General features: G+C 36.4%; 35 protein-coding genes. 7 read left to right on the top strand and 28 right to left on the bottom strand.

Annotation, left to right across the window (positions count from 1 at the left end; translation table 11 throughout):
* Nucleotides 1–268: 268 nt before the first annotated feature.
* From ABYT26_RS09260 to ABYT26_RS09220, 9 genes are all read right to left on the bottom strand, one after another.
* Nucleotides 269–847: a hypothetical protein gene (locus ABYT26_RS09260; RefSeq protein ID WP_372753143.1), complete on the bottom strand. Its 579-nt coding sequence runs from the start codon at nucleotides 845–847 to the stop codon at nucleotides 269–271.
* Nucleotides 848–1,048: 201 nt separating this feature from the next.
* The gene (locus ABYT26_RS09255; protein WP_372753141.1) at nucleotides 1,049–1,789 is read right to left on the bottom strand and encodes a hypothetical protein; all 741 of its coding nucleotides are present in this window, start codon (nucleotides 1,787–1,789) and stop codon (nucleotides 1,049–1,051) included.
* A 185-nt stretch (nucleotides 1,790–1,974) separates the two neighbouring features.
* The gene (locus ABYT26_RS09250; protein WP_372753139.1) at nucleotides 1,975–2,352 is read right to left on the bottom strand and encodes a helix-turn-helix domain-containing protein; all 378 of its coding nucleotides are present in this window, start codon (nucleotides 2,350–2,352) and stop codon (nucleotides 1,975–1,977) included.
* Between the two features lie 312 nt (nucleotides 2,353–2,664).
* Entirely contained in the window at nucleotides 2,665–3,699 is a 1,035-nt protein-coding gene (locus tag ABYT26_RS09245; protein ID WP_372753137.1) for an RteC domain-containing protein, read from the bottom strand.
* Entirely contained in the window at nucleotides 3,671–3,988 is a 318-nt protein-coding gene (locus ABYT26_RS09240; protein ID WP_372753135.1) for a helix-turn-helix transcriptional regulator, read from the bottom strand. The genes ABYT26_RS09245 and ABYT26_RS09240 overlap by 29 nt, the downstream gene beginning before the upstream one ends.
* Before the next feature lie 193 nt (nucleotides 3,989–4,181).
* Nucleotides 4,182–4,718, bottom strand: a complete 537-nt coding sequence (locus ABYT26_RS09235) for an HD domain-containing protein (RefSeq protein WP_372753133.1) — start codon at nucleotides 4,716–4,718, stop codon at nucleotides 4,182–4,184.
* A gap of 584 nt (nucleotides 4,719–5,302) precedes the next feature.
* Nucleotides 5,303–7,207, bottom strand: coding sequence for a pyruvate carboxylase subunit B (locus ABYT26_RS09230; protein WP_372753131.1), 1,905 nt, complete (start codon nucleotides 7,205–7,207; stop codon nucleotides 5,303–5,305).
* Between the two features lie 59 nt (nucleotides 7,208–7,266).
* On the bottom strand, nucleotides 7,267–7,455 hold the full coding sequence (locus tag ABYT26_RS09225; RefSeq protein WP_372753129.1) for a hypothetical protein: 189 nt from the start codon (nucleotides 7,453–7,455) through the stop codon (nucleotides 7,267–7,269).
* Between the two features lie 42 nt (nucleotides 7,456–7,497).
* The gene (locus ABYT26_RS09220; protein WP_372753127.1) at nucleotides 7,498–9,054 is read right to left on the bottom strand and encodes an acyl-CoA carboxylase subunit beta; all 1,557 of its coding nucleotides are present in this window, start codon (nucleotides 9,052–9,054) and stop codon (nucleotides 7,498–7,500) included.
* Between the two features lie 1,287 nt (nucleotides 9,055–10,341).
* On the opposite strand from ABYT26_RS09220, the gene ABYT26_RS09215 reads away from it, so the two are divergent.
* Nucleotides 10,342–10,956, top strand: a complete 615-nt coding sequence (locus ABYT26_RS09215) for an ankyrin repeat domain-containing protein (protein WP_372753125.1) — start codon at nucleotides 10,342–10,344, stop codon at nucleotides 10,954–10,956.
* A gap of 118 nt (nucleotides 10,957–11,074) precedes the next feature.
* Here the strand turns inward: ABYT26_RS09215 and ABYT26_RS09210 are convergent, their stop codons facing one another.
* The 7 genes from ABYT26_RS09210 to ABYT26_RS09180 all read right to left on the bottom strand — a co-directional run bounded on the left by ABYT26_RS09210 (nucleotide 11,075) and on the right by ABYT26_RS09180 (nucleotide 21,035).
* Nucleotides 11,075–13,813: a PAS domain S-box protein gene (locus ABYT26_RS09210; protein WP_372753123.1), complete on the bottom strand. Its 2,739-nt coding sequence runs from the start codon at nucleotides 13,811–13,813 to the stop codon at nucleotides 11,075–11,077.
* 563 nt (nucleotides 13,814–14,376) lie between these two features.
* A complete protein-coding gene (locus tag ABYT26_RS09205; RefSeq protein WP_372753121.1) occupies nucleotides 14,377–15,243 on the bottom strand; it encodes a glycine betaine ABC transporter substrate-binding protein in 867 nt (288 codons plus the stop codon).
* 20 nt (nucleotides 15,244–15,263) lie between these two features.
* A complete protein-coding gene (locus ABYT26_RS09200; RefSeq protein WP_372753119.1) occupies nucleotides 15,264–16,142 on the bottom strand; it encodes an ABC transporter permease in 879 nt (292 codons plus the stop codon).
* Nucleotides 16,129–17,379, bottom strand: a complete 1,251-nt coding sequence (locus tag ABYT26_RS09195) for a glycine betaine/L-proline ABC transporter ATP-binding protein (RefSeq protein WP_372753117.1) — start codon at nucleotides 17,377–17,379, stop codon at nucleotides 16,129–16,131. The genes ABYT26_RS09200 and ABYT26_RS09195 overlap by 14 nt, the downstream gene beginning before the upstream one ends.
* An 11-nt stretch (nucleotides 17,380–17,390) precedes the next feature.
* Entirely contained in the window at nucleotides 17,391–18,536 is a 1,146-nt protein-coding gene (locus tag ABYT26_RS09190; protein WP_372753115.1) for a hypothetical protein, read from the bottom strand.
* A gap of 1,154 nt (nucleotides 18,537–19,690) precedes the next feature.
* Nucleotides 19,691–20,209, bottom strand: a complete 519-nt coding sequence (locus ABYT26_RS09185) for a MarR family winged helix-turn-helix transcriptional regulator (protein WP_372753113.1) — start codon at nucleotides 20,207–20,209, stop codon at nucleotides 19,691–19,693.
* 310 nt (nucleotides 20,210–20,519) lie between these two features.
* The gene (locus ABYT26_RS09180) at nucleotides 20,520–21,035 is read right to left on the bottom strand and encodes a hypothetical protein (protein WP_372753111.1); all 516 of its coding nucleotides are present in this window, start codon (nucleotides 21,033–21,035) and stop codon (nucleotides 20,520–20,522) included.
* Between the two features lie 310 nt (nucleotides 21,036–21,345).
* Here ABYT26_RS09180 and ABYT26_RS09175 point away from each other — a divergent pair, with 310 nt between their 5' ends.
* A complete protein-coding gene (locus ABYT26_RS09175) occupies nucleotides 21,346–21,807 on the top strand; it encodes a PaaI family thioesterase (protein WP_372753109.1) in 462 nt (153 codons plus the stop codon).
* A gap of 50 nt (nucleotides 21,808–21,857) precedes the next feature.
* Here the strand turns inward: ABYT26_RS09175 and ABYT26_RS09170 are convergent, their stop codons facing one another.
* From ABYT26_RS09170 to ABYT26_RS09160, 3 genes are read right to left on the bottom strand one after another with little or no spacing between them, the layout of a single operon-like run.
* Nucleotides 21,858–23,147, bottom strand: a complete 1,290-nt coding sequence (locus ABYT26_RS09170) for a TolC family protein (RefSeq protein WP_372753107.1) — start codon at nucleotides 23,145–23,147, stop codon at nucleotides 21,858–21,860.
* Nucleotides 23,148–23,196: 49 nt separating this feature from the next.
* The gene (locus tag ABYT26_RS09165) at nucleotides 23,197–26,361 is read right to left on the bottom strand and encodes an efflux RND transporter permease subunit (RefSeq protein WP_372753105.1); all 3,165 of its coding nucleotides are present in this window, start codon (nucleotides 26,359–26,361) and stop codon (nucleotides 23,197–23,199) included.
* A gap of 6 nt (nucleotides 26,362–26,367) precedes the next feature.
* Nucleotides 26,368–27,489: an efflux RND transporter periplasmic adaptor subunit gene (locus tag ABYT26_RS09160; RefSeq protein WP_372753103.1), complete on the bottom strand. Its 1,122-nt coding sequence runs from the start codon at nucleotides 27,487–27,489 to the stop codon at nucleotides 26,368–26,370.
* Nucleotides 27,490–27,757: 268 nt separating this feature from the next.
* Here ABYT26_RS09160 and ABYT26_RS09155 point away from each other — a divergent pair, with 268 nt between their 5' ends.
* Nucleotides 27,758–28,030: a hypothetical protein gene (locus ABYT26_RS09155; RefSeq protein WP_372753101.1), complete on the top strand. Its 273-nt coding sequence runs from the start codon at nucleotides 27,758–27,760 to the stop codon at nucleotides 28,028–28,030.
* Nucleotides 28,031–28,149: 119 nt separating this feature from the next.
* Nucleotides 28,150–29,169: an aldose epimerase family protein gene (locus ABYT26_RS09150; protein WP_372753099.1), complete on the top strand. Its 1,020-nt coding sequence runs from the start codon at nucleotides 28,150–28,152 to the stop codon at nucleotides 29,167–29,169.
* A gap of 79 nt (nucleotides 29,170–29,248) precedes the next feature.
* Here the strand turns inward: ABYT26_RS09150 and ABYT26_RS09145 are convergent, their stop codons facing one another.
* From ABYT26_RS09145 to ABYT26_RS09130, 4 genes are all read right to left on the bottom strand, one after another.
* Entirely contained in the window at nucleotides 29,249–30,754 is a 1,506-nt protein-coding gene (locus ABYT26_RS09145; RefSeq protein ID WP_372753097.1) for a RagB/SusD family nutrient uptake outer membrane protein, read from the bottom strand.
* 110 nt (nucleotides 30,755–30,864) lie between these two features.
* On the bottom strand, nucleotides 30,865–34,323 hold the full coding sequence (locus ABYT26_RS09140) for a TonB-dependent receptor (RefSeq protein WP_372753095.1): 3,459 nt from the start codon (nucleotides 34,321–34,323) through the stop codon (nucleotides 30,865–30,867).
* Nucleotides 34,324–34,405: 82 nt separating this feature from the next.
* A complete protein-coding gene (locus tag ABYT26_RS09135) occupies nucleotides 34,406–35,593 on the bottom strand; it encodes a FecR family protein (RefSeq protein WP_372753093.1) in 1,188 nt (395 codons plus the stop codon).
* 150 nt (nucleotides 35,594–35,743) lie between these two features.
* Complete coding sequence (locus ABYT26_RS09130; protein WP_372753091.1) at nucleotides 35,744–36,310, bottom strand: RNA polymerase sigma-70 factor; 567 nt, start codon at nucleotides 36,308–36,310, stop codon at nucleotides 35,744–35,746.
* Between the two features lie 242 nt (nucleotides 36,311–36,552).
* Between ABYT26_RS09130 and ABYT26_RS09125 the strand changes: the two genes are divergently transcribed.
* Both ABYT26_RS09125 and ABYT26_RS09120 read left to right on the top strand, forming a co-directional pair.
* The gene (locus ABYT26_RS09125; protein ID WP_372753089.1) at nucleotides 36,553–36,837 is read left to right on the top strand and encodes a LysO family transporter; all 285 of its coding nucleotides are present in this window, start codon (nucleotides 36,553–36,555) and stop codon (nucleotides 36,835–36,837) included.
* Nucleotides 36,838–36,857: 20 nt separating this feature from the next.
* Nucleotides 36,858–37,463 (top strand): lysine exporter LysO family protein, encoded by a 606-nt coding sequence (locus ABYT26_RS09120; protein ID WP_372753087.1) that lies wholly within the window; start codon nucleotides 36,858–36,860, stop codon nucleotides 37,461–37,463.
* An 86-nt stretch (nucleotides 37,464–37,549) separates the two neighbouring features.
* On the opposite strand, the gene ABYT26_RS09115 is transcribed toward ABYT26_RS09120, so the two are convergent.
* From ABYT26_RS09115 to ABYT26_RS09095, 5 genes are all read right to left on the bottom strand, one after another.
* Complete coding sequence (locus ABYT26_RS09115; RefSeq protein WP_372753085.1) at nucleotides 37,550–40,381, bottom strand: M16 family metallopeptidase; 2,832 nt, start codon at nucleotides 40,379–40,381, stop codon at nucleotides 37,550–37,552.
* 158 nt (nucleotides 40,382–40,539) lie between these two features.
* A complete protein-coding gene (locus ABYT26_RS09110) occupies nucleotides 40,540–41,958 on the bottom strand; it encodes a flotillin family protein (RefSeq protein WP_372753083.1) in 1,419 nt (472 codons plus the stop codon).
* 21 nt (nucleotides 41,959–41,979) lie between these two features.
* Entirely contained in the window at nucleotides 41,980–42,567 is a 588-nt protein-coding gene (locus ABYT26_RS09105; RefSeq protein ID WP_372753081.1) for a hypothetical protein, read from the bottom strand.
* A gap of 387 nt (nucleotides 42,568–42,954) precedes the next feature.
* Nucleotides 42,955–46,236 carry a PDZ domain-containing protein gene (locus tag ABYT26_RS09100; protein WP_372753079.1) on the bottom strand — a complete coding sequence of 1,094 codons (3,282 nt, stop codon included), beginning with the start codon at nucleotides 46,234–46,236 and terminating at the stop codon, nucleotides 42,955–42,957.
* Nucleotides 46,237–46,593: 357 nt separating this feature from the next.
* On the bottom strand, nucleotides 46,594–46,800 hold the full coding sequence (locus tag ABYT26_RS09095; protein ID WP_372753078.1) for a hypothetical protein: 207 nt from the start codon (nucleotides 46,798–46,800) through the stop codon (nucleotides 46,594–46,596).
* 45 nt (nucleotides 46,801–46,845) lie between these two features.
* Between ABYT26_RS09095 and ABYT26_RS09090 the strand changes: the two genes are divergently transcribed.
* A complete protein-coding gene (locus ABYT26_RS09090; RefSeq protein WP_372753076.1) occupies nucleotides 46,846–48,921 on the top strand; it encodes a prolyl oligopeptidase family serine peptidase in 2,076 nt (691 codons plus the stop codon).
* Nucleotides 48,922–49,429 lie beyond the last annotated feature (508 nt).

Raw genomic sequence — 49,429 nt, 5'->3', positions numbered from 1 at the left:
TTTCTTCCTGGAGGAGATCGAAATCGGATAATTCGAGTCGGGTGCTTCTCTCCTCCTCTGCTGTGAGCTCTTCAAATTTTAGCTTGTAGAGATGGATGGCGCGGATGAGGCGAATCTTGCTTTGAAGATGGCGAAGGGTGAAAAGGGTATTCATGTGTGGGGATTTGAGATTTTCTATATGAAATAGGAGATTGGAGCCGTAGCGTGCTACGGCTGTACGAAATGATGCCGAAAATTTATTGCGTGCTACGGCTGTGCGAAAAATGCATTAGAATTCTTGATTGAGGGTGGAAAGGATGAGCTGCAGGGATGTTTTGCTTTTGTAGGTATCGTAGAGCAAGGTGGTGATGCGAATGTATTCTGCAGCGAGGATATCGGGATATGGTGTTTCGTAAATAATTTTCACCAAGGCATGATGAAATCCTTCCTGCTTGTTCTTCCTGCTTTGATTCAGGATAGATTGATACAAGGGAGGCAGATTTTCGATGAGGCTGCTATTGGACTTGTACATGATATCAGCAATGCTATTGGCATAAACCAGAAAAGTACTGAGAGCCGGTGATATTTTTCTAAAATCTTCCTTTTGGGTGTAGGTGGCAATCAACTTCCCTGGGGTATCGAGCACGAAATATCGGGGATGGTTGGCAATGGTTTCAATGAATGTGATCCAATTGATCTTTCTGTCGAGTTCAGCCTTTATCTGCAATAGATCTTTAAGATCGAGTTGAGCCTGATCCATAATCTGAATGAGCTGGTGAGAGAGTAAGACTTCGTTTTCCAAATAGAATCCGATAAGAATTTTAATTTGGGTTTGGAGGTTTTTGAGGTAGGATTTTAGAGTTTGCATGGTGTAGATAATTAAGAATTAATAATGAGCTTTCAGGAATCAACGAACAGCTTTCAGCTCAAGTAAAAAGGTTAAAGGTTAAAGGACAATCCCGATACTCGGGACCAGACGAGCTAGAGGGTAAAGGATAAATATTTTAGCCTTCGGCTAATGATCCTTTCGGGAATTCCGGCTTGCGCCGTCTTCCCTTAGGATCCCTTCTTATAACGGGTCCACTTTTTCCGTTGGGTGGATGTGCTTTTTCAAGCCGGGTTTTGTGCGCAAATGAATGTAGCTCGTTATGGCATTGGAAAGCTGAATCTTGACCTGATTGTTGTGAATGACCAGTTGCCAGGCTTCCTCATCGCCATAAATGCGACAAAATCCGATTTCCTCTACGGGAATGAAAAGTGGTTTGTATCGATGCTTCATCTTGATGAATCCGGCATCCCATGCTTTTTGTCGGTATCGAACGATGGTCGATTTTCCCAACCTGAGTACATTGGCCAAATATTCAGCAGGCATATCGCGGAAGCTACAATTCGTAGTGGAACGCCCTTTTTTTCGTTCCGATTGTTTGGCTATCCTATGCTTGTAGTGTAAATAATAAGTGACCACTGCGGCATAAATGAATGGACGGAAATTCTGGAAATCTATGGTGCTGAAAATCGCGCCAGTAGCAGAGCGGAATTGGAGCTTTTTGGAAAGCACCAAATAACTGACTATCCGGATGGATCCTCTTTTGGCATTCTTGGTAATCCACCTATTTTTTAGCAACCAGTGGAGGTTGCGATCGATGGTTCGGCTGTCTTTAATGGCCAGATCTTTCTTTACTTTTTCTTTGATTTGCTTTGTCCATGGCAAATATCCCGAGCACTGGCTTTTGAGGTACAAATAGAGTCGTACCTGACTGACCTTCCGTTTGGAAAGGGCAAAAACCAATAGTTCTATGGGGATGTTCATGCTGCGCATAGCTTGCAAGGTTAAAGGAGAAAGGTTAAAGGTTAATCCCGATACTCGGGACCAGACGAGCTGGAGATGGTAAAGTGGCAAGTTTCAAGAATAAAGGTTAAAGGAGAAAGTGTAAAGGTTAAAGGTTAAAGGAAAAAAACGAAACTGGTGCGACTTTTACTCCTTAACCCTACGTTTTAGCGATTGATGGCGGCCTGGTAGTTTTTCTCGAGGGCTTCCTGGATGTCGCTGAGTTTGTAGAGGGTTTTGCCTCCGAATTGAATGTAGGAGATGCTGGCCTCATCGCGGTGTTTTTGCAAGGTGCGCTTGCAGACTTTCAGGAGATCGCAGACCTCATCGGTATCGAGGTAGGTGTCTCCTAATGGGTTTCTCTCGTTCAGAGAAATTTTTCTGAGTTGCTCCTCTATGGTTTTGGTTTTCTCCAAAAGTGTGAGGAACATTTTTAGTAATTCCTTTTCGTTTTGCATGTTGTAAAATTTTATACAATACCGATTGTTAATTTCTAAATACCTTCGTCTGCTTTGCGCAAAGGCCAGCAAATTATATATCGGCATTACAACTCAATAATGTTTAACTAAAATGATACAACAAGTTTAGAAAAGTAAAATTTAACGATTATGCAGCTTGCATATAGAAAATTTTTTGTGCCTTCTGGCGGAATTCTCCGAAACAACCATATACAAAGAGATACAGAAGATTAAAAAATTTACCCAAAAAGTATATTTGCTTTCTTAATGCTTGAATTGCTTCGATGAGGATGCAAGTTGCATACAGCTTGCAGGTAAATTGATGCAAGTTTATATGTAAGGATAAAGCTCGTTTTATAATCAGAATTATCCTACTTATTTTTTGCGTTCAAATAAGAATCAAAATCCTTTCTTGTTTTTCAGGCTTTTCATTTTATCGCGCAAGCGATCGAGAAAAGCGGTTGGATTGTTCCGGCTCATCAATTTTGTAATTCGGCTTTCAAAGTCTGGAATTTCCTGTATGCCTAAAAATTTTGAAAATTTCAGAATCAAATCCTTTCTTGAAACTGCTTTTCCATTGCTATCTCCAATGATCTTTGTCTGATCAAAAGACATCATGAGTTCCAGAAAATCGTTTTTGCTGCCCATCCAGAAAAGAGATGGTTTTTTGTTTTTCTGTTTTTTTTGTTGATTCACGATTGACTCTTTACAAGCTTCAATTCTGGTTTCGAACCAGATATTGATTGAAGAGTTGTACAAGTCAATTCCCTTATCGACAAATTCAATGGCTAACTTCTTTCGCTGGGTAATTAAGAACTTTATTTTTTTTCGATCAGAAGACATCCGCCCCAGTTCTGCCCGCAATTGACTTAAACTAGACACAAACTCAGCCATTTCGTGCATAATTGTAATTTTATCTGGCCCCATTAAACTCAGTTGGGCTTCTTGCCTGAAAGAAGAAACTAAATCAATGGATCTTTCGATAATGGATTTTTGGTATTGATGATATTGCTTCTTTTGAACGATATCACTCTGCTTAAAACAAATGCATGAACTTTTGGCAATCTCGTTGGATTCCCCTTTTCCATTAGCAGACATGTATTCAAATTCGATGTAGGAACCGATTAAATCTTTAAGCAATTCGAAGGCACTCAAAAGCATCCCGAGATAAAAATCAAAATCTTGCCTGGTTGATAAATTGGCAAGATTATCGTGTACTTCGGCGATAAATTCGATATGTAGGTTTGTGAGGTGACGCTTAAATTCCTGAACGCAAGTATGAGTTTTACATTGTAAATTGATATCGTCGCCCCGTTTTTTTAATACAAAAGAAGCTCTGGAAAGTTCCTGGGGCGTGGGGTCGGAAGTTCGAATCTTCTCGCCCCGACTAGCAAAATAAAGGCTTTCAGAAATGAAAGCCTTTTTCTTTTTCAACTGGTTGCAACATGGTTGCAACACTTTTCGCATCATAATACACTCCTAAACAAAAAGCTGCTACGAAAATCGCAGCAGCTTGAAGTATCGTATTTTTATTTAAAGATACTAGACCTAGTTCCTGACCAAACAAGTTTAAAACCTGATTGACTTTATCCATTCTCAGTGTAGATTTACCCTGTTCTAAATCACGAATAAATCGAATACCAACACTCACCTTATCAGCCAGATTTTGTTGAGTCAGATTCAGTAATTTTCTTTTTTCTTTTATAAATATGGGTAGTGACACGATTGCAATATTTATGTACGCATAGCTTATCGGGTATAGTTTTAGTTAAATTAATTTTGAAACTTGTTAGAACTGAAAAGGACGCGGCCCCGCTTTTGTTTAATAATCTAATTTCAAATTTGCAAGATCAGATGTTTTACTACTTGTACAGAACATCAGCTACAAGGTCACGCAAGCGAGGATGAACACCTTATTACTTCACATATTTACCATAGTCTATGATTTTAGCTTCCAACCTCTTACTCAAATAGTCGTTCTTGTTTTTTAAGGTCTGATTTATAATTTCAGCTTCTTTTGAGTAACTTATTTTTTTCTCATTTGTCCAATAATATGGAGGTTCCTGTAAATTTGTTATTCTATCTGCGAGCTTTACAATTCCAACCTCTTTGGTCAACTTATTGATTCTTTTGAGGCTATCTTTCATCTGCTCTAATTTTGAAGGTAAATTCTCATTTTTAGTTAGAGCCAATACGCCAATTGCTACTTTTTCTCCAAATTTATCTTTTAATTCATCAAACTCAGTGTCAGTATCTTCAATCGTATCGTGTAATATTGCTAATTGAATTGCTAAATTAATATCAAAATCTTGCCTCTCTTTATACGCTATCAATACCTCCATCGCAACATTGGATATATGAAGCAAATAATTTGAGTTTGTTCCTGGCATTATTTGATTTTTATGTTTCTCTCCAGCAAACTCAATAGCTTCTTGGTATTTGTCTTGTATCATAATTATTCTGAATTTTTAGTGATTCATCCTCAATTGGATTATAAATAAATTTATCTAAAATGGAACGGCATCTTTCAATTGGCTACAACTGCTTTGTAAGCGCTATGCTGTTTGTTTCGTTAATGACCCCTGAGAATTTGTGTTTAATCTTCTAGGTTAAAAATCCCGACACCTGCAAATATACAAGAGCCTGATTAGAAATCCATAACTCCTTACCCGCAGATTATAAATTTACGGGAGCAAGGTTAATCTGTTATTTATGTTTTCATTAATTCAATATCAGCAATCTTCTGCACTTTATATACTAAATAGCAGTTTTGCGATGGTGATGATGGATATTTTTTATCCAAATACAGACTATTAATATTACAGACCTTTGCAACAAAATAAATATTGTTCTTCAAAATCATAATCAGTCATTCAGCTACGATAAAAAATGGCCACGAAGTTCGCAGCAGTTTAAAACATGTGTTCATTCAAGAGTTGAGGTCACCCTAAGTATGGTTTCAATTAAGAAATCAGAATAAAAAAAAACACCCTCTGAAAAAAATCAGAGGGTGTTAAATCAATAGTTTAAATAATCATTAGGCTTTTGGTTCAATTACCAATAGCAAATCGCCTTTAGCAACAGAATCACCAGAATCACATTTAATTTCTTTGACAGTACCTTCAGCTTTAGCATCAAGATTATTCATCATCTTCATAGCTTCCAATACTACTAATGTATCTCCTACTTTAACTTCGTCACCAACTTTTACTTTGCACTCTACAATCATACCTGGGATTGGAGCAACAACGCTACCAGACTCCATTTCGTCTTTTGAAGCGTCCTTTTTCTTACGTCCTTTAAATTGAGGAGTAGCCGGTCCGTTAGGATCGTTAATCTCTACTGTGAAAGTTTCGCCATCAACAGTAACTTCTAATTCACGACCAGTACCTTTTCCTTTAGAAGTAAGTTCTCCAGAAAGAGCTTTTCTTACCAACTCGTTCTCTTTCTCAACTTCTGCCATGGTTTTAGCCTTAACATCAGCTGGAACTTCTTCCAAACCATATTTCCATTTTAGGAAACGTTTTCCTGTTACAGGATAAAGAGCGCATAAAACTTCATCATCGATATCTTTGGCAAGATCCCCAAATTCAGTTTTAACAGCTTCCATTTCTGGCTCAAGAATAGATCCTGGACGAACTGTAATAGGTTCTTCACCACGAGGATAATCTTTAAGAGCTTTCTTTTGAACTTCAGGGTTGATTGGATGAGTTGTTTTACCATACAATCCGTAACAAAGGTCTTTTACCTCTTTTGTAATTTGTGCATATTCTCCTTCGTAAGAATCGAATAGTACATTATTTACTGTTTGTACACCAACAATTTGAGATGTAGGAGTTACCAAAGGAATATTACCTAGATCTTTACGAACTTTAGGAAGTAAACGATATACTTCTGGTAACTTATCCAATGCGTCCATAGCTTTCAACTGATTTACCAAGTTAGAAAGCATTCCACCTGGAGTTTGGTGTAATAATACATTGATATCAGTAGTCGCATACTTAGGATTATTGTCTAAGTGCTTGTATTTAGGAATGTATTTCTCCATTTCAGCAGCAATGGCATTAATTTTATTAATATCCATTCCTGAGTCGCGGTTAGTACCCAATAAAGACATAATCATTGGCTCAACTGCTGGGTGAGAAGTACGGTAAGCGTAAGGTCCAATACAGGTATCAACAATATCTACACCAGCTTCGATTGCTTTAAAAATTGCAAGGTCGCCCATACCTGAAGTAAAGTGAGTATGCAAGTTAATTGGTGTATCAGTAAATTTCTTGATTTCGCGAACCAAATTGTAAATATCATAAGGAGCTATCAATCCGGCCATATCCTTGATACAAACAGAATCAACACCGAATTCGATAAGATCTTTTACTTTATTAAGGTAGTATTCCATATTGTATACTTCACCACCCAAACGAGGTTGGTTCAAAGTATAACATACAACACCTTGTAAGTGCTTTTTATTATCCTTAATAACCTTAGCTGCTGTTTCGAAATTTCTGAAATCATTCAATGCATCAAAACAACGGAAGATATCCATACCATTATCGATTGATCTTTGAACAAAAGATTGAACCACATCATCAGCATAGTTACGGTATCCTACCACATTCTGTCCACGAAGAAGCATAGAAAATGGAGTTTTTGGCATGTGTTTTTTCAACACTCTTAAACGCTCCCATGGATCTTCACCCAAGAAACGGTGCATCGTATCAAAAGTAGCGCCTCCCCATGTTTCTACAGAATGATATCCTGCGTCATCAATCATTTCTGCTACTGGCAACATATCTTCAGTACGACCGCGAGTTGCAAATAATGACTGGTGTCCATCACGTAAACTTACGTCGTTAATTTTAATTGGATTTTCAGCTTTTGGACGGTCGCTGCCATAATTCATTTGGGTCATTTGTAAAACCCCGTGCTTATCAAATATCATGATATTATTTTTTTATTTTTCTTGAATTAATACTTTTCCCAATAAAGGGGAAAATAGAATTATGCACTACGTAGACTTCGACCACGAAGTTGTACAATCTTACGTTTAGTCATCATCATTTTAATGCCTGTACGTGACCATGAATCATTAGTAGAATTTTTTCCTTTTAATGCTTCTGCTTTCTCTAACTCTATGTGGTGAGCAACTGCTATAAGAACTGCTTTTTTAATCTTTTCTTCTCGTGTCATAATTATTCGTATTAATAATTAATTTATTAAAAGTCTTTTTTTTTACAATGGAATATTTCCGTGCTTCTTAGCTGGTAAAACCTCTGCTTTTGTACGCATAGCTTTCATAGCATGAATCAATCTTGAACGAGTTTCGCTAGGAAGAATTACGTCGTCGATATGTCCACGTTGAGCTGCCAAATAAGGAACGTTAAATGCTTCTTCGTACTCCTTAATTTTCTCATCAGTTTTAGCTTGTCTATCATCAGCAGCAGCAATTTCTTTTTTGTAAGTAGAAATTACTTCCACAGCACCTTTAGCACCCATTACTGCAATTTCGGCAGTTGGCCATGCAAATACCATATCAGCTCCTAATGGCTTAGCACACATTGCTAAATAAGCTCCACCATAATCTTTTCTTGTTACCACTGTAAATTTAGGTACAGTTGCTTCAGCATAACTCCAAAGTAATTTTGCTCCGTGACGGATAATACCACCTAACTCTTGCTGAACTCCTGGAAGGTATCCTGGAACATCAACAAATGTGATCAATGGAATATTAAAGGCATCACAAGTACGAACAAAGCGAGAAATTTTATCAGAAGCATCAATATCTAAACAACCTGCCTGAATCATTGGTTGGTTTGCGATAATACCTACCGATTGGTTGTCTAATCGACCAAAACCAACAATTGCATTCTCAGCATAGTACTCATGTACTTCGTAAAACTCACCCTGATCAAGAACTGATTCGATAACACCCTTCATATCGTAAGGTGTTTTTGGATCATCTGGAATTATTGTATCCAATTCTTCACAAACACGCTCAGGATCGTCACCCATTGGCAACTGAGGAGTTTCCTCTAAGTTATTATTTGGTAGGTAGCTTAAAATATCACGAATCGATTCAATTGTTTCTTCATCTGAATCACATGCAAAATGTGCGTTACCACTTTTAGCATTGTGAGCCATAGCTCCACCAAGCTCTTCAAAAGTAGTTTCTTCACCTGTTACTGTTTTAATTACATAAGGAGATGTAATAAACATGTGACTCTGCTTTTTAACCATGTATACAAAGTCAGTCATTGCTGGAGAGTAAACTGCTCCACCGGCACAAGGACCCAAAATAGCAGAAATCTGTGGAATTACTCCAGAAGCTCTTGAGTTACGCATAAAAACGTCACCATAACCTTTTAAAGCATCAACACCTTCTTCAACACGAGCTCCACCCGAATCGTTAAGTCCAACAACAGGAGCACCAGCACTTACAGCCAAATCCATTATTTTACAGATTTTTGCAGCATGCATTTCACCTAAAGATCCTCCTCGAGAGGTAAAATCCTGAGAGTAAGCAAATACTGGGCGACCATTAACTAAACCATGGCCAATAATTACACCGTCCGCAGCAATTTCAGTTGTTTCGAAACCAAAATTCACACAACGATGTTTCACAAACATATCCAATTCTTTAAAACTTCCTTCATCAAAAAGCAAGTCTATTCTCTCGCGAGCAGAAAGCTTACCCTTTTCATGTTGCTTGGCAACACGAGCATCTCCGCCCATCTTTTTAACTTCTTCTCTTTTTTTCTTTAAGAGATCTAATTTTTCAGATACCTTCATTTTATATTTTTTTTCTAGTAATGTGCTAAGTAATTTCTATTTTACTTCAACTGCTATATCTATTGCTAAATTTTTTATTGCGATTTACATTTCGATTGTAGAACTATTTTTTTGTCTCAATTCATATAAATCTGATTGTTTCATCTTTAAATCCATTTAAAGAATTATTTCATTATATAATGGCGAATATATATACTTTCATTGTAGATATGAAACTGTTTAAAAACACCATATTACCTCCGTAATCGTTTGAACACCGATTCTCATCACTAAATACACCTACGCAAAATGCTGTATGTCAAAGAATTATCTGCTTAAAATATCAGATTTGTAAAATACATTAAATTTTGTACGAAATACTGTACAACATATAAGAAATGAGTGAAAACACCCATTGCAAAAAACCTTTCAATATCAATTTATACCCATTTAAAAAAGTGATTTTAACAGCACCTCGCCTCATCTCTACATTAAGTGCAACTATTTTATTACTAATTTAATGAAGAACTGATACAATTAAATTACTTCCTGAAACAATAAGAGATTAATGAAAAAGCCAGATAGGTAAGTAAAAAATCTAAATTGATGTCAAATCGTATTAATGAGTAAATTATAAGCCGTTTCGAATACAAGCCCCTTTAAACAACTAGTAATAACACAGATAAAGCTCATTCAATTTATTCAATTCAATTTTCTAATGCACAAACTATTATTGAAGAATTATTTCTATAATAAATAACAAATATACATACCTATTTCACGTTTGAAAGATCCTAAAACAAGCCATTATGAATTGGAAGTAGTAGAAGAAAACTATTGCTAATTGTTCTCCGAATCGAAGATTTTTCCAACGCAAAGAGCCTGATTAATACAAGCTATTCCAAATATAGAATCGAGTGGAATACTAGACTTCTTACCTACTAATTGTAAATATGCTTAGCGATTCGAACTTTCACAACCTAACAAAAACTTCTACAAAAAAGGTTGCAGTTCTGTAACCAAATACCTTTTCAAGCACTTTAGCCAGATGCTATTTACAATGCAAGTAATCCGTTGAACGCATGTACTTTCATTTCGAAAACACACATCCCTTTGTCATTATAGCTTCGTTCAAATTGTAGCCACATGGAACAGAAACGTGTTCTTTCCTCTAAATAACTTCTCAGAGGCTTTATTGAATCGTTTCAAAACAATAAACACATCTTTCAATTTACTTTTTAAAACTTTTACTATTTTATTCTCTTGTATTACCTTTAGCGTCCAATTAATCGAAACAGAAATACAATCATGAACAAACTACAATTATTTGCCGCCATTAGTATCATAGGATTCAGCACCTACAGTTGCAACACAAAACCTCCTAAATCGAACGATACAAATAACACCAACACAGAAAAAACAAGTGTTGATTCGGTTCAGAAAATTGATAATGATCTAATTATGCAAAGTGCTTTGAATGGTGAAATTGAAATTGTGAAAGATGCTTTGAATAAGGGATTTAATGTGAATTTTACCGACGTTAACAAGCGAACTCCTCTAATGCTAGCCGCTTATAATGGACATAACGAAATAGTTAAACTACTAATTACCAACAATGCAGATGTAAATTTAACTGACACTATTCATAGAACAGCATTAATGTTTGCATCTACAGGCCCCTTCGTACCAACAGTACTTACCTTATTACAATCGGGAGCCAAGCCGAATATGGTTGACAATGAAGAAAAATGGACTGCTGCAATGATGGCTTCCTCCGAAGGCCAGCTCGAAGTTCTTAAGGTTTTAGTTGAACACGGAGCAGATTTAAAAATGGTAGATATTGATGGAGAGTCATCGCTGGATTTTGCCAAATCAAATAAACATACAGCCGTATATGACTACATTACAACACAAATAAAATAGAAATCCTGTGAAAAGATACTTTCTTTTCAAGCTAATTGCCCGAAAAAACTTTCAGAAAGAGAATGAAAATATTGGACATAAACTTAGCCCTGAAAGGATGAAAATAAAATTTAGTGGGTTAGGCGTTTAGCCTGCCCCTATCTGATGCTATTCCGGAAAGTGTCATTTCCGATTGGCAAGGAATGGTAAAATAGAATTCTGAACCAACTCCTTCTGTGGACTGAACCCAAATTTCACCTCCCAAAATATTTACATAAGATTTTGCTATTGCAAGCCCAAGACCCGAGCCATCATAACTTCTTTTGATTGAATTTTCAACTTGTTCAAAACAATTAAACACAGAGTCTAATCGATGTTGAGGAATTCCTATGCCTGTGTCCTTTATGCAGAATTCGATAGATTGAGATTTTATTTGATGACTAACAAGTATTTTTCCAATATCAGTATACTTAATGGCATTTTTTATTAAATTGATTAAAACACCCTCAAACTTCACTTTGTCAATACATACTTCCGAACACACCTTTGGTATTTCATTTTCAAATTGAAGAATTAATCCTTTTTCTTGGACTTCGCATTGGAAGAAATTTATCACCTCCAAAACACTTTGATTTAGATTAAATTTCACTTTGTCAACACCAATAGCTCCTGCTTGAATTTTCGAAACCTCTACAATATCATTCACAGTATTCAGCATCCGTTCACCCGATTGGTGAATTATTTTTATATATTCCTCTCTATTCTCATTGTCTAAATCGAGTTCCAGAAGCAAATTAGTAAACCCTAGAATACCATTCATAGGCGTACGTATTTCGTGACTCATATTAGCCAGAAAGGCCGATTTTAACTTATCACTTTCCTCTGCAGCAGCTTTGGCCTCACTTAGGCTATTAAATAACCTAATCCTCTCAACAAATGAGCCTATATCACTAGCAATAATTTCAAGAGTTTCTAAATCATCTTTCGAATATGCTTTTTCATCTTTATAGTCCTGAACACACACAACACCAACTACCTCAGTACTTAAAGAATTAAACAATGGAACCCCTAACCAAACAAAAGAAGGTGCTCCAACTTCTTGAATTTTATTTTGCAGACTTATTTCCTCCTCAACTGCATTTGTAATTAATATACTTTTAGCTGTCTTCCTAACATAGTCTGTCAATGTATTCTCTAAAGGAACAGGAATACTTGGGTCATAATCTTCAAATTCATCGATATGAAGTGGAAAAACATATTTATTTGTTTTTTTATCGTATAAGGCTACATAAAAATTATCAACATTCATCATCTGCTTCAGCTCATTATGAACTTCCTCCAAATAACTTTCTACACTAAAATGTAGAAATGATTTTTTTGATAGGTTAAGTAATATTTGTTTTCTTTTCGCCTTTTTTTCCCTTTCTGTAATATCAACAAATGAACCAAATAATTTTACAGGCTTGCCTTCTGAATCTTTTAATACTGTAGCTGAATAAAGCAAATCAAAAAAAGTACCGTTTTTTCTTACCCCAGTAGCTTCCCCAACACAAAACCCCTTTTCTAGCAATTCTTCTACTGTTTTATATTTACTGTCACCAACCAAAAAATCCATCACTGATTTACCCAAAACTTCCTGATTTGAGTAGCCCCACAGCTCTAGCAATGCATTATTTGCAAACTCTAATCTTAAACTTAAATCAGAAATTCCAATTGCATTTAAAGAGGATTTTAAGGCCTGATCTTTCAATAATAACTCATCCTCATGTTTCTTCTTTTCTGTAATATTAATATCCACCCCTTGCAATCGAACCATTTGATTATTCTCAAAGTATGGCATGATTATTTTTCGCACCCACATCACCTGATCATCAGGAAATGGTACTCGAAACACAATTTCAATTTTCCGTTTGTCTTTTTCTAATTGCTCGTATGCCTTATTGAGAATAAACCGATCATCAGGATGCACCCTACTCATAAAATAGTCAAAAGAAAGAATGGTTGCGTTAGGGTCTACTTGGTATAAATGATACATGTTTTTCGACCATTTGGTAACATCATTTAGAATGTCCCATTCCCAGCTTCCCATGCCTGCTAATCTCTCAGACTGATTTATTAGTGCTTCATTCTCTTTAATGATTTTTATTGCACTTTCCCTCTCTGTAACATCTACAATAACGGCATTACGTGCCTGTATTCCTTTGTATTCAATTGGATATGAAAAAGACTTTACCAATCTGGTTTTTCCAGTTTTTTTTGTTCCTTCCCAAATTTGTCTATCCCCATAACTTAATTTGTTTTTATCAGCCAAATTCTTGAAGTTTACCTTATCCTTCTGCTGCAAAAATATTGCAGCATCCATACCCAACAACTCTTTCTTATGGTAACCACTCAAGAGGATTGCTGCTTTGTTCACCTCAAGTATCTCATTTGTTTCTACCGAATATATCCCCATTGCCTCAGGAATATTCATAAACAATTCCTTAAAATTTGATTCTTCTGTTCTTAATGAAAACTCATTTTCTTTTTTTTGAGTGATATCAACTATAGTAACCAATATTGAATGTCCGGAATCAAGTTTTTCATCTAAGACATGAGCAACAAACAAGTCTGCCCAAATTACTTTTCCTGATTTATGTATGTAACGTTTTTCAAGTCGATATTCATTAATTTCTCCTTTCACTAACCGATCAAACAACTTAACACTCTTCCTAAAATCCTCTGCATAGGTAAGGTCAGCCAACTCCAATCCCATTAATTCCTTTTCTGAATATCCTGTAAAAAATGACAAGGCAGAATTAACATATAAAGTTTCTTTATTTTTGCCAATCTGAGCATAACATATTGGGGAATGTTCTAATAGTTTTTTAGAAATCATTAATATACTTTAGACGGTTAATAATTAGTGATAATCATAACATTAACAAATAGATCATTTTAAACTAAAAAATAAACTTTCATTTTACACTTAATAATTTTTACATCAATGGTTTATTACAAACAACGCAGTTGATTTTTAATATTACCACACGAAACAATATCAACAAGTAATATTACCAAAATTATTTCATTAAACCATAAAAATTTAAAGTGTAAGGTTTAACATTCCTTCTTACTTTTATTTCTATTTAATTTATGATAATTATTTTCATAGCCTAGCCATTCTTAGTAAAGCAGCCTCTAACAATTCATAATTGAAAGACAAATATTATACTGATCATCAAGCCTATCTTCCAATAACGAAAAAAGATATCAGTTTAGAATTATCTTTCTCCTCCATTATTGTCCTGAAATAAAGGACTCTAACAATCTTATTCCCTTTTAATTTATGACTCCTGCATAAATATTGCCAACCATTTATTTTGCGCAAAAAAAAGGGAACAACTAGGAATAGTTAATTCCTAGTTGTTCCCTTTTCTTATGAGTATCTAATGTAGAAATCTATTTCTTAGGCATCCAACTCTTCACCAATACCTTATTTTGTTCGTACCATTCTTTGGCCGCCACTTCAGGACTATCTGACTTATTGATCGCTGCCATAAGGCTGTACAACTGATCTTCGGCCAAATTGAAATTTCCAAAGAATGTTGCCAATTCAGGAAAATCTTTGGCAAAACCTTTACGTGCCAAAATCTCACAAGCATCTTCGGGGAATATCCCTTTGGGATCATCAAGATATTTAATATCATATTGTGCCCACATAAAATGAGGTTTCCAACCTGTAACAGCAACCCATTCGTTACGTTGTATACCTTTTTTTAAGCTTGCCAACATGGCTGGACCCGAAGAGGTAATTTGTTTAAAATCCAAATCGTAAGCCTCAATAGCTTTCTCGGTGTTTCCGTGTATTCCAGCTCCACTACCAATTCCAATAATTTTACCTTCAAACTTATCCTTGTTTGCAGTTAAGTCTTCTATGGAATTAATATCTACATAAGAAGGCACTACAATACCCGTTGTACCGCCAGTAAATATTTCTCCAATTTTGTCAATTTTCGAACCAAACTTATCCCAGTATTCTTTATGTGTATTTGGTAACCAAGCATCTAAAAATAAATCTGCATCACCTTTAGCTAATGAAGCATAAATTGGTCCTGGTTCGATTGGTTTCACCACCGCAGCATATCCCATATCATCAAGGGCAGCTTTTGCTAAATGAGTAAATGCAATGCCTTCAGCCCAATTAGGATACAGAATTAACACCTCTTTTTTACCACTCTTTTTTTTAGGATTACATCCCTGAACCATTAGTAAGCTAAGCAAAATAATGGGAAGCAATTTGATTGCTTTCTTAAAATTTTTCATCATTTTAGATTTTTCAAGTTAATTTATTTTTTCTCTTTGTTTTGAGTACCACCCAAAAACTGTGAGATACGATCCAGGATAATCGCTAGAATCACGATACCAAGCCCAGCTTCGAATCCCAAACCAATATCTGCTTTTAAAATACCAGTGTATACCTTTTCACCTAATCCGGCAGCTCCTACCATAGAAGCAATAACTACCATGGAAAGCGAAAGCATAATTACCTGATTAACTCCTGCTAATATTGAAGACTTAGCCAAGGGAATTTGCACTTTATAAAGAACCTGACGAGGAGTACTTCCGAAAGAATAGGCTGCCTCAACCACTTCTTTGGGAACATTTCGAATTCCTAAATTTGTTAAACGTACCCCTGGAGGCAAAGCAAACACAACAGTTGCAACAACCCCGGGCACATTTCCTACCGAAAAGAAAAGAATAGCAGGAATAAGGTACACAAAAGCAGGCATAGTTTGCATAAAGTCAAGTATGGGGCGAATGGTGCGCTGTGCCCGATTGCTCCTAGCTGACCATATCCCCAAAGGAATTCCAATCAATAGTGCAATAAATGTTGATATTATTACCAATGACAAAGTCTGCATGGTTTCTTCCCAGAAATGCATTCCCCACAACAGTAAAAGTCCGAAAATCGTAAAGACAAACATTCCACCGGCCTCTTTCCAACCTTCTTTTTTTAGCAAACTTCCCTTACTTGTACCCAGATAATAAGCCAAGGCAGCAATCAAAAATATAACAACAAAAGGATGTGGTGCCAATAAAATATTCTGAAATCCTTCCACTAAAGATTCAACTCCATTCGTAATGGCATCAAAAACGGGCGCTCCTTTTATAGACAACCATTCGATTCCACTTTCGACATATTTTCCTATGTTAATTTTCTCCATCGTAAGTACCTCCTTTTTCTTTTATTTGAATTACTTCCTCTCGTTCCTTACCAATTACCTCGGCAATTACAGAAGAGTGCACCACAATTCCCTGCAGTTCTTTGTCACTGCTAACCACGGTTAAAGGCAAAGTATGATCGATAAACAGAGGCAAAAGGTCAGCAGCTAAAGTATCCGCATCAACCAAGGGAACCTCATCAATCAGAATTGTTTCCAAGCTACGCACATTTTGTTTTTTTAACTCAGCAACTTCAAGTGCTTTTACCCAACCAAGAAAAACATTACTTTTATCCACTACTGGCAAACGATCTACTCCTCTTTCCCGCATGCGACGCAAAGCCAAAGCAGGTCCATCTTTTTCAAGTATCAATTTACCAACATCCTTTCCTGTAAACATGATAGATCCAGCAGTTACAATGGTACTCCTATCTACATTCTCTACAAAAGCTTTTACATAGTCGTCGGCTGGCTCCACAAGAATATCCTCTGGTGTTCCCACCTGAACAATTTCTCCATCCTTCATGATAGCAATGCGATCTCCTAACTTTAGGGCTTCATCCAGATCATGAGTAATAAATACGATGGTTTTCTTGAGCTTCTTCTGCAAATCCAATAACTCATCCTGCATATTGCTTCGGATGAGTGGATCCAACGCACTAAAAGCTTCATCCATAAGTAAAACTTCAGGATCGGTAGCTAAGGCTCGGGCAAGGCCCACTCGCTGCTGCATACCTCCACTCAACTCAGAGGTCATCTTGTACTCATAGCCTTGCAAACCAACAGTAGCAAGGGTTTGTAAGGCAATTTTTTCTCTTTCTTCCTTCTCAATTCCGTGAATTTCTAATCCGAAAGCAGTATTGGAAACCACAGTGCGGTGTGGCAGTAAACCAAAATTTTGAAATACCATAGCCATCTCCTTCCTTCGCAATTCCATCAAAAGCTTTTTATCCATACTTACCACATCTTTTCCATTCACTTTAATTTCTCCAGATGTAGACTTGTTCAATCGATTCAGGCAGCGAATTAAACTAGACTTTCCACTACCAGAAAGTCCCATCACCACAAAAATCTCTCCTTCTTTAATATCAAAGTTTGCATTTTTTACAGCTATGGTGCAGTTGGTTTTCTTTAAAATCTCTTGCTTACTAACCCCTTTCTTCACTAAACGCAAGGCTTCTTTCTTGCGAGAACCAAAAATAAGGTACAAATCCTTAACAGCTATCTTTGTTTTATTCATTGTATGTTTTTTTAGAAATAATAGCCTATGTTTACATTGAATCGATTTTCCCAATCGGCATCAGGACTTCCTTCTGCCAAACCATCAGTCCATGCTCCCAGCCAAGCATTGTTTTTCCCAAATGCCCAATCAACATATGTGTAAATACTTCCAGCAGTAATCAAGAAACCAGGAATCAAATGTTGCGAACTTTTGAAACCAGCTTTTCTCTTGTCGATAATTGAATAATCAACATAAGCTTGAACGTTGCTAATCGGTCCAAATTCCACATCCATGGAATAGGCTAAGCCGGCAACATAAACATCCGCTTTGGCGGCCACATTATAATCGTACGAATAAGCTCCCATTTGAACTTTATCCAAGGTATTTCCCAGGTTGTCTTTCGCCCCATAATCGTAACGAATATACTCTCCTTTAAAATTGAACTTGCCGAAATTTGCTACAACATGTCCGGCAAAAGCAGTTGAGCTTTCAGCTTCCTCTAAAACGGTATTGTAATTTTGACCAACCTGACCCGAAACACCTAGCTCAACATTTTTTGTAAGTTGGTAAGCAGCCCTAATATTGAACTGATTAAGCTCTTTAATTGAGGCATCATCAGAAGAAGTAATATCGTAGGAGTAACGAGCCGAGAAATTCGGGCTTCCTTGGGGTTCAGCCTGACGAAAGTACGCTACATCCAGAATTAGATTTTTAATTCCCTTGTACTCAAAAGTTATTCCAGCATCATAATCATCCTCAAGTCCAATGTAGTATGGCATCTGGAACCACCAGCAGTGTGAAGCATACTTGCCAATTCCGAAAGGAACCTGAGTAACACCTAATTTCATATATAGATTCTCGTTAAAAGCATAGCCAAGGTAGCCATGATGCAAAAAATGCGTATCATCACCAGGGTAGAATCTGTATTCAAAACTCAAATCAACTCCCGAAGTACGAGCATCTACATTCAAACGCCAGGTATCCCAGGCAAATTGAGGATCTGTTTTATCATCCGTCCAACTTTTATCATAAATATTGTAACGCAAAGCACCACCAAATTTAACGTAATCCTCTTTTATTTCCTGAGCAACACTAACAACGGTTCCTAAGGTCATAAAAACTACTAAAAGGAATATTCTTGAAGGAATATTCTTACACAATTTTCTGAAATTCATAAATTAAATAGTTTAGTTATTCCGGAAGTCCATTAGATTCTAAAAATAATCCACTCCTACACACATCCTTTTGTTCACCTAACCAATTCTTTACCAACTAAAAAACAACCAATAAGGATATCATTGGTAGCTCTTATAAATTTGATCTTATAGAATCAAACTTTCCCTTTCAAACAAAGAATTTACATAAACAAAAACACCCGGTTTAGGACTATCCGGAAAAACGCAAATAAATTAACGGCTACTAAGTGTCTCTGAAGGTAAAGGTTGTGCATTTTTAATTTCGAGGTGCTTTCTTACATGCGTAGCAAACTTTTAATTTGCTTCAAACATTGCATCACAACCCTACTCATAGTATTCAAACAGAAAATACATCACGTATTTTTTCTTACAATAATCTGCTTTTAAAGATGTATAAACACTCATGGATTAAAAACACCCTATATGTAAAGTATTTTCAATTCGTATAATAACATGGAGGTCGAGTAATTTTCCAACTTTCTGTGCTATAGGTTTTCATCGTGGTTTCTATTTCTCAAAAAAACAAAACTTGCATTATAAGAAATATGCCGCAATAAATACAAAGCCTAAAAAATCAGACAACCATTATAGGTATAATCTGAAAGAAATTGATGGTTTCAGCCTAAGGGAGGTCATTTTAAAAGTACGACATGCATAATTTGTTTCTGTGCGACAAATATAGAGGTAATTTTAAGAAATCCAAAACTGCTTTATTGCATTCCCACGGCGCAAACATTACAACTACCTGTGGATCTTGACCTAACAAGCCCATTTATATTTCAGATCTATCTAATTGATAAATCGCAGCCCATTTATTGAAAGCCCGGAATACATTTGTTTCTAGAGAAACTTTTTCAGATTACGAAATAAAACATTTCAGAATCTTATGCTTGAATATCAAGAAAAGATCTACCTATAACAATTAGAATATTTTAGTTGATCAGTTTAAGAGCTGAGATAAAGTGGTTCCGCCAATCCTGCAAGCGTATAACAAACCATCTACACCACTTGCCGATTAGCTCAATAAGCCATAAAAGAGAATGATATTTTAGTAATTCCAGTTTACTTTCCGGATAAAAACCAAACTGGGTACTTTTCATGAAGTTTCTCAGAAGGAGATATTAATACGACTATCAATCAAAGGAAGATTCATGAGGTGATTGTGGTTCAATCAATTCCTCTTTAATTACATCTTCGGCAGTGAGCAGTGGAGAAGCATCGAGGCCTTCAATTTCTAGCATTTCAACCAAAAGATCTAATGATTCACCAATAATCTTCAATTTCTCGACAGGTATTCTCTTTAGTTTAATCGCTAATCTTTGTTGAAGAAGATCTGGAGTTGCCCTAAGTACATCATCACCAATTGAAGTAAGTGTAATTGTGGTTACTCTTCTATCTCCAGACTTCGGCAGTCGGGCAAGTAACCCTTTCTTTTCCAATCGGCCAATAATTCCTGTAACCGTACTTGAATTTAGATTCAAATGATCCCTGATACTTTTTTGCGTAGCCTGATAATTTGGAGAGTTCTTTAAATACTCCAAACACAACACTTGTGGAATACTTACACCATAGTTTTTCTGTATTTTCTTAGATTCCAAATTGATGGACCTAACAATCCTTCGAATCTTAATAATAATGTTTTTATAATCCATATCCCCGCATTAAAGTCATCCTTAATCGAACAAGGCAAAATTAAAAAAATGTATTCATTTGTCGTACTTACTCTAAATAATAAATACAATCTCAACGTAGAGTTTTCTTTCTTGAAATTCCTAGGGAAGTATCACTTGATTAGCCACAAATATAGTTTTGATACAACACATATTTAAAATAGCATTAATTCCAATAGAAAAAAAAGACCTGATAAAACGAAAACTCCTCATTTTATCAAGTCCTTTGCAATACGTTTATCTAACAACATTCTACTCTAAGGGTCAAAATGTAGATTTTGAAAAGAAAGGCTTAGATCCGTTTCATCATTCCTTCTATTTCTCTGATTTGTGCGGTTAATAATTTTTGTTTGTCTAGCTTCTTACTTTCCTGCAAATAATAGGTAGCCAGTTTTTTATTTCTCTGCGACAAGGCAATTCCTGAAAGATTCAACTTAGCAACAGCCTGATCGTTTTTTAAACGAAGACCAATCTTTAAGGCTTTCTTGAAGTTTTTTTCCGCCTTAGAGTTACTATGACTTTGTACTTCAATTAGTGCCGAAAGGTAGTAAAAATAGGCTTCCTGACTTTTAATCATCAATTCTGGATGCTTTACTCGGGCCAATACCTTAGCAGCTTTCTCTAGCTTATTTTTTCTCACAAAATAAAATGCAAGTAAATTCATTTCGTTCTTGAAATGCACTAACACAAACAGTCCTGAAAGAAGAAGCACTAAAATGCCAAGTGATACTAAACCTTTTACAAAAAGAAGGATAGATCCTAAAAACAGAATTCCAGCGATTACAAGTCGTAGGTACTTTTTCACCATAATAGATTTTTTAAAATTTAATGCTACAAAACAAAGCATTTTTTAATACAAAGCCTCATGATCTTAAAATGTTTTTCCAATTTAATCAACTCTAGCTTATTCCTTTTGCTTTTAATACTATCATTCAGACCTAAGTTTCATGTACTTATTTTTTGTCACTGTGGAAATTTATTATTCTATAAGTACTACATTCCTACTTATTCCATTTTATCTGCACTCATTAAATACTAAGCCTATTCCTTTCTAAATGAAAAATCAATTCCTATCTTTTATCACCTACTGTATAATGCCGTAAATAAAAATAAATAACATGAAAGCAATTCAAGATTACTATCCCGACCATTTTTCTCATTGTTATGGATGTGGAAAATTAAATGAACATGGCCATCAGATTAAGACCTATTGGGATGGCGATAACACCATAACTCGCTTTGTTCCGAAAGAATATCATACAGCAATTCCTGGCTTTGTATACGGAGGTTTGCTAGCTTCACTTATTGATTGTCATGGAACAGGATCGGCGGCTTTAGCATTGGCAAAAAATCAGGGAATTGAACTTTCAAATCAAAATGCGCCTCGATGTGTGACTGCCTCGCTACAAGTAAAATATCTAAAACCAACGCCTATAGATAGCGAAATTGTAATTCGTGGAAAAATTAAAGAAATCAGTGATCGAAAAGCCATCGTTTCTTCTGAATTGTATGCCAACGATGTACTTTGCGTAAGTGGTGAGGTAATTTCTGTTTTGGTTCCCGATAATTTTGGCTCCTAAAAAAAGCCACCAGAAAATCCGATGGCTTGTTCTATTATTTATTGAGAATCTTACTCTGTTAAAATTCCACCCGTCATTCGCACTAAAGCTGTCCTCGATTCTATTAGGTTAAAAATAGCATTTACTCGTGCAAGAGCTACATTCTGATAAGTTATCTGAATATCCCGGTAATTGAAGGAATTAATACTTCCCGATTCGTATTTATCCTTGGAAATTTTCAGATTAAGTTCTGCGGCAACTAAATTCTCTTGAGCAAGAAGATACAGTTCTCTTCTGACCTCATACAATTCGAATTGTTGCGCTAACAAATTGGTCAAACTATGCTTCATATCTTCCGTTTCTACTTTGCCGATTTCCTCCTGTATCTTCGCAATTTGCATGGCTCTTCGGTTCGAATTGCCATTAAAAATCATAAAACTTAAACTTACATTAGCGTAAAAGTCATGAGAATTACTGTTCGTAGCTGAAAGACCATCGTATTTTAAGCGAGTTGAATAATGTTGCACTCCTGCCCCCAAAGAGATTTGAGGATAATAATTACTCCGAGCCAAATCCACATCTCTTTTCAACAACACCTCTTGTATGTATCTATTTTTAAGCGTGTTGTTTTCCGAAAGCATCTTATCAAGCAGCTCATCCATCTGAAACTTTTCATCTACCGGTATAAATTCATCGGCGAAAGCATAGGTATTACTCTCTTTAACTCCCAATAAAAAATTCAGATCGCGAACCGAATTATTAAAATCTACTTTCTCAATCAAAAATGAAGATCTATCTTGTAACCAAGCGTTTTGTGCTTGCAAAACATCAAAGGTAACCGAACTCCCCAACTCCTTTCCTACTTTTACTTTCTCGTACCTATCTGAAGATAAACTCATGATTTTTTCAGCTACCTGGAGCCGTTCTTTTTCCAACAAAACCTTATAATAGGCTAGAATTATCAGTTCAATTTTATTTTCGATAGCGATCACTGTATTTCCCTTAGACAATTGAGCTAAATCGTCGTATTTATCTTTTCGAATCTGCACCGCAAAACCATCAAACAATGTCCAACTTACATCAAGCGATGGAATAATATACCGAAGCGAATAATCTGCATCTTCATTGTAATCCTTCGTATTTTGATTGGATAAATTAAACTCAATACTTGGGTAGCGACCTGCATTTCCCCACGAACTATTCAATTCCGAAACCTCTTCCGATTTGCGAACTATTTTTAATTGATAATTGTTTTCCAATCCAATTTCAATGGCTTTGGAAAGACTCAATTTCTCCTGAGCATGAACAAACAACTGTCCACTCAAGATAAAAATAATGAGTAATGATACTTTTTTGATCATTTTTTCTTCTTTATATTGTTTCCCAGATAACAATCTGACCATTTATATCTTAATCTAAACTTACATTCGATTCCTTCACCTTAGGCTCCACATCTCTTGCTGGGATTTTTTTCCCTTCCCAAAAACTTTGACTGATTCTTTTGATATCATTTAAAATTAAAATCAAAACAGGGAAAAAGAGTAGAATAAACAAGGTTCCAACCAAAACACCATAAGCCAAAGCAATGGCCATAGGAATAAGAAACTGAGCTTGAAAAGAGTTTTCTAGAATTAAAGGATACAAACCAACCGATGTAGTAATTGTAGTTAAAACAATCGCTCTAAACCTGGCTTTTCCTGCCGCTTTTACCGCAGGTTCAGGGTCCATTCCTTCCTCTACGAATAAATTATACTTCGATAAAAATACCACCGCGTCGTTAATAATAACTCCCGAAAGCGCAACCATTCCCCACACACTAAGCATTGAAACAGGGAAACCTTCGACTCCATGTCCCCAGGCAGATCCCAGCCAGCCCAAAGGAATCATTAACAACACAATAATCCCCTGTGTAAAGCTTCTAAAATGAATCATCACAATAAAAATAATCAGCATAAAGGCGATGCTAAAATAAATTTTAAGCTCCCCAATATCTTCCGATGACCGTTTCTGCTGTCCTTGGTATTCGGAACGAACACTTGGATATTTAGCTTCCAAATCAGGTAAAATGGTACTTTCAATGTACTCCAAAATAGGGGGCACTGGTTCATTAGGGTCAATCAATTCTGCATCTACCCGAATTTCACGCGCACCATTGTAACGCTGTATGCTCACAGGACCTCGTAAAATTTCAAAATCGATTAGTTCCGACAAGGGAAATTCACCATTTGGGGTACGAATTCTCATGTTTTCCAATTGCCCAATAAAAACCCGGTCGCTTCGGGGATATCGAACCCAAACCTTAATTTCATCTTTTCCCTCCTGTAATCGTTGAGCCTGGCCACCAAAAAATCCTTGCCTTATTTGAGAAGTAACTGAACTTAAATCCATGCCTAAATAATAGGCTTTGGCTTTTAGCTTTATTCTTAGCTCTCTACTTCCCAAAGGATTATTGTCATTTATATTGTACAAAGAGGCCATCTTTCGCAATTCATCCTGAAAATAATCATTGGCCTGATTCAATTGATCCAAATCGTTACCCAACAAACTTATAGAAACTGGAGCTCCCCAACGATTGTTGGCTCCAATGGTAAATTTTTCAAGATTACTAACATCTCCCAATTTTTGCTTCACCCGATCGGTGATTTGGAAACTAGAAACTGGTGCGCCCTCCATATCACGTAAAGTAACCGACAAATTACCAGCATGCGGCCCCACTTCCTGTCCACCAAAAGCATTGCCCGAAGAAAGACTTGTGTATTTTATGAAATTTGCTGTATCCTTAAATTCTTCCTTTAACTCATCGTTTACCTCCCAAACCGCATTTTCGAATTGCTTTAAGCGGTCAATGGTAATTTCATTATTACTCCCTGGCTTATATGCTATGTTTATTGAAAAAGTATCGAAAGCCACATTGGGGAAAAATGTGCTTTGTATGAATCCACCACTAAACAAACCAGCCGTAATTAGAATTAATCCTACCGGAACAAATACAATAAACCAACGCCAACGAACGGCACGATCTAAAGTCCCGGAATAAACCCGATCTCGAACAAAAATGATCCCTTTTTCAATTTTTTCCCGAATTTGATTAAAAAAATTATCCTTACGATCTCGTCTTAAAACCTTTTCATTACCAACATGACTAGGTAGCACAAAAAGGCTTTCGAAAAGAGAAAGACTCAAACAGGCCACTACTACAAAAGCCATTTCGTATAAAAACTCCATATTCCCGGTGATCAGCAATAATGGTGAAAAAGCAACCATAGTAGTAGTTACCGAAGTAAGAACTGCAGGAACAACTTCCATTGTACCATCGATAGCCGCACGGCGGGGACTTTTGCCTTTCTCGAAATGAGAGTAAATATTTTCGCCAATTACAATTCCATCATCTACCAAAATCCCGATAATCAATATCATTCCAAAAAGAGAAATCATATTAATGGTAACCCCCATAAGATTAGCAATGATAAACATCCCCAAAAAGGATGCAGGTATTCCCCACGCCACCCAAAGAGCTAAACGAAAACTTAAGAAAAGAGCCAGCGCAATAACAACCAACAACAATCCATAACCTCCATTTTTATAGAGTAAACTTAGTCGCGATTGCAGTAGACTAATAAAATCGAAACCTATTTCCAAACGAACATCATCATGCTCAGCATTAAATTCTTTAGCATATTGATTGCAATAGTCTGATATTTCCTCCAAATCTTCTTCATTCAGCTTATTCACAAAAATTGAAATTGCTGGATTCCTATTGATGTAAGTAGAATTTGGAACATCCTGAAATTGAAAATGAATATTCGCCACATCGCTAATTCTTAAGTAACTACCATCAGGATTGGCTTTCAGAATAATTTCTCCAATTATATCGGGATCGACGGAACGATTTCGGCTTCGAATTAATATTTCCTCGACTTGATTTTTTATTGTTCCTCCCGAAATATCGATATTATTATTTGCTATGGCCGCTGATATTTCACTGAATGTGAGATTGTATCGTCGCAAATTTTCCTCCTCTACTTCTACCGACAACTCCAAACTAGGAAAACCTGAAAGAGTAATTTGCGACATCAGCTTGGATCGCATCAAATCATCATAGATGATATCGGCATATTTTTTCAGATGTATGAGATCAACATCGCCCGAAACTGAAAGTCGAACTGCAGGTGTTGTTGCTCTTTGCTTAGCTATAACAGCTTTTTCGGCCCCTGAAGGAAAAGAAGGAATTCCATCTACCGAATTCTTTACATCGGCCAGTGTCTCATCTAAATCATAATCGCCAGTTGTAGTAATTGTCAATTGCGAAAAGCCTTCGGACGAAACTGAATTCATTTCCTTTATTCCCACAATGCCTCGCACAGCATCCTCTATTCTAGAGGTTATTCCTTCCTCAACTTCCTTAGGAGATGCACCGGGAAACACCATGCTAACCGTAATTATTTTCGACTCGGTCTCGGGAAAAAATGATTTTTTCATGTAGGCCAGCGAAACACCTCCAGCTATAATCATTAGAGCTATAATCATTTTACCGTAAAACGGATATCTTACAAATTGGGATATTATCGTTCTCATGATTTGTTATTTCTGTATTTGCACCTGCATATTTTCCATGGCCTTTACCGGAGGCACCACAACCAACTTCTCTCCTTCCTTTAAACCATTAAAAACCAAAGTATTATCATTTCGTTTAATCACATTGATTTCTTTTTGCTTAAGAATGTCTCCTTCGAGCACAAAAACCTTATTGGAACTAAAAACTGCATTTCTGGGTATTTCCATGGCCTTATCGATCATTTTCCCATTGAAACGAGCCGTTAAAAACTGTCCCTGATACAAATCCTGCCCCTTAGATTTCTCAAGCTTTACAAAAACAGATATGGACTGAGTTCCCTGATCAACAAAATCAGACTTTCGAATTAATTTCCCAATAAAAAGTACCTTGCCATTGGCATCTAGAATATCCACTTTATCATTTAATTTCAGCCAAACAATATCCTCCGCTTCAATTGGAACCTGAAGTTCTAACATGTTTGACTCGATGATTCCTGCCAAACGAGTTCCCATACCAGCTACCGAACCAATTTGTGTATTCACTTCAACATAGGACCCATCAAAGGGAGCATATATCCTGCGCTTATCTAGCTTAACCTCAGCACTTTTTATCGCATAATAATCTCCCAAAATATCTCGACTCGCCATAAAAACCTTTTCCTGGTCTGACCTGATCTTTGGCAATTCAGGAATTTTATCCTCCAGATTTACCGAATTGAAAAAATTCATCCATTCTTCAAAATTATCTGCATAATCAACTTTAATATCAGGCAAATTCTCCGCCAATTTATTCAGGAAACGACTTTTTTGAGCTCTCAAGTCCATTTGAGCATCCTCCTCATAAATCCGAATTAAGAGTTGTCCTTTTTTAAATTTTTGTCCCACCTTTAGAGGCACTCCGGTTTCAATAATTCGACCAGCAACTTCCGAGCTCACACTTACTTCAAGATTAGAAGCTAGGCGCCCCTTCTCAATAATTGGAGAAGATATTTGATGGTATTGAACCGGTTCAACAGTAACAAAAGGTAACTTTTTTTGATTTAAACTCTTTTTCGGCGATTTTTTCAGACTACTTAAGCCCTTCATGCCTGCATAAGAAATTCCCAATGTTGCTACAACTAGCAAAACAATAATTAGCTTTCGATTCATTTATAGATATTGTTAGTATGGTTTCGTGGTAATTTAACTACTACGCATTCATAAAACTTTATAGTGATGTATAAATATAAGTAATAATGATCGAAACTATAAACATTTAAAACGTTTCGCCGCAAATTTGATAAAACATTAGAATTGATGCTGGCGAACAACAAATAGCTGGTTTTATTTGTTAATATTCCAAGATAGAAGAATCAAAACTTACTGAAGTGGAAAATATTTACGATTTTTGAACACATTTTTATACAAATACAACTAGATGGAACAAGAAAAATACTCTAAACTTCGCTATCAACTCATGGAATCAATGACATGGCCTTCCTTGTACATGTTTAAATTCGTTATTCCCAACACCGATGAAAAATTAATGGCAGTAAAAAGTCTTTTTCCTGCAAACACACAATTTGCATTCAAAACCTCAAGAGATCTTAAATTTATCGGGATTACGGTAAAAATAGTCATGAAATCGGCCGATGAGATCATTGACATCTACATTAAAGCTCAAAAAATTAAAGGAGCCGTTATCTTATAAGTAATATTATTGCTTGTATCGAAACAATATTTGAAGCTTTTCAGCTTAATTAACCTTTCTCAGGAAAGAAAAACGAAGAAATTGTTTTAATTTCGAGAATTGAACTAACAATTTATTAAATGATAGATGTAATTGATTTTGGATTGACTCCTAAAGGAGAAAAAGTGCAACTCTATACCCTCAAAAATAAAAACGGAATAAAAGCAAAAATCACTAATTATGGAGGAATTCTAACCTCCTTAACTCTTCCTTTACCTAATGAGGAAAGAAATATTGTTTTGGGCTTCGATTCTCTAGATGAATATACCAATCAGGAATATCTTTCAAACTGCCCATATTTTGGAGCATTAATTGGTCGCTACGGAAACCGAATTAACAAAGGACTTGTTAGACTTAATGAACAGGAAATTCAACTTCCATGCAACCATGGAATACATCATTTACATGGTGGAATGTCGGGCTTCGACCAAAAAGTTTGGAAAGCTGAGATTTTGAATGATACTGATTTGAAATTAACATATTTAAGTGTAGACGGAGAGGAGAATTTTCCTGGAAATTTGAATACCGAAGTCATTTATAAGCTTACTGATGAAAATGAGTTTCAGGTTCATTATAAAGCTGTAACTGATAAGACTACGCCCATTAATTTAACCCAGCATTCTTATTTTAATTTATCTGATAATTTCGAGAGTATCTTAGATCATCAACTACAAATTGATACAAACTTTATTTTAGAATCAAACGATTTGCTAATTCCCAGTGGAAAATTATACAACATAAGCAAGACTCTTTTCGATTTTACTCGTAAAAAAACAATTTCAAAAGACATTGAAGAAATTGAAAACTACGACGACTGTTATGCTTTTGGAGAATCGACAGACGTTCCCAGAAAAATTGCCGAGCTAAGCGATAAAGAAGGAAAAGTAAGCATGGAAATTGCTACAACCTTTCCTGGATTACAAGTGTACACGGGTAAGTATATTTCTGCTGGACAAAAGAAAAAATTTGGATCCTTCTCGGGGGTTGCTCTTGAAGCTCAAGGATATCCTGATGCTCCAAATCATCCTAACTTTAAACAAGGATGGTTGCATCCTGGAGAAGTGTACCAGCAACAAACCAATTATAAGCTAAAATTCTAAACGCCATTAGAAAAAAAAATAATAAAAAAGGTCGGATTCAAAAATCCGACCTTTTCGTTATTTGCACATACTTACTTTACTAATAATTCTCTAAGTTATCATTAGTGTCTAATTCTGTTTGAGGAATTAGAAACTGCCAATCTGAATTTACCGATGGAGCATCCTCGTATAATGTTCCACACACGGCTATATTATGATTTGAGTTTTGCCTATCCATTGCAAGATCGTTACGTTTCAAATCTAACCAACGGAAGCCTTCACCCCATAATTCTATTCTTCTTTGCAATAAAATTTCATCAATTAGATCCTGACCTGTATTTGTAGACAAACTATAACCAGAATCTCTTTTACTCACCAAGTCGTATAAAACAGCAGCTGCGTTGGCATCTTGCCCAGCATTAGCTAATGCTTCAGCTTCGATCAAATACATTTCCGACACTCTCATGTACACCTCATCACCTGCAAGAGCTGTAGAGGTTGGATCATCAGCCTGAAATTTTATATTCATATAATCAACAAGACTATGGCTTGTTCGCAAACCAAGATTATCAATTAATGAATCTGAATAAGATTCCGCATCTTCTAACCACAGATCTTTTCGATAATCAGTATCTGAAATTTGATCGTAAAGTAAATTATTGATCAACTTAGGATTTGTTCTTACATTGGTGGAGTTAAAATTACAACTTATATAGGCTGCAAAAGAAGCATAGTAACGACTCTGTTCTTCATTAATTTCACTCCCCCAAATCCATTCAGTTCCTTCAATATCATTAAAACCTGATTTGTACTCGGCTTCGCCCATTAAACTATAGTTTACTTTTACTTCGGCAGCATATTCATAGGCTGTGCTCCAATCCTGCATCACCAATGCTACACGTGCTCGAATTCCTTTGGCAATGTCCTGACTGATATTAGAAATATGATCCTGACTTATGCCTTCCAAAAGAGTAATTGCATCATCCAAATCGCTTGTTACCTGAGTATAAATTTCTGCAACGGTAGCCTTTGGTTGTCCTTCTGTAGTATATTCTTTAAGTAAGGGAACCGCACGACTGGAGTTATCTGCTCCATTTACATAACGCTCTCCATAAAACTGAACCAACATAAAATGAGCATAAGCACGATAGGTTAAACACTGACCTTTGATATCATTTATTTCTGATTCGGTACCATCCAAATCATCAACTACAGAAAGGATTTTATTCGCATTTGCAATGATATCGTAGTAAAAATCATACACATAATCCGTTAACGAACTAGTTTCTAAAGTATGCGATTCCCATTTACTATCGTAAATCCACCAGCCATTTCCTTCACTCGACAGTACAACATCATCTGCTGCAAATTCGCAAAATAGATTATTAGAACTTTGTCCTGCTTCATCCTGGGAATCATCATCTCGTCTGTCGTAAATCAGACTATGAATTCCGTTAAGGGTATAATAGGCATTTGTAGTGGTAGATAAAACTACATCCTCACTGTAAGAGTTGGATGGAGAAGTTTCCAAATAATCATCTGCACATGAAACACATGTGACAATTAAAAGGAGTATACTTGCAATTTTTATATATATTTTATTCATCTGTTAATTTTTTAATAATGATTGATGATTAGTATTTATAATTACCATGAACTATATCGTAAATTAGATCTAAACATTATGATATACATATGGAAATCATCTCATATTATTTAAAATGTAAGGTTTAGTCCAAAAGTTACCGATTTAGAAGGAATATAATCATTAGATTGTGTCCCATTAAATTCTTCCTGACTATTCATACCTGTTCTTTTGTTATGAAGCCATAAATTTTCACCGGTTACGTATGCTCTCAAAGAGCTCAATCCTAAAGAAGAAATCAGGCTATTATCAAAATTATATGATAAGCTTACATTCTTAAGATTTATAAAGGATGCATCGGTTAACCAACGATCAGACGTAGCATTGTTATTACTATTTCCGTATTCCATTTTAGGAACATCTGTTTTGTCACCAACACTTTTCCATGCTTTTAAAGCGTCTTTGTGCAAAGCAGAGCCCATCTCACCACCATGCATTAATCCCTGATAGGTATAATCCATTACTTTTCCTCCAATTTGGTAGGTAAACAAGAAGGACAAGTCGAAGTTTTTATAACTAAAGCTATTTTTGATCGAACCAAAAAGATCAGGAATAGCGGACCCACAATAGTGATAATTGGCATAATTATAATCTTCAGTAACCATAACTCCATCGTATTCATACCCTTCGGTTTGGTCTTCGTCAGGATCCAAAGCAAATATAGAAGCTCCATTATCAGCATTAACGCCAACAAAATCTCTCAACCAAAAATCGTAAATAGAGTGGCCAACTTTCAATTTTTTCGAACCATTTATTAGTTCATCGTAAGGCATAGATAGAATTTCATTTTTTACGGTAGACATGTTTACATCTACTCTCCACTGAAAGTCATCAGTTTGAACAGGAACACCAGAAATAAATATTTCCAACCCTTCATTTTTTAAAGCTCCTGTATTTTGATACTGAGAATCGGCACCCGAAGAAACTGGAAGATCGACTTCAAAAAGCAGATTATCTGTTTTTTTATGGTAGTACTCAAAAGATCCTGCAAGACGATTGTTAAATAAACTAAATTCAACAGCAACATCAGAACTTTTATTGGACTCCCATTCTAAATCGGCATTTCCAATTTCAGAATCCATTCTAAATCCAGGATCGTTCACATTATTCTTAATAGTATAAAGAGATTGCCAAGCATAGTAACTACCAACGCGGTCGTTTCCAACTTCTCCATAAGAAGATCTAAGTTTTAACATATCGATCCATTCCATATTGTCGAACCAATCTTCCTCACTAAGTCTCCATGTTAAACCTGCACTCCAGAAATTACCCCATCGGTTATCTTCGTAGAAACGAGAAGTTCCATCTCGTCTAAAGGATCCTGAAAAATAGTACTTATCCTCATAATTGTAATTAACTCTAGAAAAATACCCTTCAGTACAGTAGGTGTTTGTATAAGAATCTAAATCTGTTGTAGTGGTATAATTTGCCAACTCGGTATTACCTTCAAGAATTTCACCTGACTTTTGACCATCCAGATATTCAAATTCATAATCATAATTTTCGTGACCTAAAAGAACATCGATGGAATGCTTACCAAAGTTTTTATTATAATTAAGTAATTGATTGAATGTATAAACTGTTCTAGTATATCTCTCTTTTAATACACGACCATCGCCAGCAGCATCCCCAACTACACTATTGTCCATTTCTGAATCGTTGTAATTCTTGATGTCTAAAGAAACATTGGTTGTAAATTTAAAATCTTTTAAGAAGCTAACTTCAAAATAAGTTCTGTCGCTAATTCCGTTCTTTTTATACACGTTCTCGTTCCAATTCATTTCAGCAACAATATGTCGTCCTGGTGATGCACTAGCACCTCTATCATCACCAAAATCATACACTTTCTCACCTAAATCATCTAAAATATAGTCCCCAGTAGTCATATCATGCTCGTAAACAGGATATATAGGTCCCATATTCCGTGCAAAATTAAAAGGATTTCTATAACTCGAGCTGTAAGAATCACCAGTATCAAAAGCTTCAGATTCAGTCATAAATCCTGAAATATTTGAACCCAACTTTAACCATGGTGTTGGTTGATTGTTAAAATTCATTCGAGCTGTATATCTCTCCATGCTTGAGGAAATTACATATCCCTCTTCTTCTGTGTACCCCAACGAAAAGTAAAAGTCACTTTTTTCACTTCCGCCACTTGTGGATAAACTGTAATCGGATCTTTTACCAGTTCGCGTAATTGGATCAAACCAATCGGTATCATTATAAAGAAGACTTGCACTTGAATTTAGATTACCATCAACTCCAACAATCTCGTCATTTCCTACAGTGAAGGGATTGTATCCTAATAAATCATAAACACTCGTTTCGGAACTTAAACCTGAAGCTACCTCTGCTGCATATTCCTCATCGTATCCTCCTTCAACCAATGAATTTTTATACGCAGACCATAATGCAGGATAATATTCATAAGCATTTACCTTATTATATTCTTTAATAGCTCTTGTTACAAAACCATGAGAAGCATTAAAGGAAAAAGTTTGCTTCTTTTTTTGTCCTTTTTTTGTGGTAATCATCACAATTCCATTGGCTGCACGAGCACCATAAAGTGCGGTTGAATTCGCATCTTTAAGTATTGTCATCGATTCGATATCGGAAGCATTTATATCAGAAATACTTCCAGAATAAATAGATCCATCTACCAAATATAATGGATCGCTATCTGCATTTATAGATCCAAAACCTCGAATACGAATATCAGGGGCAGAACCTGGCTGACCTGATGCATCTGCAACCGAAATTCCAGGGGCCACTCCCTCTAGTGCATTTACAATGTTTGAAACGGATCTTTTCTTTAATTCCTCTTTATTTACATTAACGGCGGCACCTGTAAATGATGATTTTTTTGAAACACCATAAGCCACAACTATCACTTCGTCAACATCAACACTTGAGGTTTTTAAAACAATATTGTAAGTACTAACTTCTGTAATTTGAAACTCTTTAGTTTGCATTCCAACAAAAGAAGCTACCAATATATCATTAGGCTGTACTTCGAGAAAGAATTTGCCATCTACATCTGTTACTGTTCCTAAAGTACTCCCTTTTACCGAAATAGAAACACCCGGAAGGCTATAACCACTCTCGTCCCTTACTGTTCCTTCTACATGCTTCTTTTGCTGCACTTTACCTTCTGTAACAATTGTAGAAGCATCTTTATATACTACAATCACATCATCACGAAAAACATAAGTAAGATCTGAATTTTCAAGAGATTTTGTAAGTACCTCATCTAAAGATACCGATTCAGAAGCATAAGTAATTTTAATATCAGGATTGATATCAACTTGTTTGTAAACCAGACCAAAGCCAGATTGTTCTTTCAGGTCTAAAATTACTTCTTCGATACTTGCGTCCTCATAGTTTGCGGAGACCAATATCTGTCCCAAACCATTCGAAAAACTACAGAGTATAACGATTAAAAAAAGGAAAAAGAAATTCCTAAATGCATCGTGAATTTTAAAATCGTGATTCATCTTATGCAGATAAATCCATTTAAATAGTTTTTTCATAAAAAAATTAGATTAATAATTAAACAATAAATAAAAGCATAAATACCAACAAGTTCCTTTAGGGGAATTTCAGGACAGATATTTACCCTTGGACTATAACCACTTTATTTTTTACAATAAATTTAACATCAGTTCCTATTTCTAGAAGGTTAAGTATCAATTTAAAATCAGCAAACTTTTTCAACTCACCAGTATAACGAATGGCTTTTACCCTTTCGCTTTGAAAAAAGAATTTCACATTATACCATCTTTCTAATTTCCGTGTAATTTCATCTAGGCTTTCATCAACAAATTGCAATTTTCCTTCTTTCCAGCCCGAATATTTTCGTGCATCAACATCAATAACTCTACAGTTATTATTTACTATTGAATAAGAACATTGCATATTGGGTTGCAGGTGATGTTCTATGTGCTGACCAAAATCATTTGTGACATCAACTAAAATACTTCCCTCTGATAATGTAGCTTCCACAACCTGATCATCCTTGTATGCCATTAGGTTAAATTCTGTTCCATAAACCTTAACATTTAACTTATTTGTCTTCACAACAAACCGATGTTGCACATCCTTACTCACTTTAAAGTAGGCCTCACCACTTAGAAAAACGACCCTATTTTTACCAGTAAATCGATCGGGATAACGTAATTGAGAATCTGAATTCATCCAAACTTTTGTACCATCAGACAATTGTAATTGATATTCTCCTCCTACAGGAACAAATAACTTGTGCCAATGTGTTTTTATTCGTTCTGCAAGCTTGCTATTTTTATCGTAAATAAGCTTACTATCGCGATTAAGAACATGATCTTCAATCAAAGTATCCTTTTTCTTTTCTAAATCAATCCGACTCCCATCTGATAAAACTAAAACCGCCTTATTTCCACCAGGTTTAACCTGTTCAATAATCATTTCACTATCCTGTTCCTGAATATTTTCCGACCTAAAAATAAATACCGAGAGCACCAATAAAATCCCAAAAACAAGAGCAGCATATTGTAAAAAACCAGTAAATAACTGATGTTTCTTCACCTTATTAAATTGCAGTTTAGATTGCAGTTTTAGCCAAGCTTGTTGAGAATCGATGCCATTATAGATCTTCTCCTTTTCATCCATAAAAGCCTCAGAATTCAATTGATAAAAAAGGGCTTCATTTTCAAGCGAAGCATTTTTCCATTCATCAAGAACGATTTGTTCTTTTTCAGAAATAACACCCGACCTTTGTTTACAGAGCAAAGCTGATATCTCAATTTGTTTTCTTATGTGATTCATTTTTCTGATTTCGATATATGTAATACACCCTAAAAATCAAAAAGGACAGTCTAATAAATAACTTTTTGTAAATAAAAATGTCACCACAACAACAGCGCACTGTTTATCAGTAAGATGAGTTATGTAGGAAATAAAAAAGAAAGTAAGTTATTATAGATCGAATAGTTGAATATAGGCTGCTAAGACATAAAATGAGGTTTTTAGTTGCTGACGTAAAGATAAAACAGCTTTCATTTTATGGTATTTCACCGTGCTTATGGATAGATTTAGTTCTTCGGAAATTTGGGCATTTTTAATTCCACTCAAACTCATATTAAAAACCACACGAGTTTGTTCGGGGAGTTTGTTAACAGCTTGAAATACCAATCGACTTGTTTCTTCCTCAATTAAATGATTACTAAAAAAAGACTCTTCTGATTTTATGGCAATCATCTCGCGCTCATACTTTTCTACATTTTTCTGATGTCGCAATTCGTTCAATGATTTATTGCGAACACTTATGTATAGAAACGCTTTTAATGTTTCCACATCTTTTATGGAGTTGCGTTTTTCCCAGAATTTAACAAATACCTCTTGCACCAAATCTTCGGCAAGCTCTATCTTTATCACATATTTCTGGGCAAAAACAACCAATGATCGATAGTACAATTCAAAAATCTTTTCGAATGCAAGTTTATCACCATTCTTCAAATCAGTTAGGTCTTTTGAACAAATCATGTAAAAAAATTAAGCTAAAAAATATTCGAATCGAAGGCTATTCTAAAAAATCAAACAAGTCATAATGCTTGTACTATCCAATATAAACTATTGCATTAGCACCAAATAAATAGCCTTTACTCGCATAAAAAATACTATTATTGCAGCTTGTTATTGCGAATGCTGTTAAAACTATTAAAAATCACAATAAAAATAACTATTAACGATAACAATATTTAAAAATTATTAAACAATACATTATCATGCTAACTGATATCATCATTGTAATAAGCATAATGATCTTAGGAATAGGAATTGGCCTTATCATAGGAAACCGACCTAAAGTGATTAAAATTATTAGCCTTTTTACTTCATTTTCCATTTTCTTGCTCCTTTTTCTGCTTGGCATTGGTGTTGGAACAAATACAAAACTCGTAAACAATTTAGATTCTATTGGTTTACAAGCCTTCGTTATAAGCATAGGAGCTCTTGCTGGTTCATTAATTTGTGCCTTTTTTACCTACAATCTATTTTTCAAAAAAAAATAATCCACTCATTTTTTTCAACTATGAAAGGCAGTTTTATCATTCTTAGTTTTTTTGTTTTAGGACTCATTTTAGGTCTAACACGATTTCTTCCAGCCACTCTTTTAGAATCTGACTTTAGTATCTATGCCCTCTATTTACTCTTATTTTTGGTTGGCATTGGCATTGGTACCGATCGTTCCTCCTGGAAAGTTGTTCGGGAAGTTAACTTCAAAATTATTCTGGTTCCCATTTCAGTAATCGTAGGTTCCTTACTTGGCGTTTCTGCCGTTTCTATTTTCTTGTCAGATATCAATATTATTGAAGCTTTGACGGTAGGAGCTGGTTTTGGTTACTACAGTTTATCGAGTGTAATAATTACCGAATTCCATAGCGATACACTGGGAGTTATCGCCCTATTATCTAATATTATTCGTGAAATTCTTACTCTCTTAGCCACTCCATTTTTTGTAAAGTACTTTGGTAAATTGGCAGGCATTGCTTCGGGAGGTGCTACTGCTATGGATACAACTCTACCAATAATCGTTCGATATTCGGGAAAAGAGTACGCTATTATTGCTGTTTTTAGCGGGATTGTTTTGACTGTATTGGTCCCTGTAATTGTCCCATTACTACTAAGTATGTTGTAAATCGCAATTTGAAAACTCTTTGTGTTTCCTGGTAACAAAAACGGATGCCCAAAAGCTGAGCATCCGTTTCTTTAAAACATCAATAATTAACTTGCCATTTGTTTTGGTGACATAACAACTTCTATTTTTGTAGGAGCAGCGAAATATTTTTTGGCAAATTTTTCCACTTGTTCCTTAGTAATAGAATTAATCATGCTCTCGTAGGCTTCCAAACTTAGCATAGGCTCTCCGTATACATATTCATGTTGAATTACACTTAGCCAATATCCATTTTCTCGAAGGTTCTCCTGACGCTCTTTGATGAAATTCTTCTTTGCCTCATTCAATTCATCTTCATTAACACCCATTTTAAAAAGATTCTGAACTTCGTCATATACAATTCCTTTTAATTTTTCAGCTTTTGCAGGATCGGTATCAAAACGAATTAATAGGTTGTATTCTTCACGTGGAAATTTATCAACTCCAGCACGCACACCAACACCATAAGAGCCACCTTCCTCTTCGCGAATCACCTCAAGGTAACGCTTATTTAAAAGCTCAGCTAGCAAATCCATCATCACTGAATTCTCTCTTGAATATTGAATGTCGCCGTGAAAATCAATATTAATAGTTGTTTTAGGAGTTTCCATCTCTCTTTCGAAATGATTATAAGTATCCTTTTCGGGATAATCAACTCCATTATCAATCCAGTTATCTTTTCTATCGATATCCTTAATGCTTCCCAAATAAGATTCGATCATTGGTTTTGCCTTTTCAATATCAATGTTTCCAACAAAAACAAAGGTAAAGTCACTGGCATCAACAAATCGATCCAAATACACTTTTTTCATGGTCTCAAAATCCAAATCATCAATCATATCAGAGTTAAACAGAATTGTTCTAGGATTGTGATCAGTTGAGGTCATGGAAACTGAATCTCTAAATACCTTGTTGATATCGGAATCCATGTTTGCAACAAAAGCTGTATATCTTCCTTTTAATGCTGTAAATGCATCCTGATCGAATCGAGGTTGCTCAAAATACAAATAAACCAATTGCAACATGGTCTCAAAATCCTTTACAGATGAGGATCCTGAAAAACCTTCGGTTAACTCGCCAACGTAAGGAGATAGTTTTACCTCTTTACCAGTCAATAATTTTTGCAGACTCATCTGATCAAAATTTCCCAATCCAAAGCTGGCAACAAAACCACTAAGCATTTCAGCAGACGCTAAATCATCTACATTATACAAAGAGTTTCCCCCATTGCTAAAGGCTTTTAAACGAATTTCATTTTCTTTAAAATCAGTCTTTTTCACCACTACTTTTGCTCCATTTTCCAAAGTCCACTCAGTAGCGTCAACATCTTTTAGTAAAGTTTCTTTCACAACTTTTCCAGCTTTAGGTTGTTCTGAAATTAATGGTTCACTAATCACCTTATCTTCATAAGGTTCTAAATCCATTTTTTTCACTTTATAAACAACTGCAAGCAGTTGCTCTTTTGTTGGCAATTCTAGCCCCTCTTTTTCAGGAGCCGAAAAGCTAATCACAACATTCTCGTCTGTAATCCAACTTTTTGAAACAGCATTCAATTCTTCGACACTAATACCTGGCAGCATCTGTTTCATGGCAGCAAACTCAAACTCTACACCTGGGGCTGGTTCATTGGTAAGATAATTTTCTTTGTATTCTCTCACCAATCTATCACTATTTTGTTTGTTTCTCTCTTTGTAGGCATTCTCCATCTGACTCAACATTGCAGTTTTAGCACGGTCTAGTTCCGAAGCTACCACACCGTAACGTCTTATTCTTTCGGTTTCTTTCAAGAGTACTTCTATACCGCCCATAATATTATCTCCCTTTAGGGTAGCTCCATTTTGAAAAACATCCATTTTACGTGCCCGGTTATAGTAGGCACCATAACCTGCAACAAATGGAGCATCACCTTTTTGCAGTAATTCATTGTAACGATCTCCCAAAATACTGGAATAAAGATCCTGAACCAGTAAATTACGATAGTAACTCAAATTCTTTTCAGCAAAAGGAGTTGCTTTGTGCTTGTAGATGATTTCGAAACTAATTCTGCTAGCCTCAGGATCGGTAATAATTCCCACTATTGGTTCTTTTGTATCAGGCACATCATAGTAAACTCGTTCTTTCGGATTTTCAACCGCAGGGATATGTGCAAACATTGTTTTTATTTTCTCTTCAAACTTCTCAGCATCAACATCTCCAACAACAATAATTGCCTGTAAATCGGTACGATACCAATCGTGGTAAAAATCTCTGATCACTTGATGATCAAAATGGTCGATCACATCCAAATCACCAATTACATCGCGAACTGCATATTTCGAACCTTGAAAAAGAAGTTTGTTTTTCTCTAAATAAACACGCATTCCTCCCGATCGACGAGTTCTCCATTCCTCATGAATAACGCCACGCTCACTATCGAGCTCTTCACTGGTAAGACTTAAATAATTCGACCAATCGTGTAAAACCAAAAGAGTAGAATCCAGAAGATTCTCATTGTTTGTTGGCACATTACTTAAATTGTAAACAGTTTCATCAACATTTGTATAAGCATTGATATTACGACCGAATGCTACACCATATTTCTCTAAATAATTTAAAATTCCTTTTTGGGGAAAATGCTTTGTGCCATTAAAGGCCATGTGTTCTAAAAAATGAGCCAATCCATTCTGACTATCATTCTCTAGTATGGCTCCCACATTCTGCACAATATAAAAACTAGCCCGATCTTTAGGTTCTTCGTTATGACGAACATAATAGGTCAGACCATTTTCTAATTTCCCCGTTCTCACATTCGGATCCAAAGGAATTTTTGCATCCATATCGCTTTGTGCCGAAAGAAATCCAGTTCCTCCCAAAACGAAAACTGTAGCAAAACTTATTTTGCTCAGAAACTTTTTAATCATTTCTATTTAATTTTAGTGATTTACAAATTATTATCGTAAAATAGGAGTGTGCATTCTATATCAATAGCGCCTAGTTTTAAAGATAATTTAAAATTTAATTTCAAAAAATAAGAAGGAAAGACAGTGCATTCCTTCTCATTTCCTACTCTCTATTTTAATTATTTTTCGTCTTCCTTTTTATTTTCAGATACATTATCAAAGTCAACAGCCTCTACATCCTCTACTTTTTTACCCAAGTAATTTGGCAACTCCATTCCTGCCATTTTAAACAACTCTTCCATAGGAGGAATTGATCCCATCATGCCTTGCATAAAATTAGCGGTAGATGTTTTGCCATCTTTTCCATTGCCATTTTCCCAAACAGTAACCTTATCGATTTTGATGTTTTTAATTGCCTCAACCTGAGTAGCTACTAATTCTGGCAATTTATCAGCAATCATCAACATTACAGCATCTTTAGCATCGCTACCTGCTGCATTCACAATTTTATCGAAACCTTCAGCTTGCTTACTCAAAATCTCGTAAATACCTTTGGCTTCTGCTTCCATTTTCATGTAAATCGCATCAGCCTCCCCTTTTGCATGACGACGAGTTTGCTCAGCAATCGCCTCTGCAGCAATCTCAATTTTTTCTTTGTCGATTTGTGCTGGCACCACAATATCTGCAGTTTGAGACGCTTTATCGCGAATAGCACGAGCTGTTTCGGCCAATTGTTCTGCCGCATAGGCTTCCTCTAATGCACGAGCCTGAGTTACTTTCTCGGCAGCCGAAGCCAAGCGTTCTGCTTCTGCTTCTTTTTCTCGTCTTCCAGCATCAGAGTTTGCAATGGTAATTTTCGCAGTATTTTCCCCCTCTACCGCCGATGCATCAGCAGCTGCCACTTTAACACGTTGTTCCTGCATGGCATTTGCTTCCCCAATGGAACCATCCCTATTTTTCTCAGCTACAGTTTTCTTAGCATCATTAATCGCTTTAGCAGCTGCTTCTTTACCCAATGCTTCAATGTAACCAGATTCATCGTTAATATCAGTAACATTTACATTGATGAGCTTTAAGCCAATCTTTTTCAATTCGGCTTCTACATTAGATGAAACCGCTGCCAAAAATTTATCTCTATTGCTATTGATCTCCTCAATATCCATGGTTGCAACCACCAATCGCAACTGACCAAAGATGATGTCCTTTGCCAAGTTACTAATATCCGTTTGAGAAAGTCCTAATAAACGTTCAGCCGCATTAGTCATAACACCTCCTTCTGTAGAGATTCCCACTGTAAAACGAGATGGAACATCTACTCGAATATTTTGTTTGCTCAGTGCATTGGTTAAATTAATTTCGATTGAAATGGGTGTCAAATCCAGAAATGCATAATCTTGAATAATTGGCCATATAAAAGCCGCTCCTCCATGAATACACTTGGCTGAACGGGATTCGGCATCAACCCCTTTACCTACTTTTCCATACACAACTAGAATACGATCAGATGGACATCTCTTATATCGTCGAAAAAAGGAAACAATTAAGGCGAAAACTGCAAATGCTACTACAGCAATTAACAGAACTATATACTCTCCCATGATAATTTTATTAAAATTTATTTAAAAAGTTTTTACCACTAATATTTGATCATTTAGAACTTCTACTACCTGAATAAGTGAACCAGTAGAAATATCGGAATCATTATCAGTAATCGCATCCAGTGTTTGCAATCCCTGAACCTCTATCTGAACCTTACCCATGCCTTTCCTATTCGCTGGAACAGTTAAATATACATTCCCGGTTTTTCCAATTGAATTATTTATATTCAAAGTTCCTTCTTCGATTAACTTCCCCATAAAATAGAGAATAGATGCCATAATTAGCATCATCAATAAACCAGCCAATGTTGCAATTAAAGTTGATACTCCAGCACTTAACCCCATATCCATACAGATAATTCCAGTCCAACCAAAAACAGCAAAAAAAGCAATCATATTTTTCAAGCTAATGAATTGAAAATCAATACCAACATCGCCTTCGATAGCTAAATCAGCATCCCCTTCCGCACTAACATCATCAAAATCGCCACCAATAAAAGTAAGAACGATTTGAATTAAAAATAAAAGTGAAAATGGGATTGAAATACCCCAGAAAATTTTCTCAACCATTTCCATAGCACTCCACCAATCGGAAATTTGTAATATCATAATATCGTTTTTTATTTAGCATGAAAATAACAATAAATAATGAAGCAACCGCAATTATGCTTATCACATATTTATCTTTTTTTGTTGTAACTCTATTTTTACACGTTTTTAATGGTCTTTTAAAGGATATCTTTAAAATAGTTATCCAACAATATTTTCAAACCTCAATACATCTCACTCAATTTCTGAACTATAGATATAATAATCTACACTTTGCACTACCTTTTTCTTATGACTAATTTGTCAATCAAGATAATCATTCTGCATAAATATAAGAGTTTGTTTTTCTGGAAACTTATACAATTTATATACATAAAAAAGGAGTACCCTATGGTACTCCTTCTAATTTTTAACGACTATCTATTAAATAATAATTTCAACAACGATTTACTTCACATCTTCTTCAATCCACTGAGAACGATCAGGATCGGAAGGATCAGCAATCTGATTAATTGGCTTTTGCTTCAATTCTTCCAAAAGCACTTCTATGGCTTTCTGTAAAGATGGATCTTCTCCCTTAGACACCAAGTGAGGTTGATCGTAAACTTCTATATCGGGATACACACCTATGCCTTCTATAATCCAGTTTTCATTTTCGTCGAAAATTCCAAATCGAGGCACAGCAATGTAACCGCCATCAACCAATCCAGCATTACCCGACATACCTACTAAACCACCCCAAGTTCGGGTTCCAATTAATTTTCCCAATCCTCTCTTTCTAAAATAGTAGGGGAAAGCATCTCCTCCCGAAGAAGAGTAGGAGTTAATTAGCATAGCTTTAGGACCATCGTGAGCCACTCCTGGTGTTTGCGATGGCGCCAAGCCTCTTCGGTGCCAGTAAGAAAGAACTTTTCTATCTAAAAGATCAGTCATTTGATCGGGAATAAATCCTCCACCATTGTACCTATCATCAATTATTAAGGCTTGTTTATCGTGATAGGCATACATTCCCCTATTTAATTCACGATTACCTTCTATTGCTGTATTTGGCACATGAATATAACCTATTTTTCCACCGGATAAACTATCTACCATTTGGCGGCGCTCATTTACCCAATTTAAATACATCAACTCCAACTCACTTGCAATGGGTTTAATGGTAAAGGTTTTAGCTCCCTTAAAATCAGCTTGGCTATTCACTGTAACATCAACCATTTTACCAACTTGATCCTCTAAATAAAGGTACGGATTCACATCTGAGTTTAACTCATGACCATTGATACTAAGCAAATAATCTCCTTCTTTCACATGTACACCCTGCTCGGTGAGAGGTGAACGTCGATTTGAAGTCCAATTTTCGCCTTGGTAAATTTTTGAGATAATGTATTTTCCTGATTCCTGATCCACTTTTAACTTAGCTCCTAACAAACCAGTTTCTATGGGTTTCACTTTTTCAAAATCACCATAATTTACATAGCAATGTCCGGTATTACTTTCTGCAATAATTTCACCCAAAATATAATCCAAATCGGCACGATGACTCACATAAGGCAACAACAAACTATAATTGGCTTTAATCTGTTTCCAGTCGACACCATTCATATTAGCAACATAGTAGAAATCTCTAAAAATTCGCCATCCATCGGTATAAATCTGATTCCATTCCTTTTTCGGATCAATTTTCATATTCAGATCATCAAGACTCAATTCACCAACACCCACTTTCTGATCGGCCGACAAATTGGTGATGCCATAGGTAGATCCTTTTCGATACAAAATTTTATCTCCCTGTGCACTCAAACTAAAATCTGAAATTCCATTTATCACCACTTCATCCTTCTCTTCTTCAATAGTAAAATGGTGCAAGGATGCTTGTGAAGAGTACAAAATACCACCATCAACAGCTTCTAAATCATCGTAATTACCTGAAGATAATGGGAAAGCACTAATTCGACTGGCAATTCCATCAAAATCGATACGAACACTTACACTTTCAATGATTTCCCCCTCTTTATTCTCTTTTTTTGATTTTTTCTTCATTACCACAGGCTTAACCTCTTCCTGCACCTCTTCCACATCATTTTTCAAGGCAAACAATTTTGGGCCATCCGCTTTTAGCGATAAAGCAAAAATACGGGTTGCACTATTGTATAGATAATCAAATTCAAAACTGGAGAAATCAAGATTAAAATCGCGATTGGATAGGAAGAAAATAAAATTTCCATCTTTTGAAAATACGGGCTCTGAATCGGCAAATGTATCATCGGTAAGGCAATAATTTTCTCCACTAGATAGCTGATGAACCCAAATAGCTCCCTGATCGTTACTGCTGTCTTTCACATAAGCAATCCATTTTGAATCGGGCGAAAACGAAAAATCAGTAATCTCGTTCCTTCCTGCAACATCAACCTCTTTCACTACACAGCTTTCAACATCTAGATATTTCAGTTTCAGACTGCGATCGAAAAAGAGCAGGTACTTGCTGTTTGGCGACCAGATGGGTTCATACATCCAGGCCGAAGAGTTGAATGTAAGCTGACGCGCTTTGGCTCCCTTCTTATTCTCGAGCAGGTAAATTTCATATTCGCCTGTAGCATCGGAATAGTAGGAGATGTATTTTCCGTTTGGCGACCAGCTAGGCGCTGTTTCGCGAACGCCATGTGTTTGCGTTCGGTTGATGCTGACACCATTCTTGGCCGGAACCGAAAAGATATCGCCCCGAGCGTCGAAAAGAGCCCGTTTTCCGGATGGAGAAACAGCCGCTCCGTTGATAAAGTCTTTTACATTTTTATAATATGGCAAAGTATTGGGGTTATCGAAACTGATATTCACCACAACGCGTTCCTCTTTTCCTGTTTCCAGATTTAATTTGAATAGATGTCCGCCATTTTCGTAGGCAATCTGACCATTTTCACCCGAAGGCCACATCACGTCGAAAGTTTTGTGGTGAGTAATTTGACTGATTTCCTTAGTCGCTAAATCGTACTTATAAATATTCAACTTCAAATCACGATCGGATGCAAAGTAGATGGCGTTTTTGTACCAGGAAGGAATCTGATCGGAGCCCACAAAGCTGGTGATTCGTTCCGACTGATCCTTCTCCAGATCGTAGATCCACAAATCGGCAGCACGACCGCCTTTGTAACGCTTCCAGGTACGAAACTCACGACTTATGGGCGCAAAGCACATCTTTTTAGCATCGGGAGAGAAAACCCCAAATCCACCTTCAGGAATTTGCAGTGGCTGTTCCAGTCCGCCCTCTATGCTCACCTGATAGTAGGTTCCGTTGCGCTCTCCAAATGCGGTACGATTCATGCGAACCAGAATGGACTTGCTGTCGGGATTCCAATCGAGAATTGCATTGTCGAATCCACCACGGGGTGGCATCATGCCCACCGAATTATAGTAGGTCAGCTGCTTCGGTGTTCCTCCGGTTGATGGCATTACATACACCTGACGGCTCCCCGAATATTCTCCCGAAAAGGCAATCCATTTTCCGTCGGGAGAAATTTTTGGGAACAACTCCAGTCCCTTGTGCGAAGTCAGTCTTTTGGCATCGCCGCCATTGGCATCCACGATCCAAATATCGCCCGCATATACAAAGGCAATTAAATTCTTATTGATATCTGGATATCGCATTAAACGAACATCCTTTTCGGCAAAAGCACTTCCCATCATCCCCAAAAGGACCAGGAAAAAGCCTGCCATTCTTACACTCAATCTTAGCATTTTAATAAAAATTTTGTGTGATTCTAAACTTATCATTGCTATTTATTCTACAAACTTAAGCTCTTTGTGTAAAAAACAGGTACAAAGCGGTAAGAATTCCTTTCCCTAGGGCCCATAAAAAAAGCCAGCTCAATAGGCATCGAGCTAGCTTTTTCAGATCATACAGCAGATCTAAAGAATTTGATCTCCTTTAAATTTTGCTGTAATCATCTCAGTCAAGACAAAAAATCATTTCTTCTTCTTAAAATCATTACGATTGTCCTTTTCATCTTTCTGCTCGTAAGCTGGTGCAGATTTAGTGCGGTGTTTTTTAGGTTTTTTGTTACCTGCTGCTCCTATAGTTTCTCAAATTTTAAGTTAATAAATAGATGAGTCGTGTTCGGTTATATAATTATAGGTGGACTGCTCGGCAAAGGCCTGCACTAAAGCCACATCATACCACAAAAGGTGCAAAAAAGGCGCAAAAAAAACGCCAATATGACTGAACAGTGACATTTTTTCCCCTTTCACCAGCCCGCTAGCAGGGAGAAATACTTTATGGAAATCAATCAAATTCTTATCCAAAAGATTTATTATATTTGGTATCCGAAAACAAAGCAATAAAAATTTATGAAACGAAATCTACTCCTATTTACCGGCCTGTTCTTTCTGTTCCACGCAAATGCACAGAGTCTTGAATATCCCACTTGTCCCCAACACACCCTTGTGGATACCTTTTTTAGCAATTACCCCCTTAGCGACCCCTATCGAAATCTGGAAAATGTGCGCGACGAGACAACTCTTGCCTGGATAGAGGCCGAAAATAAGCTCTCGAAAAAATACCTACACAAAGCATCCTCGCAATACAGCTGCAAATCGTCCATCGATAAATACGCTTACATAACCGGAAGCCATCCGGTAAAAAAAGGCAAGTACTACTTTAGCTACAAAAGAAGAAACGACCTTGCCGTGCCCGGACTTTATCTGGGCACCGACCCTAAAAATATCGACTATCCCATTGTGGATCCCAACTACAAAAAAGGAGGCGACAAGATAGATATCATGGGCTATTCGGTGTCGAAAGATTCCAAAAATCTCGCCTATGCCATCAACCGAAATGGCAGCGACTGGAGAGAAGTTTACGTGGTGGGACTCCCCTCGGGCACAAAGCAAAAAGACCATTTAAAGGGCGTTAAATTTTCATCCATGCAATGGAAAAACGATGGTTTCTTCTACTCGCGATATCCAGATCATGGCGAATTTTACGCCACCGAAGGAGAGGAAATCTTCTACCACAAGCTAGGCGACGAGCAGGAAAAAGACCAGCTGATCTTCAAAAGAAAAAACCCATCGATACAATTCAGCTACCAGACCACCTCCAACGAACGCTACTTTATTTTAAGAGAGGAAACCAGTAGATACTTCAACTACTTCTTTATCGATTATCAGGCAGAGAAGCCCTACCTGCGCCCTCTGCTCATGAAGCAAAAATCGGGTCTATCCATTATCGATAGTCAGGATGGAAAGCTGATTGCCATCACGGGCAAGGATTCCAATGGCGGATCGGTGGTTTTCATCGACCCCTACGATCCTTATAACTGGAAACAGATTGTACCCGAAAGCGGGAATGGCGTACTCACCGATTGCATTCCCAAAATGGACCGTCTTCTGCTCATCTATCAGAGCAATCAGCATCCTATTCTAAAAATATTTAAGTACAGCGGAGAAGAAATTTACAATTTAGAATTGCCCGAAGCCAGCTCGATATATGGATTCTATGGCGAGAAAGAGGATGTGGACCTGTATTTTTACCTGCAGCAATACACCATCCCCTCCATCCCCTATATATTTAACACCAACACCTTTAAAAGAGAGTTGGGCGAAAGGGTGAACGTTACCTTCTCGTTTCAGAACTACGAGAATGTCTCCATCAGCTATCCCATTAACGATAGTGTGAGCATTCCCATGAACCTGGTCTATAAAAAGGGACTGAAACTCGATGGACAGAACCCCTGCCTGCTGAAAACCTACGGCGGATTCGGCTCCATAGCCTCGCCAAACTTCGATCCGGGCATTGTTTACTTTATTGAAAAAGGCGGCGTGTATGCCTACGCCAATATTCGCGGGGGTGGCGATAGAGGCAAAGCCTGGATGCGAGCCGGAAGACGATTGAACAAGCAGAATTCTATTGATGATTTTAATGCCGCTGCCGACTACCTGATTAAGAAAGGCTATACCTGTGCCGATAAACTGGCTGCCACAGGAGCTTCACATGGCGGACTAATTGTTGCCGCGGCAGCCATTCAACACCCCGAACTGTACAAAGCCGTAGTGCCTGTTGTGGCGCCTACCGACATGATTCGTTTCGAACAATTTACCGTTGGCAGTCTTCATATGGATGAATTTGGTACCGTTGCCGATTCGCTCGATTTTGTGAATCTGAGAAGCTATTCTCCTCTTCATAACATCAAGAAGGAAGTGAACTACCCCGCCATGTTGGTGATGACCTCGGAAAACGACGATCGGGTTCCTCCCTTTCATTCGTATAAATTTGTAGCCGCCCTGCAAAACCGGAAAGCGCAAAGTAAGCCAATTCTGCTAAGAGTGGAAGAACAAGCCGGACACTACGGAGCCATCAACCACAGTGCTGCCATTAAAGAAAAAGCCGACATGTATGGCTTTATCATGAAAATGCTGATGAACTAAAACACAAAACCTCCCCCATAAGCGATATTCTTTCGGTAGAATATCGCTTTTTTTTCATCCCTGCCCCCCCTGTGCAAAATCCAGTTTTTTTTTACTGGCCTACGGCCCTGATTTTGTTCCTGCAAGAGCGCTTTGCCTGCTCCCTTATAGCGGGGATATGCCGGTAAAACTGTTCCCCATTGGGTAAGAAAAACGCCCCCAACAGCAAGTATTACTGATCATAGAAACAGCAATTAAAAAAGACTTAGATATTTTTTGTTCAATTTAAAAAAACATTACATTTGTTAGGCTCTCGACAATAAATCACCCCAAGTAGGTTATAATAAATAAGATACAAATCCTAAATACAGAAGCCTGCATGAGAAAATACATATAGAAAACCGCAGTAGATTAATTTTGATTAATAAACATATCCATAGATCCTGAAATATGACTTTTTAAGGCTTTATCAGTACTTACAAAGCATGAAAAAACGATTTTTCGAAGCTTAACAGAACTTACAAAACAG

It is taken from the genome of Labilibaculum sp. (assembly GCF_041595635.1).
Lineage (GTDB): Bacteria > Bacteroidota > Bacteroidia > Bacteroidales > Marinifilaceae > Labilibaculum.
This window is presented reverse-complemented; position numbering and strand designations above follow the sequence as displayed.

Bases quoted from the DNA above. Each gene is read 5' to 3' on its own strand.
- ABYT26_RS09220 (WP_372753127.1), bottom strand. From the start codon at position 9,054: ATGAAGGTATCTGAAAAATTAGATCTCTTAAAGAAAAAAAGAGAAGAA.
- ABYT26_RS09105 (WP_372753081.1), bottom strand. From the start codon at position 42,567: ATGATATTACAAATTTCCGATTGGTGGAGTGCTATGGAAATGGTTGAG.
- ABYT26_RS09190 (WP_372753115.1), bottom strand. From the start codon at position 18,536: ATGAATTTCAGAAAATTGTGTAAGAATATTCCTTCAAGAATATTCCTT.
- ABYT26_RS09215 (WP_372753125.1), top strand. From the start codon at position 10,342: ATGAACAAACTACAATTATTTGCCGCCATTAGTATCATAGGATTCAGC.
- ABYT26_RS09120 (WP_372753087.1), top strand. From the start codon at position 36,858: ATGAAAGGCAGTTTTATCATTCTTAGTTTTTTTGTTTTAGGACTCATT.
- ABYT26_RS09180 (WP_372753111.1), bottom strand. From the start codon at position 21,035: ATGGTGAAAAAGTACCTACGACTTGTAATCGCTGGAATTCTGTTTTTA.
- ABYT26_RS09135 (WP_372753093.1), bottom strand. From the start codon at position 35,593: ATGAATCACATAAGAAAACAAATTGAGATATCAGCTTTGCTCTGTAAA.
- ABYT26_RS09090 (WP_372753076.1), top strand. From the start codon at position 46,846: ATGAAACGAAATCTACTCCTATTTACCGGCCTGTTCTTTCTGTTCCAC.
- ABYT26_RS09170 (WP_372753107.1), bottom strand. From the start codon at position 23,147: ATGATCAAAAAAGTATCATTACTCATTATTTTTATCTTGAGTGGACAG.
- ABYT26_RS09155 (WP_372753101.1), top strand. From the start codon at position 27,758: ATGGAACAAGAAAAATACTCTAAACTTCGCTATCAACTCATGGAATCA.
- ABYT26_RS09260 (WP_372753143.1), bottom strand. From the start codon at position 847: ATGCAAACTCTAAAATCCTACCTCAAAAACCTCCAAACCCAAATTAAA.
- ABYT26_RS09140 (WP_372753095.1), bottom strand. From the start codon at position 34,323: ATGAAAAAACTATTTAAATGGATTTATCTGCATAAGATGAATCACGAT.
- ABYT26_RS09130 (WP_372753091.1), bottom strand. From the start codon at position 36,310: ATGATTTGTTCAAAAGACCTAACTGATTTGAAGAATGGTGATAAACTT.
- ABYT26_RS09160 (WP_372753103.1), bottom strand. From the start codon at position 27,489: ATGAATCGAAAGCTAATTATTGTTTTGCTAGTTGTAGCAACATTGGGA.
- ABYT26_RS09165 (WP_372753105.1), bottom strand. From the start codon at position 26,361: ATGAGAACGATAATATCCCAATTTGTAAGATATCCGTTTTACGGTAAA.
- ABYT26_RS09230 (WP_372753131.1), bottom strand. From the start codon at position 7,207: ATGATATTTGATAAGCACGGGGTTTTACAAATGACCCAAATGAATTAT.
- ABYT26_RS09185 (WP_372753113.1), bottom strand. From the start codon at position 20,209: ATGGATTATAAAAACATTATTATTAAGATTCGAAGGATTGTTAGGTCC.
- ABYT26_RS09210 (WP_372753123.1), bottom strand. From the start codon at position 13,813: ATGATTTCTAAAAAACTATTAGAACATTCCCCAATATGTTATGCTCAG.
- ABYT26_RS09250 (WP_372753139.1), bottom strand. From the start codon at position 2,352: ATGCCGATATATAATTTGCTGGCCTTTGCGCAAAGCAGACGAAGGTAT.
- ABYT26_RS09205 (WP_372753121.1), bottom strand. From the start codon at position 15,243: ATGATGAAAAATTTTAAGAAAGCAATCAAATTGCTTCCCATTATTTTG.
- ABYT26_RS09255 (WP_372753141.1), bottom strand. From the start codon at position 1,789: ATGAACATCCCCATAGAACTATTGGTTTTTGCCCTTTCCAAACGGAAG.
- ABYT26_RS09100 (WP_372753079.1), bottom strand. From the start codon at position 46,236: ATGCTAAGATTGAGTGTAAGAATGGCAGGCTTTTTCCTGGTCCTTTTG.
- ABYT26_RS09150 (WP_372753099.1), top strand. From the start codon at position 28,150: ATGATAGATGTAATTGATTTTGGATTGACTCCTAAAGGAGAAAAAGTG.
- ABYT26_RS09200 (WP_372753119.1), bottom strand. From the start codon at position 16,142: ATGGAGAAAATTAACATAGGAAAATATGTCGAAAGTGGAATCGAATGG.
- ABYT26_RS09115 (WP_372753085.1), bottom strand. From the start codon at position 40,381: ATGATTAAAAAGTTTCTGAGCAAAATAAGTTTTGCTACAGTTTTCGTT.
- ABYT26_RS09110 (WP_372753083.1), bottom strand. From the start codon at position 41,958: ATGGGAGAGTATATAGTTCTGTTAATTGCTGTAGTAGCATTTGCAGTT.
- ABYT26_RS09125 (WP_372753089.1), top strand. From the start codon at position 36,553: ATGCTAACTGATATCATCATTGTAATAAGCATAATGATCTTAGGAATA.
- ABYT26_RS09145 (WP_372753097.1), bottom strand. From the start codon at position 30,754: ATGAATAAAATATATATAAAAATTGCAAGTATACTCCTTTTAATTGTC.
- ABYT26_RS09195 (WP_372753117.1), bottom strand. From the start codon at position 17,379: ATGAATAAAACAAAGATAGCTGTTAAGGATTTGTACCTTATTTTTGGT.
- ABYT26_RS09175 (WP_372753109.1), top strand. From the start codon at position 21,346: ATGAAAGCAATTCAAGATTACTATCCCGACCATTTTTCTCATTGTTAT.
- ABYT26_RS09235 (WP_372753133.1), bottom strand. From the start codon at position 4,718: ATGATACAAGACAAATACCAAGAAGCTATTGAGTTTGCTGGAGAGAAA.
- ABYT26_RS09225 (WP_372753129.1), bottom strand. From the start codon at position 7,455: ATGACACGAGAAGAAAAGATTAAAAAAGCAGTTCTTATAGCAGTTGCT.